This is a genomic window from Acinetobacter tianfuensis (genome assembly GCF_003611465.1).
Taxonomy (GTDB): Bacteria; Pseudomonadota; Gammaproteobacteria; order Pseudomonadales; family Moraxellaceae; genus Acinetobacter; species Acinetobacter tianfuensis.
Genome location: NZ_RAXV01000030.1, coordinates 1 through 48,554, shown reverse-complemented (window position 1 = coordinate 48,554; position 48,554 = coordinate 1). Strand labels below are relative to the sequence as shown.

34 protein-coding genes and 1 pseudogene are annotated in these 48,554 nt (G+C 42.8%); 21 read left to right on the top strand and 14 right to left on the bottom strand.

All coding sequences use genetic code 11. The features are described from left to right. The first annotated feature begins 215 nt into the window (after positions 1 to 215). From D7V32_RS12975 to D7V32_RS12955, 5 genes are all read left to right on the top strand, one after another. On the top strand, positions 216 to 1,391 hold the full coding sequence (locus D7V32_RS12975; RefSeq protein ID WP_171407661.1) for a sigma-54-dependent transcriptional regulator family protein: 1,176 nt from the start codon (positions 216 to 218) through the stop codon (positions 1,389 to 1,391). Positions 1,392 to 1,821: 430 nt separating this feature from the next. Then, complete coding sequence (gene mdh, locus D7V32_RS12970; RefSeq protein ID WP_120403271.1) at positions 1,822 to 3,006, top strand: iron-dependent methanol dehydrogenase; 1,185 nt, start codon at positions 1,822 to 1,824, stop codon at positions 3,004 to 3,006. 486 nt (positions 3,007 to 3,492) lie between these two features. Then, positions 3,493 to 3,828: an endonuclease domain-containing protein gene (locus D7V32_RS12965; protein WP_120403270.1), complete on the top strand. Its 336-nt coding sequence runs from the start codon at positions 3,493 to 3,495 to the stop codon at positions 3,826 to 3,828. A 76-nt stretch (positions 3,829 to 3,904) separates the two neighbouring features. After that, the gene (locus D7V32_RS12960; RefSeq protein ID WP_120403269.1) at positions 3,905 to 4,516 is read left to right on the top strand and encodes a hypothetical protein; all 612 of its coding nucleotides are present in this window, start codon (positions 3,905 to 3,907) and stop codon (positions 4,514 to 4,516) included. Beyond that, positions 4,513 to 5,151, top strand: a complete 639-nt coding sequence (locus D7V32_RS12955) for a transglycosylase domain-containing protein (protein WP_120403268.1) — start codon at positions 4,513 to 4,515, stop codon at positions 5,149 to 5,151. Before D7V32_RS12960 ends, D7V32_RS12955 begins: the two co-directional genes overlap by 4 nt. Before the next feature lie 61 nt (positions 5,152 to 5,212). Here the strand turns inward: D7V32_RS12955 and metH are convergent, their stop codons facing one another. Next, a complete protein-coding gene (gene metH / locus D7V32_RS12950; protein WP_120403267.1) occupies positions 5,213 to 8,902 on the bottom strand; it encodes a methionine synthase in 3,690 nt (1,229 codons plus the stop codon). Positions 8,903 to 9,359: 457 nt separating this feature from the next. On the opposite strand from metH, the gene D7V32_RS12945 reads away from it, so the two are divergent. Further along, complete coding sequence (locus D7V32_RS12945) at positions 9,360 to 10,976, top strand: inorganic phosphate transporter (RefSeq protein WP_120403266.1); 1,617 nt, start codon at positions 9,360 to 9,362, stop codon at positions 10,974 to 10,976. A gap of 160 nt (positions 10,977 to 11,136) precedes the next feature. On the opposite strand, the gene D7V32_RS12940 is transcribed toward D7V32_RS12945, so the two are convergent. Further along, complete coding sequence (locus tag D7V32_RS12940) at positions 11,137 to 12,684, bottom strand: hypothetical protein (protein ID WP_120403265.1); 1,548 nt, start codon at positions 12,682 to 12,684, stop codon at positions 11,137 to 11,139. Positions 12,685 to 13,048: 364 nt separating this feature from the next. Between D7V32_RS12940 and D7V32_RS12935 the strand changes: the two genes are divergently transcribed. Beyond that, complete coding sequence (locus tag D7V32_RS12935) at positions 13,049 to 13,342, top strand: DUF7710 domain-containing protein (RefSeq protein ID WP_120403264.1); 294 nt, start codon at positions 13,049 to 13,051, stop codon at positions 13,340 to 13,342. Between the two features lie 107 nt (positions 13,343 to 13,449). On the opposite strand, the gene D7V32_RS12930 is transcribed toward D7V32_RS12935, so the two are convergent. Next, positions 13,450 to 14,067 carry a rhomboid family intramembrane serine protease gene (locus tag D7V32_RS12930; protein ID WP_120403263.1) on the bottom strand — a complete coding sequence of 206 codons (618 nt, stop codon included), beginning with the start codon at positions 14,065 to 14,067 and terminating at the stop codon, positions 13,450 to 13,452. A gap of 157 nt (positions 14,068 to 14,224) precedes the next feature. Here D7V32_RS12930 and nfuA point away from each other — a divergent pair, with 157 nt between their 5' ends. After that, complete coding sequence (gene nfuA / locus D7V32_RS12925) at positions 14,225 to 14,863, top strand: Fe-S biogenesis protein NfuA (RefSeq protein WP_120403262.1); 639 nt, start codon at positions 14,225 to 14,227, stop codon at positions 14,861 to 14,863. A 233-nt stretch (positions 14,864 to 15,096) separates the two neighbouring features. After that, positions 15,097 to 17,151 (top strand): TonB-dependent receptor domain-containing protein, encoded by a 2,055-nt coding sequence (locus tag D7V32_RS12920; protein WP_120403261.1) that lies wholly within the window; start codon positions 15,097 to 15,099, stop codon positions 17,149 to 17,151. 49 nt (positions 17,152 to 17,200) lie between these two features. On the opposite strand, the gene D7V32_RS12915 is transcribed toward D7V32_RS12920, so the two are convergent. Continuing rightward, positions 17,201 to 18,208 carry a hypothetical protein gene (locus D7V32_RS12915; RefSeq protein ID WP_120403260.1) on the bottom strand — a complete coding sequence of 336 codons (1,008 nt, stop codon included), beginning with the start codon at positions 18,206 to 18,208 and terminating at the stop codon, positions 17,201 to 17,203. A 15-nt stretch (positions 18,209 to 18,223) separates the two neighbouring features. Then, positions 18,224 to 19,258, bottom strand: a complete 1,035-nt coding sequence (locus D7V32_RS12910) for an alpha/beta fold hydrolase (RefSeq protein ID WP_120403259.1) — start codon at positions 19,256 to 19,258, stop codon at positions 18,224 to 18,226. Between the two features lie 450 nt (positions 19,259 to 19,708). On the opposite strand from D7V32_RS12910, the gene D7V32_RS12905 reads away from it, so the two are divergent. Further along, entirely contained in the window at positions 19,709 to 20,323 is a 615-nt protein-coding gene (locus D7V32_RS12905; protein ID WP_120403258.1) for a carbonic anhydrase, read from the top strand. A 132-nt stretch (positions 20,324 to 20,455) separates the two neighbouring features. Here the strand turns inward: D7V32_RS12905 and D7V32_RS12900 are convergent, their stop codons facing one another. Then, complete coding sequence (locus tag D7V32_RS12900) at positions 20,456 to 21,085, bottom strand: arylesterase (protein ID WP_213072553.1); 630 nt, start codon at positions 21,083 to 21,085, stop codon at positions 20,456 to 20,458. 36 nt (positions 21,086 to 21,121) lie between these two features. Here D7V32_RS12900 and D7V32_RS12895 point away from each other — a divergent pair, with 36 nt between their 5' ends. Further along, positions 21,122 to 21,847 carry an ABC transporter ATP-binding protein gene (locus D7V32_RS12895; RefSeq protein WP_120403256.1) on the top strand — a complete coding sequence of 242 codons (726 nt, stop codon included), beginning with the start codon at positions 21,122 to 21,124 and terminating at the stop codon, positions 21,845 to 21,847. A gap of 1 nt (position 21,848) precedes the next feature. Then, entirely contained in the window at positions 21,849 to 24,314 is a 2,466-nt protein-coding gene (locus D7V32_RS12890; protein ID WP_120403255.1) for an ABC transporter permease, read from the top strand. A 74-nt stretch (positions 24,315 to 24,388) separates the two neighbouring features. On the opposite strand, the gene D7V32_RS12885 is transcribed toward D7V32_RS12890, so the two are convergent. Beyond that, positions 24,389 to 25,210: a rhomboid family intramembrane serine protease gene (locus D7V32_RS12885; RefSeq protein ID WP_120403254.1), complete on the bottom strand. Its 822-nt coding sequence runs from the start codon at positions 25,208 to 25,210 to the stop codon at positions 24,389 to 24,391. Between the two features lie 76 nt (positions 25,211 to 25,286). Between D7V32_RS12885 and mtgA the strand changes: the two genes are divergently transcribed. Both mtgA and ppk1 read left to right on the top strand, forming a co-directional pair. Beyond that, positions 25,287 to 25,961: a monofunctional biosynthetic peptidoglycan transglycosylase gene (gene mtgA, locus D7V32_RS12880; protein WP_120403253.1), complete on the top strand. Its 675-nt coding sequence runs from the start codon at positions 25,287 to 25,289 to the stop codon at positions 25,959 to 25,961. Between the two features lie 116 nt (positions 25,962 to 26,077). Beyond that, positions 26,078 to 28,159 carry a polyphosphate kinase 1 gene (gene ppk1, locus D7V32_RS12875; protein ID WP_120403252.1) on the top strand — a complete coding sequence of 694 codons (2,082 nt, stop codon included), beginning with the start codon at positions 26,078 to 26,080 and terminating at the stop codon, positions 28,157 to 28,159. Positions 28,160 to 28,237: 78 nt separating this feature from the next. Here ppk1 and D7V32_RS12870 read toward each other — a convergent pair whose 3' ends face one another. From D7V32_RS12870 to rubA, 5 genes are all read right to left on the bottom strand, one after another. Further along, positions 28,238 to 28,837 (bottom strand): helix-turn-helix domain-containing protein, encoded by a 600-nt coding sequence (locus tag D7V32_RS12870; RefSeq protein ID WP_120403251.1) that lies wholly within the window; start codon positions 28,835 to 28,837, stop codon positions 28,238 to 28,240. A 716-nt stretch (positions 28,838 to 29,553) separates the two neighbouring features. Further along, positions 29,554 to 30,459 (bottom strand): LysR family transcriptional regulator OxyR, encoded by a 906-nt coding sequence (oxyR, locus tag D7V32_RS12865; protein ID WP_120403250.1) that lies wholly within the window; start codon positions 30,457 to 30,459, stop codon positions 29,554 to 29,556. A 13-nt stretch (positions 30,460 to 30,472) separates the two neighbouring features. Beyond that, entirely contained in the window at positions 30,473 to 31,411 is a 939-nt protein-coding gene (estB, locus tag D7V32_RS12860) for an esterase EstB (RefSeq protein ID WP_120403249.1), read from the bottom strand. A gap of 62 nt (positions 31,412 to 31,473) precedes the next feature. Further along, entirely contained in the window at positions 31,474 to 32,655 is a 1,182-nt protein-coding gene (locus D7V32_RS12855) for an FAD-dependent oxidoreductase (RefSeq protein WP_120403248.1), read from the bottom strand. A 75-nt stretch (positions 32,656 to 32,730) separates the two neighbouring features. Continuing rightward, a complete protein-coding gene (rubA, locus tag D7V32_RS12850; protein ID WP_005179369.1) occupies positions 32,731 to 32,895 on the bottom strand; it encodes a rubredoxin RubA in 165 nt (54 codons plus the stop codon). A 524-nt stretch (positions 32,896 to 33,419) separates the two neighbouring features. On the opposite strand from rubA, the gene D7V32_RS12845 reads away from it, so the two are divergent. Further along, positions 33,420 to 33,962: an adenine phosphoribosyltransferase gene (locus D7V32_RS12845; protein ID WP_120403247.1), complete on the top strand. Its 543-nt coding sequence runs from the start codon at positions 33,420 to 33,422 to the stop codon at positions 33,960 to 33,962. A 41-nt stretch (positions 33,963 to 34,003) separates the two neighbouring features. Here D7V32_RS12845 and D7V32_RS12840 read toward each other — a convergent pair whose 3' ends face one another. Further along, a complete protein-coding gene (locus tag D7V32_RS12840; RefSeq protein ID WP_120403246.1) occupies positions 34,004 to 34,510 on the bottom strand; it encodes a YqiA/YcfP family alpha/beta fold hydrolase in 507 nt (168 codons plus the stop codon). Positions 34,511 to 34,949: 439 nt separating this feature from the next. On the opposite strand from D7V32_RS12840, the gene lysS reads away from it, so the two are divergent. Next, the gene (lysS, locus tag D7V32_RS12835; protein WP_120403245.1) at positions 34,950 to 36,479 is read left to right on the top strand and encodes a lysine--tRNA ligase; all 1,530 of its coding nucleotides are present in this window, start codon (positions 34,950 to 34,952) and stop codon (positions 36,477 to 36,479) included. A gap of 262 nt (positions 36,480 to 36,741) precedes the next feature. After that, positions 36,742 to 38,192, top strand: a pseudogene (locus D7V32_RS12830) (capsule assembly Wzi family protein). 350 nt (positions 38,193 to 38,542) lie between these two features. On the opposite strand, the gene trpS reads toward D7V32_RS12830, so the two are convergent. Then, entirely contained in the window at positions 38,543 to 39,556 is a 1,014-nt protein-coding gene (gene trpS / locus D7V32_RS12825; RefSeq protein ID WP_120403244.1) for a tryptophan--tRNA ligase, read from the bottom strand. Between the two features lie 189 nt (positions 39,557 to 39,745). On the opposite strand from trpS, the gene D7V32_RS12820 reads away from it, so the two are divergent. The 4 genes from D7V32_RS12820 to D7V32_RS12805 all read left to right on the top strand — a co-directional run. Continuing rightward, positions 39,746 to 40,672 (top strand): DUF808 domain-containing protein, encoded by a 927-nt coding sequence (locus tag D7V32_RS12820; protein WP_120403243.1) that lies wholly within the window; start codon positions 39,746 to 39,748, stop codon positions 40,670 to 40,672. A 46-nt stretch (positions 40,673 to 40,718) separates the two neighbouring features. Then, positions 40,719 to 41,624 carry a KPN_02809 family neutral zinc metallopeptidase gene (gene ypfJ / locus D7V32_RS12815; protein ID WP_120403242.1) on the top strand — a complete coding sequence of 302 codons (906 nt, stop codon included), beginning with the start codon at positions 40,719 to 40,721 and terminating at the stop codon, positions 41,622 to 41,624. A gap of 280 nt (positions 41,625 to 41,904) precedes the next feature. Then, complete coding sequence (locus D7V32_RS12810) at positions 41,905 to 43,404, top strand: cation:proton antiporter (protein ID WP_120403241.1); 1,500 nt, start codon at positions 41,905 to 41,907, stop codon at positions 43,402 to 43,404. 428 nt (positions 43,405 to 43,832) lie between these two features. Next, positions 43,833 to 48,554: Ig-like domain-containing protein (locus D7V32_RS12805; protein ID WP_120403240.1), on the top strand; the 4,722-nt coding region annotated here is incomplete at its 3' end.

Here is a 48,554-nt window from a genome sequence, read left to right as displayed (position 1 = left end):
ATATTCCTTTGCTTATTATGTTGTTCTCTATCCCAAAACTTACTGCTTTGGTATAAGGTACTTCTGTACATTATTTAACTAGCATACTGAATACAAGGTTGGAAAAAGGTTGGTTGAGTGACGGTTAACAACCTCTAGACAAATAATTAAAAGGCTAAGACTAGCAATGACGGAAAGCAGGCATAGTCATAGCCGAAATGCTTAAGGATGATCGGATGCAGAATTTAGCAGAAAAAAGAAAGAAAATAGAACAGTTTAGGCAGAACAGCAGTTTATCTCCTGTGCATGCTGAACTGCTCGGCCAAAGCATACTCAGTTCATGGCAGCGTTCTAACGTTGCTAAAATTCCAAAAGACCGTTCAGCTGCGCCTTTGCGGCCAGCTGCACAGCAGACACCAAATGCCTTGCAATATGCTTTAACCCGCTGCGCTGATGATTTAAAGCATATTGCGCAGCAGTCTTCGATGGTTGTTGCGGTTGGAGATATTGGAAGTACAATTATTTGGAGCGCTTCCAGCCGGCAGATGCAAAGCGCAGCAGAAAGTGTGCATTTTATGCAAGGCGGACAATGGAAAGAGGAATTGGTGGGCACAAACGCGCTGGCGCTGTCACTGAAAACCCAGCAGTCCAGCTGTGTATTTTCTAATGAACATTATATGGCATCTATCCATGACTGGGTGTGCTATGCAGCGCCGATTATTGATCCGCATTCTAAACAGATTGTAGGCGTCATTGACTTGTCTACGACATGGAAAAATCATAATAGTTTAGGACTGCTGGCTGCCGAGCGCTGTGCTTCGATTGTGCAGGCGGCTTTGCTGGAGCAGCATCAGCAGCAGCTGTATATTCGGGCGTTTTCTGCATCGCAGGTGCTGTTTAATGGCAAAGTGCTGGTGATGACCCCGCGTCAAATAGAAATTTTAATTATTTTAGCACTGTGCCCGCAAGGCATGACTTTAGATACTTTGCACCAAGCGCTGTATGGCGAGCGAAAAGTCAGTGTAGGCACATTAAAAGCGGAAATGTCTCAGCTGCGGGATGTGCTGGGCGGCATGCTGGGGTCGCGTCCATATCGTATTTTGGCCAATGTTGAAGCAGATTTTTTGCAAATAGAACAAGCTTTGGATGCAGGCTACATTGAGTCTGCTTTAAAACTTTGTTCGGGCATATTTTTAAGCAAAACAGAAAGTCCATTTTTATGCGCTTGGCGTGACTGCTTGGAATCACGTCTCAGTGATGCAATTTTCAAAGCTAATGATGCGGATGTTCTGCTGCGCCATGTAGCGCATTTTCCTGAAGCTATTGATGCTGTTGAACGTCTGATTGAGTTAATGCCGCAGGAGCATCCGACATATCAAATTTTGCTGAAGCAAAAAAAATACGGCAGCTGAGGCAACACTGTTTAAACGGTATTGGCTTGGTTTGGGCTTATTTTTATTTTGAAAATGGCATCATGAAAGAGATCTATCACATCTGCATTAGTCTTGAATAAATTCAAGATATTAGACTGGATTTATAACCCAGCAGCTCATTCAGTTGAAGTGATTGAAGAGCGCTAATTTTACCATTTTGTGCAAGAAAGCCGGGTCAAACGTTTACAGGAGTGACCGCAGGGGATGGTGAACTAAAGCGAAATGGTCAAACCGCAATTGACTCTCACTGGAATATGAAAAATTAATCATTATAAATGAAATTAAATCAAATGCTTATAGATGGTAGGTCTTTGGTAGGTGCATTTTTTTAAAGCGCTATTTAATACTCATTTTAGGGTAAGCATTACCCATAACAATGACGACAAATAATGGTAGAAGGAATCGCACCATGGCTTTTAAAAATATTGCAGATCAAACGAACGGTTTTTACATCCCTTGCGTATCGCTATTCGGTCCAGGCTGCGCTAAAGAAATTGGCGCAAAAGCGCAAAATCTAGGCGCGAAAAAAGCGCTGATTGTAACCGATGCAGGCTTATTCAAATTTGGTGTAGCGGACACCATCGCAGGCTATCTTAAAGATGCGGGTGTAGACAGCCATATTTTCCCAGGCGCAGAACCGAACCCAACCGACATTAATGTGCATAACGGAGTCAAAGAATATAATGACAACGGATGCGACTTTATTGTGTCGCTTGGCGGCGGCTCTTCCCATGACTGCGCTAAGGGTGTTGGCTTAGTTACAGCAGGCGGCGGCCATATCCGTGATTATGAAGGCATTGACAAAAGTACTGTGCCAATGACTCCGCTGATTGCGATTAATACTACAGCAGGTACGGCATCGGAAATGACCCGTTTCTGTATTATCACCAATACAGAAACCCACGTTAAAATGGCGATTGTTGACTGGCGCTGTACTCCGCTGATTGCGATTGATGATCCAAAACTGATGATTGCAAAACCGGCAGCGCTTACTGCTGCAACGGGTATGGATGCATTGACACATGCGGTTGAAGCGTATGTCTCTACAGCGGCGAATCCAATTACGGATGCTTGTGCAGAAAAAGCAATCAGCATGATTAGCGAGTGGCTTAGTCCAGCAGTCGCAAATGGTGAAAATCTTGAGGCGCGTGATGCCATGAGCTATGCGCAATATCTTGCAGGTATGGCATTTAACAATGCTTCATTAGGTTATGTGCATGCTATGGCGCACCAGCTGGGAGGTTTTTACAACTTGCCGCACGGTGTCTGCAATGCAGTATTGCTGCCGCATGTTTGCGAGTTCAACCTCATTGCTTGCCCTGACCGTTATGCACGTATTGCGCAATTAATGGGTGTAAATACAGACGGTCTGACTGTAAATGAAGCAGCCTTTGCCGCTATTGATGCTATTCGTGAACTTTCAGCATCGATTGGCATTCCGTCTAATTTGTCTGAATTGGGCGTGAAAGAGCAAGACTTGGGCGTTATGTCTGAGAATGCGCAGAAAGATGCCTGCATGTTGACCAATCCGCGTAAAGCAACACATGCTCAAGTCGTTGATATCTTTAAAGCTGCGTTAAAGTCTAATGCTTAAGCATCAGATTTGAATTAAGTTATTTAGGTGTTATTCAACTTAATTTCAATACCTTAAGTGGTCTTAGTGCTGAATAATCCTTAAAGCAGGGTTATTCAGGCTCAACTGAAGCGATGTCACATGTTATGCGGCAACTTAACATTTATTTCAGGAAAGATGGCTAAGGAAAGGCCACTTTCATACTAAGATCACTCTTTTTATTCCAGTCAAGATTTACCGTTCTATTGGTAAATATCAATGATGAGTTTTACTGTCTTTCTGCCAATTTAGTCATTGAGCCTGAGGTGTCTTAACAGACAGATTTCGGGTGATATTGACGCTATTTTTCTATATATTTATGAGATGGCAATTAAAAATTAAAATTATTCTAAATCCCTTATTTTCAAAGGGAACTTTCGCGAAGCACTTGACCGTTTCTTCCTTTTAAACGGTGAGCCATTTCTGGTGCATGAGGAAGGATTAATAAAATAAATTAGTAGAATAAAAGTGAAACCCTACAATAAAAAATTAAAACTAGCCTCACGTGACTTACGTAATAACATGACTGATTCTGAAAAGTTACTGTGGGCAAAACTCCGCAATAAGCAAATTTGCGGGCTTCAATTTTATCGGCAGAAACCAATTTTAAATTTCATTGTGGATTTTTACTGTCCATCTGCAAATTTGGTGATTGAGTGTGATGGTAGTCAGCACTATACGCCTGAAGGATTAGAAGCCGATCGAGTTCGAGATGAAGCTTTAGTTCAACTTGGGCTAAAGGTGCTGAGGTTTGATAATGGGCAGGTGATGGGGGCGATTTATGGGGGAAGTAAACTGCAGTAGTATATTAGAGTTCCAATTATTAGGAAAATGTGGTATTTATTGATAAAGATATTTTCTTATTAATATATTGATTTTTATGAATTTTGACTCAAAAAATATTTTATTATATTTAACTGAAGATTTTGCTTTTGGGGATATTTGGGAAGCTGTGTTAGCAGCAATAATAATAGCTTTCTTATTTTTTCTAATTAGAGAAAAGTTATTTGGTATTCCAGATTTTTCTGGCCAATGGTACTTGAGGTCAAAAACAGATGAAACGGCTTATAATCCCTATAAAAACATGGAGCTTCAACATAATCTTTTTTTAAGACTTGAAGGTAGTAATATTCGAGGGGCATCTGAAAAAGTATATGAAGATTCAAGTTATGGCAAAAGAGCAACACATTCTCGACATATTTTGAAATATACAGGTAAACATAGGGCTCGAGCTCAAATTGAAGGGTCAATTCAAAAAAATATTTTTGGGCCAGATATATTAACCATACATGCGACTGAATATGGTGAGAAGAGACAATCTACTATTTATTGTCGCTTTGAATTAAAGAAATTTTTTTTCTTTATTAGTAATAGGAAGGCAATTATGTTTGATGGAGACTTTTATTCTATGGTTGCTGACCAAAGAGGCAGTGTCTGTCTATCTAAAGTTCCTTTTAATCAATCTATTGCTGGAATTAAAGGTAAAGTATGAAAGTAATGTACTTCTTTTTAACGATACCTTTTTATTTATTGATGAAATTATTTTATAAATTAAATTTGGATAACTTCCAGATTGATTTTGTAAAATGTGAAAAAAATTTGAAGAGTGTCCAACAATTACTTGATGAGGAAATAATTAACATTTTATTCATTGCTGAAGATCATCGAGTTTTGAGGCATTTTGGTATTGATCATTATGCAATGTTACGTGCTATTTACTATACGAAGTTTAAAAATCAATTCCAAGGAGCTAGTACGATTGCGCAACAATATGTCAGGGTAATAACTCAAAGATATGAAAGAACATGGAAAAGAAAGTTAAGAGAGCAATTATTAGCAATTTTAATTTCTCACAAATTTAGCAATCAACAAATTGCCACAGCCTATCTTAAAATTGCTTTTTTAGGATCGGATATGGACGGATTAGACCATTATTTAAAATGGAAGAAAGTTAATCATAAATTAAGTACTTCTGAAAAAATAGAAATTGTAGCTAGATTGAAGTATCCAGAACCATTAAATAATAAAGAAATATGGCGATCTAAAATAAAAATCAGGGTTAGTAATATTTCCTGTAAGTTAGCCACACACAACGCATCCTCGTTGAAGGGAGGAGCTGTCACGTAATTCATTTGATACGTGAAAGTCCCCCTTTGAAAAAAAGGGGGAAACTATCGAAATTAAAAAATCAAGAAACCGAATCATCCAAGTTTGGTGCTAACCAACGCTTCGCTTCATCCAAAGTCCAGCCCTTTCGCTTTGCATAATCCTCAAGCTGATCTTGAGCAATTTTACCCACGTTAAAGTATTGGCTTTCAGGGTTTGCATAATAAAAACCGCTGACACTTGAAGGCGGCCACATTGCAAAACTAGAAGTTAACTCAGTACCAATTTTAGCTGTTGAACCTAACCAATCAAACAAAGACGCTTTTTCCGAATGTTCAGGACATGCAGGGTAACCTGGTGCAGGGCGAATCCCGACATACTTCTCTTTAATCAACTCTTCATTTGAAAGTTGCTCATTTGCCTGATTGCCCCAGAACTCTTTACGAATGCGCTCATGCAAATGCTCTGCAAAAGCTTCAGCAAAACGGTCACCTAAAGATTGTGCAAGAATGGCAGAATAATCATCACCCTTAGCTTTAAACTCATGCGCCATTTCTTCCGCACCGAAGATTGACACCGTAAAGCCACCTAACCAGTCTTCAGCTTGATCTTTCGTTGCAACAAAATCAGCCAAAGACAAGTTTGGTTTACCTGTGACTTTGTCCGACTGCTGACGAATATGATGGAAGGTATGTGTAACCGATTGACCATCTTCGTTATAAACTTCAACAGAATCTGCCGCAGAACGGTTGGCAGGGTAGATACTGAACACGGCACGGGCATCAAAGCGTTTATTTGCAATAATGTCTTTGAGCATGTCCTGCGCTTGATTATACAAATCAGTCGCTGCTTCACCGACCACTTCATCGGTTAGAATAGCAGGGAACTTACCCGCCAGACTCCATGAAATAAAGAATGGCGTCCAGTCAAAGTATTCCACCAAAGTTTCAAGTGGATAATTGGTCAGGGTTTGCGTACCAATAAAGTTTGGCTTCACAGGTTGATTCGCTGCAAAGTCAATTTTCAGACCATTTTCAATGGATGCTGCATAAGTCAGCTTGGCAGCTTTTGGCTGTTTATTGGCAATACGTTCACGCACTTTTTCATATTCGGCACGGGTTTCTGCTACAAACTTTGGCTTCATCTCTTTAGAAAGTAAAGTTGTTGCCACACCCACCGCACGAGAAGCATCGGCAACGTAAATCACCGCATCATTTGAATATTGCGGATCAATTTTTACCGCAGTATGCGCTTTAGAGGTTGTTGCTCCACCAATTAATAACGGAACATTGAAACCTTTACGCTGCATTTCTTTGGCAACAAACACCATTTCATCCAAAGATGGTGTGATTAAACCTGATAAACCAATAATGTCGACTTTTTCATCAATTGCCGTTTGTAAGATTTTTTCCGCAGGCACCATCACGCCAAGGTCAATGATGTCATAACCATTACAACCTAAAACCACGCCGACGATATTTTTACCAATGTCGTGTACGTCGCCTTTTACGGTTGCCATCAGGACTTTACCTTTAGACTGACCGCCTGATTTTTCCGCTTCAATGAACGGGTTTAACCAAGCTACGGCTTGTTTCATCACACGTGCAGACTTCACCACTTGCGGTAAGAACATTTTGCCTGAACCGAACAAGTCACCAACCACGTTCATGCCGTCCATGAGTGGACCTTCAATTACATCCAATGGGCGTGCCGATTTTAAACGCGCTTCTTCAGTATCTTCATCAATAAAGGTGGTGATGCCTTTGACCAAAGCATGTTCAAGACGTTTTTCAACAGGTTGATTACGCCACTCAAGGTCTTCAACTTGTTTTTGTGCAGCACCTTGACCACGGTATTTTTCCGCCACTTCAAGCAATTTTTCAGTCGCTTCCTGATGACTTTCACCTTGATTTTGGTTCAGGATGACATCTTCCACCGCAGCTTTTAGCTCTTTATCAATATCATCGTAAATTGCCATCTGACCTGCATTCACGATCCCCATGGTCATGCCTTGTTGAATGGCATGGTAGAGGAATACCGAGTGAATCGCCTCACGTACAGGCTCATTACCACGGAAAGAGAACGATACGTTCGATACACCGCCTGAAATCATGGCATGTGGCAGATTTTGTTTAATCCAGCCTGTTGCTTCAATGAAATCAACTGCATAGTTATTATGTTCTTCAATCCCTGTTGCAACCGCAAACACGTTCGGGTCAAAAATAATATCTTCAGCAGGGAAGCCAACATCATTGACCAACACATCATAAGAGCGTTTACAGATTTCTTTTTTACGCGCTGCAGTATCTGCCTGACCATTTTCATCAAATGCCATGACAATGACAGCAGCACCGTACTGACGGCATAAACGTGCTTTTTCGACAAACTCGTCATAGCCTTCTTTTAAGGAAATCGAGTTGACGACAGCTTTACCTTGCACGCATTTCAGACCTGCTTCAATGATTTCCCATTTAGATGAGTCAATCATGATTGGCACTTTAGAGATTTCAGGTTCAGAGGCAACCAGATTCAGGAAATGTACCATCGCCCCTTGCGAGTCGAGCATCCCTTCATCCATGTTAATGTCGATCACCTGCGCACCTGCAACCACTTGCTGTAAAGCCACATCCAGTGCTTCGGCAAAGTTTTCTTCACGGATTAAACGCAAGAATTTTTTAGAACCTGTGACGTTGGTACGTTCACCAACATTGACAAATAATGAGTCAGCGGTGATGTTGAACGGTTCTAAACCACTTAAACGGCAAGCAGGTTTGGTTTCAGGAATCTGACGTGGCTGAATGTCTTTAACCGCATTATAAATGGCACGGATATGATCAGGCGTCGTACCACAGCAACCGCCTGTGATATTGATCAGACCGCTTTCAGCAAATTCTTTTAAGAATGCCGCAGTTTGTTCAGGAGTTTCATCATACCCGCCGAAAGCATTTGGCAAGCCAGCATTTGGATGTGCAGAAACAAAAGTATCCGCTACATCGGCAATGGTTTTAACGTGTGGACGCATTGCATCTGCACCGAGGGCACAGTTAAAACCAATCGACAATAAATCGCCGTGACGTACAGAGTTCCAGAACGCTTCCGCAGTCTGACCTGTCAGTGTACGACCTGAAGCATCGGTAATCGTGCCTGAAATCATTAAAGGCAATTCATGGCCAATCTGACGGAATACTTCTTTGACTGCAAAAATCGCAGCTTTACAGTTTAAGGTATCAAATACGGTTTCAATCAGGAGAATGTCTGCACCGCCTTCAATCAGGGCATGTGCAGCTTCTATATAGTTTTCTTTCAGTTCATCAAACGTAATGTTACGGAATGCAGGGTCATTCACGTTTGGAGAAATGGAACAGGTACGTGATGTTGGCCCTAAAACACCTGCCACAAAACGTGGTTTATCAGGCGTTGAATATTTTTGGCAAGCTTCTTTGGCAAGACGTGCCGCTTCACGGTTGATCTCTGGAACTAAATCTTCCATATGATAGTCTGACATCGAAACACGTGTGCCGTTAAAGCTGTTGGTTTCAATGATGTCAGCGCCTGCATCCAAATAGGCTTCATGGATGCCTTGGATAATCTGCGGTTGGGTCAACACTAAAAGGTCATTGTTGCCTTTGAGGTCAGATGCCCAGTCAGCAAAACGCTCACCACGGTAGTCAGCTTCTTCAAGTTTGTGACGCTGGATCATGGTTCCCATGGCACCGTCAATAATCAGAATACGTTTGGCAAGAAGCTCTTTCAGGGTGGTAAGCGTGGACATAAATCAACCCAATCCGATGGAATATGAAATCGGCGAATATATTAGCAGAATTCAGTTCATTTTTACTGATATTCAGCTTATTAACTGCGGCTGCAGTATGAAATTCAAGCAAGCCGCTCTGCATAACGCTTTGAATATACAGTTATTCATGATTCATTGAATTGTCATATTGATACTGTAGTCTGCTCTGTCATGACAGCTGTACGGCTTTGGCTATGTCATATTTCACGGCTTGTAACATTATTCAAAATCATGCATTTATTCATCAAAGGAGATGCAGCTGGGGTTCTAAGTTTATGATTTGTATTAATTAAACAGAGTGTTTTTGTCAAGATTTACAGGGTTTTTTCTGCAAATAAAGTATGAAATATTGCTTTATCTGGCACCGCTTTGTCATATAATTGTCACAATTTAACTGAACAATATGGGGATTCTTAAATCCTCCATTCCTGCTTGCATGAATTCTAATCAAACTCCCGTAGAATCAGCACAACAGTCGGCTGCTCAGTCGACCAATGTTCATGTGCCAACACCGAAATTTTTTATGCCGGTATTTCTTACGGTTATTATTTCAACGCTTATTTATATTGGCTTTCAATTGACGGCCGATTTAGCGCATGTTCCAGCACTTAGCTTATACACATTAATCTTGCTGGGAACGGCTTTATTTATTGCGCTCGGTTTTGAATTCGTTAACGGTTTCCACGATACAGCAAATGCTGTAGCAACAGTGATTTATACCAATGCTCTTTCAGCGCCCGTGGCGGTGATGTGGGCGGGTTTCTGTAACTTTCTGGGCGTAATGGTTGCCAGCGGCGCTGTCGCCTACGGCATTATTGCTTTGCTTCCAGTCGAGCTGATTATGAATGTCGGCTCCGGAGCAGGCTTTGCCATGGTTTTTGCCATGCTGATCGCTGCCATTTTATGGAACTTAGGAACTTGGTTTCTAGGCATTCCGGCTTCAAGCTCACATACTTTAATCGGTTCGATTTTAGGCGTGGGTATCATGAACTACCTTTTGAATGCAGGCAGCGGCGCATCTGGTGTGGACATGGACCAAGTGTTAAAAGTGGGTAAGGCTTTGCTTTTCTCTCCTTTAATTGGTTTTGCATTTGCTGCGCTATTGTTCTTATTGGTTAAAAAAATCTTTAAGAAACAAATGGAGCTGTTCCAGCCGCCAGAAGGCAACAAGCCGCCGCCGCCGCTGATCCGCGCAATTTTGATCTTTACCTGTACAGGTGTAAGTTTTGCGCATGGCTCAAATGACGGTCAAAAGGGCATGGGCCTGATCATGCTGATCTTGATTGGCTGTGTACCGCTGGCGTATTCACTGAACAAAAACTTGGATCATCAGCATATTCAGTCTTTCCATCAGTTATCCGCGCAAACAGCGACGGCGATCTATGCACAGCATGATGATATTACTGATGAGAAAGCGCGTGAAGTGATTACGGCTTATATCCAAACCAAGGAAATTACACCTGAAGTTGTGCCTGCATTGGCGAGCTTGACGGATCATCTTGGTGAACGTGTAGGCCAATATGGCGACTTGAAAGATATTCCAGAAACTGAAGTATCTGCACTGCGTAATGATATGTACTTAAGCACTACCGCTTTCAAACGCTTAGACAAAGCTGAGCAGCTGCCAGCGATGACTGAAGCGCAAGAGAAGTCAGTCAAAGAGTACCGCAGCAATCTTGACTCATTCTTGCAGTATATTCCTACATGGGTCAAAGTGGCTGTTGCTCTAGCGCTTGGCTTAGGCACAATGGTCGGCTGGAAACGTATTGTGGTGACAGTCGGTGAGCGTATTGGTAAAAATCATATGACTTATGGCCAGGGAATGTCTGCTGAGCTTGTGGCAATGACAACGATTGCAGCGGCTGACGGTTTCGGTATGCCGGTATCGACTACACACGTACTGAACTCTGCTGTTGCAGGTACGATGGTTGCCAACAAATCAGGCCTGAACTTTGCTACTGTCCGCACGATTTTATCTGCTTGGATCTTTACATTGCCAGCAACCATCTGTTTGTCTGGCGGTTTGTACTGGTTATTTCTTAAAGTCTTTTAATTGATTTTAAGATTCAAAAAAACGCTGCTTCGGCAGCGTTTTTTAATGTGTGCAGATTAAGTCTTTGCGGGTTTGGCTTAGGCTGGCAGCATCAATATATGCCAATAAAAAAGCGATGCTTCAACTAAAGCATCGCCTAAAATAATGCGGGGAACTGGGTTTATTTTTGTAATTTGCTGAGTACTTTAGACAGCGGCAATTTGTCATTGGCAAAGCCGTAAAGGGCTGCAAAAGGCAGGGCTGTACGCGCTAAATAAGCTACACGCCATAAACCGCCATGATTTGCCCCGTGCATCATCAGTTCCAGCGGATGCTCCAGTTTAACTTCTGGATTTGCAGCAGACTCGGGGTTGCGTAAGTCATGCACCCATAGCGCGGCCATAATCGCATTGGTGGTTTCAGGGCTGAAAGCTTCCACATCAAACAGGCTGGCGCCATTAAATGCAGCTTTCAGCAGCGGATTTTTGGTGACAGAGTGTGTCGTAGTAGACGGCGCAATATTAATGCTGACACGCTGTCCATTTTGACGGGCCAAGGTTGCGCGCCATTGCTGAATACGTTTAGCCAAAGCATAGTTCGGACCTTGTTCGACCACTAAACAATCCGCTACACCATAAGATTTACCATTGCTGGATGCAATAAGGCGGTGCGAATTTTGTTTAAAGAAGTAGTTGCGGCTCAGCTTAGATAAACTGCCGCTGATCATCTGCTGCGCTTTAGAGCGGTGCTGGAATTTATATTGTGAGGCTTCAATGACCTCTTCTGGTACGGCATACACATCTGTTGGCGTGCACATGTACATCAGGCTGGTATCTGGCTTCTGCGCGCTGACGTATTGCATAATGGCATCCATTGCCATAGAAACGCGCACATGTTTTTCACCGTCTAAATAAGCAATGGCTGCCAAATCAAGCTGGTGTTCGCTTTGGATCAGCCATTTTGCAATTTCAGGAATTTGCGTCAGTAGGTTTGCGCCGAGTTTTTCTTTTAATTCAGCCTCGCTGGCATCTGCTGTCAGCGGTTCAGTGCATGGCGCATACAGGGTGGCATTGCCTTGCTTGACCGTATCCAAAATTTTGCCCCAAATACGGCTATTCGGCAGATCCACAGCAGCAATATTGGCTTTCCATTTGCATAGCCAAGTCAGCGGGCCAGCCTCAGAAGCCGCGCCAAACAGCACGACAGTACGGTCAGACAAGTCAAACCATTCAGGATGAGATGCAGCAGCCCGCAGCGCATCTGCATGGCTGGCTTCAACCGTGCCTTCATCCTGCCATTTTTGGATTTGTTTAAGCAGCGCTTCACCTTGCAGTTTCTGACCGCGGTATGGCACATACCATTCAGGTGCGGCATCACTTTCGCCTGTTAAATGTATGGTATGCAGCTGCTGAGCTTCTAAATCCATGACATCTTTCAGTAAATGTTTTTGACCTTCACGGTAGAACTCAAAACTGTGGTGCGCTTTATTTAAACCAGCTTCTGCAATTGCAATAGGCGTAACGGCATCGGCAATACCGTGTTCAACTAAAGCTTTAAAATATTTAGGGTATTGTTTACGCCAATTTTTTTCTTGTTTGACCTGTACTGCCAGCGCATGATCAGCGCTGGCTAAAGCTTCTGCAATAATTTCACGTCCAGCTTTAGAGGTGCTCGGTTTTTGCTGAGCGGCAGAGGATGGGAAATGTAGACCTTCGAGAGTGCTGGACATGCAAAATATCTCACTTCATTTTGATATTAATATACGGTTGTATACATTATCTATGCCAAATTAGATTCAGTCTTGGCAGAAAGTACCAATATTTTGCAAAAATATATTTCTAGATATTTCATGAAATAAAGAACATATGGCTGCAGTATTTTATTGAATAGATTCAATTATATTTAAAAAAATATATGAAAAAACGGACATCTATTTGATATAAATCTGAAGAATTGCCTATTTAGAACTGTAAGAACGGTTACTGAAGTTGGCTAAAATGACAGCAAAAAAACAATAAAGTGTGATTTAAGTCACATAAATATTGCGCTACAGTAAATACTCGCAAACATGAAATGAAATTCTGGGGTGGGGTGTGGCTAAGTCTAAAAATGCGTATTTATTCAGCGCGCACAAATCTAACTTCCCGTCAGCTGTATTTTCAAGCTATGCGCAAGCGCGCGCTTGGATTGAAGGAAATCATTTAAGCGGTATTTTGATGGAATATCCGCAAGACCAAAGCTGTTATGACTGGGCAATAGCTCAAGGCCATTTTAAAGATAAGTCTGCAATTGACCGTGCGCCGGTTTTTATTGCTAAGTTTGTGTCTGCATATCAGCAGAATTGGCACTTTGAACATGGTGAGCTGCTCGAACATATTGACGTTTAAAGCAGCGCGGCTTTATTTCATATGGCCATACGCGATGCGCTCAGAAAAAAGGGATTCGATTGAATCCCTTTTTATTGGCTGATGATGTGCCGCTGATTATAAATATCTTAGAAAGGCAGCTGCATCAGCTGATGAAAGAAGTGAGGCAATACACGCGGTTCGATAATGATGGTCATAATGACACCATAAGCGGCTCCCCAAAGGTGCGCGCTATGGTTAATGTTGCTGTTATTGCGTTTTCCAGACCAGATGCTGTAAGCCACGTATAGAATCGCAAAAATAATTGCAGGCACGGGGATAAAAAACACAAAAATCAGTTTCCAAGGCTGGAACAGAATGTAGGCGAACAGCACGGCAGAAACCGCGCCAGAAGCGCCTAAGCTTGCCCAGCGGTGGTCATTTTGATGCTTTAAATAACTAGGAATAATCGCAGCGATTAAACCGCCCATATAAAACAGCACAAAGCCTAATTCATATAAGTACTGACGGTAAAATTGCTCAATAATGCTGCCGAAGAAAAAGAGGGTAATCATATTGAACAGCAAGTGTGCGCCGTCGGCATGAATAAAGCCGTGTGTGATGAAGCGGTCATATTGGCCTTGTTTAATTGCAGGCGGCCAGAAAATAAGGCGGTTCATGACTTTTTCATTTTGAAAGGCAATAAACGAAATAATCACTGTAATCAAAATAATCGTCACAGTATGGTTAAACGGCAAGTCCAGCATCTGTTCAGTTCAGTATGTTCAATATTTGATTGAATAATGCCATTAAATGCAGTCAGAGAGTGAACTTTAAATATAAATCCGACAATTTTGGTTGATTTTTTTCTAATGAACCGCATCTTCAGTTAAAATAGCAGATTCAGCATGAGGAAATTTTGTTATGTCCACTGAGAATACCAGCACTGCAGCCGCAGAAGAGATTCCAAACTTATTGATTACACCCAATGCGCAAGAGTACTTGAGAGATTTATTGGCGAAGCAGAACACGCCAGGCATTGCTGTACGTATTTTTGTTGAAAATCCTGGTACGCCGCGTGCTGAATGCTGTATGGCTTATAGCGCACCTGAAGAAGTGGTACCTACAGATTTCAAACAAGACTATCCAGATTTTCCAGCTTACGTTGATACACCGTCTATTCCGTACTTGCTGGATGCCGTGATTGACTACAATAAAGACCGTTTTGGCGGTCAGCTGACTTTCCGTGCGCCAAATTCTAAAGTGCCGCGTGTAGGGCCGGATGCTTCTGTTGAAGAACGCATTACTTATGTGCTTCAGTCTGAAATTAACCCAGGCCTTGCAGGCCATGGCGGCAACTGTGCTTTAGTTGAAGTTGTAGAAGATGCTGAACATGGTTTAACCGCTGTGCTTAAGTTTGGCGGCGGCTGCCAAGGCTGTTCATCAATTGACTTAACGCTTAAGCAGGGCGTAGAAACAACATTGAAACAGCATGTGCCTGAATTGATGCGTGTTGTGGATCAAACAGATCACAGCAACACCGAAGGCGCTTATTTCAAATAATTGCCCCAAATAAAAAAGCCGCATCATGCGGCTTTTTTATTTGATCTGATTTAAAAATAAATGAATAAATATCAAATACTTTTTTTATAGCATTAAATATAAAGGATACTTGTTAACAAAGGTGCTAATGAGAATGATTATTGAAATTAATTGCAATATTATTTATTAAGGTTACAATGCGCAACATAATCTTCAAGATTCATCCATAACTTAGCCACTTTGGAAATTGCCAAATGACCAAGCACTTAATTCAGACAACTCTCACTTTATCTATTTTAGGGGCAATTGCAGGGGTAACTCATGCAAATGAGCTGCAGCCAGAAACTGCTGCAGAAGCGACAAAGCTGGAAACTATTGTAGTAACGACTGCTGGCGGTTTTGAGCAAAATATTGCAGATGCGCCTGCTTCTATTTCTGTGATTACAGGCGAAGAATTACAAAAAAAATCATATACCGATGTGATTGATGCCGTAAAAAATATGCCGGGCGTATCTGTACAAGGCGGCGGCAATAACAAAGAAATCACCATTCGCGGCATGGGAGCAAGCTATACGAAATACCTTATTAACGGCCGTCCTGTCAGTGCAGGAAGAACAGTTAACGGCAATGGTACGGATGGCGGTAAAATTGGCGCATATTTGCCGCCAATTGATATGATTGAGCGCATTGAAGTTGTACGCGGGCCAATGTCATCATTGTATGGCTCCGATGCAATGGGCGGTGTGATTAATATTATTACTAAAAAAGCATCATCTGCAGATTGGCACGGCAGTATTTCTCCTGAATACACAAAATCGGATAATGACTATGCCAATGACAGTTATAGTGTCGGTTTCTATGCTGCTGGACCATTAATTAAAGATAAATTGTCATTCAGCTTGGATGGTGTTCTGCAAGGCAATGACGAAAGTGATTATGTCGGCGGTGAAGGGCAAAAATCGGGTTCAAGCGAGTCTGAGAAAAAAATTAAAAAGCTGGGTACAGAATTAGTTTGGAATGTTGATGAGCACAATGATATTGGCCTGCGCTATGACTTTTCAGGGCAGCAATACACAACCACATTAGGTAAAAGTGTGGGAGTTGCGAGCCAAGCATCAACCAATGAAAATGAAAAAGAGATGTATACCTTAACGCATAAAGCGAATTACGATACATTTACTCTCGATTCATACTACCAAGATGAAACAACTAAAAAAATCTACAGCGGCGCTGTTGCAGATCAAAAACAGGAAGATTTAAAAGTATTTAATACGCAAGGCACAGTTTTCTTGGGGAATCATACTTTAACGGTTGGCGGTCAATATCAAACAGAAAAAATTAAAGATACGACGAACGGTTTAGCAAGCGTGACAGGCATTACTGAGCTTGACCGTTGGCTATTTGCCTTATATGCAGAAAATGAATGGAACATTACCGATGATTTCGCTTTAACACTTGGCGCCCGATATAATAATGATGAATATTTTGGCGGTGAAATTACGCCGCGTATTTATGGTGTTTACCATTTAAATGATGCCTTAACTTTAAAAGGCGGGATCAGTACGGGTTATAAACAGCCAACTATTAGCCAAATTTCTGAAGGTTTTGGCAGCCGTACAGGTAAGGGCAGTGGTGTTATTATTGGCAACCCTAATCTATCCCCTGAAAAAAGTACCAGTTATGAGCTAGGCTTTAACTTCTCAGATCCTGCTTTGGGTTTAACGACAAGTTTAATGGTCTTTAAATCGGATTTTGAAGATAAAATAGTTGAAGACCGCTTATGTGAAACTCCTGGAACAACAAATAGTTCTCCTGTTGAAGATTGGAAATGTTCGGCGAATGGCAAACCATACCGTTTTGTTAGCCAAATGAAGAACGTGGCTGAAGCTGAAATGAAGGGCGTTGAATTTACACTGGATTATGATTTGCTGGATAATTTAAGTGTGGGTACAAGTTATACCTACACGAAATCTGAGCAAAAAAGCGGTGAGTTTAAAGGGCAGCCTTTAAATAAAATGCCAAAACACATGCTGAATGTCGGTTTGGATTATGACGTTTCAGAGCGCTGGAATACATGGGTGGACTATAACTACCGCGGTAAAACCAGCGACTATCTAAGCCGTACTGCAATGGATAGCGGCACCCCAGCGTATGGCACATTTGATGTTGGTGCGGTTTATCAGGCCAGCGAAAAACTAAACTTGACGGCGGGTGTTTATAACCTTGTGAACAAAGAAATTACCAATAGCGAATATGATATTGTGCTGGATGGCCGCAGATATACGGTTGGCATGAATATTAAATTCTAATCTGAGGAAGTAAAAAAGCCGCTATTCGCGGCTTTTTTTACATTGGCTTTTAAGTTGGAAGCTTTAAAATTTCCAAAGTTGAATTTTGATAATAGAATGATTCTAAATAGGCGCGTGCACGATTGCGCAAGTATCCGCTTTGAATCAGCTGCTGAATAATAGGATTGAGCAAGTTTTGCAATTCATGCTGTATCAGTGTTTCATCGATATTCAAATCACGCAGCAGCAAGTCAAAGGGCCGTTCAGCATTACGTGCGTACCATGCATAGACGCCATCATGCACTTGCTGTTTCATATAGCCACTTTGACGGATAAAGTCCCAAATTTCAGCACCCATAGCGACTGTTTGCGGCAAGTCCTGAACTTCAATATAGTTTTTCAGCACCGAAACTGGCATCGCTTTAATTTTATGCCATAAATTGGCTTGAAAGTGGTACAGCTTTTGGTCATCAAAGTGCTGATTTAAAACGGTTTCACTCATTTGACTGAGCTTTAAAATATTCTTTTGCAGATATTTAGCAACCGCATCATCCAAATTGGTATCGGTGACATTTTCCAGGACAGACTTGCCCATTTTCATAAAACGCGAAACGCCGGGAACACTTTTGGCAATCACAGAGTTATCTAAATAGTCTTGAATTGAATGCTGAATCAGCTGAGTAATCATGGCTGAAAAGGCAGGGTTATTCACCATAGTTTTGATTAGACGCTGACGGTGGCCGCTTTTGCTTGCAACATATTGCGCAATTTTATCAATGGTCATGACAGGAATAATATCTGCAATTGAGGTGCTGTCATTCGCAGGGTGAATCAGGGCAAATTTAATATGTTCCGCAATTTGCTCAATCAGAAAGCCGCTGGCAGGCGTTTGCAGAATTTGCTTTTGAATTAGGGCATTGATTTGTTCAAAAGACCAAATTTGCTGCAGCTGCTGCTTACGGAACCACTGATAAAAATTTACAAATTCTGTTTCAACAGTATGGGCGTCTAAAAATGATTGATCTAAAAAATTAAGATGAGCGTCAATGAGCTGCTCAATCATGGGATGCTTTTGCATACTGTCCTGCAATGATTAATTTAACGGAATCAGTTTATCCGCTAAAGGGTTCTTAAATTTTTGGCTTTTTGCAAGGAATGGCAAATAATGATCTGCAACCTCCTGTTCGGCCTCTAATATCGGCATATGGCCGACATTATTTAGAATGACAGGAGCTGCAGCGCGTTTCAATAACGATTTTAATTCATTTGCTGCTTCAACGTTAATAATCTTGTCTTGCTTGCCCCAAAGAATTAGAGTTGGCGCTTCGACATTGCGCGTTAAACGCGCGAAACTGTCTGGCGTATAAATACGGTTTAGGGTAATGATTTGCTCAATCATTTTTTGTATTTGCGGCGACTGTGCAATCAGCAGCTTTTCCTGTGCGCGTTTTAATTTTAAAGGCACTTGCGGCGGCTGCTGCATCAGCTGATGGCTGACTTCATCTAAGTCGCCGGGTTTAGAAACGATCAGGTTTTTTAAGTAATACGGGTCTTTGGTGTAGGCGGTATTGGCTTGTTTATAGATCCCAGCACTGTTCAGTAAAAATAAGCTTTGTGTATCAAATGGGTATTGTGATGCATAGAGCGTTGCAATAGAACCGCCTAGTGAATGTCCTGCAATATTCAGTTTATCTTCTATATCAATAGCGATCGCAAATTGGCGCAGCTGTTCTGTGACATTGGGTACAGAAATATCAAAATCGGCGGGAATTTTGGTATCACCATTGGTCGGCAGGTCTGGAATAATCACATGATAATCAGGGGTAAGAAAATGCGCGACACGATTCCAGTCGTCACGGCTGCCAGCTAAGCCATGAATGAGCAAAATAGATGGTTTTGTGCGTGAACCGCCTTCGTTATAGCTCCATGTTACATTGCCGACTTGAACAGTTTTGGCTGTCAGTCCAGCCGCTTTACGCTGTTGGCCAAGATAATCTTGCAGAATAACAGGCGGTTTTAACGCAGATGGGGTTGGCGAGGCTGCATAACTGAATGCGCTGCATACAATTGCGCAGCTTAAACTGGCAAATTTAAGCAATTTTACAGCCGTCAATTGCAGTCCTTTCATTGACAGTTTCCCCTGAAATTTAAACAAAACTATTATCTTCTAATATTGGTATAGTCCGGCATCAGATCATTGTCCTGAGGGCATTCGATCTGATTTATATTTTAGAGAAATTGATTTATTTGTCACGATTTTGTTGCTGGAACAGCATATTTTATTTCAAATGAAATGTGATGGTGTTCTTATTTTTGCGGTGAAGATTGGCGCTTTAGCTGTTTTGTTTTTGGGCGCTATGTAATATGTTCCATTGTAAGACTTATCATTTGCATGGGGCAATCTGGCTGTGAACCCGCTGTACTGTGTCTTTTAGCAGCCAGCCTGAAGGAAGGAATGTGCATTTTTTGTAAGGAATACGAGAAAGAAACAGATAAATTTTCATGACTATTGTTTTTGCAAGTGACATTCATTTATTGCGGCATTAAAATATTGCAACTTCAAATAGGGTAGAAGAACATGCTAACAGCAGCAGAAGCTTTAGATCGACTAAAAAAAGGCAATGAGCGCTTTGTCAATGGACAAACCCAGCATCTTAAGCTTTTAACGCATCAAGAGCGTGCAGAAATGGCGGAAAGCCAAGAGCCGTTTGCCATTGTATTGGGCTGTTCAGATTCGCGTGTTCCAGCAGAAATGGTTTTTGATCAGGGCTTGGGCGACTTATTTGTGATCCGTGTTGCAGGAAATATTGTTGCGCCTTCACAAGTCGGCAGTGTTGAGTTTGCGGCTGAAAGTTTTGGCTGTCCAGTTGTGATTGTTTTAGGACATACACATTGCGGCGCGATTCATTCAACAATTGAAGCGCTTAAAAATCCAGATGCGCCATCCTCTGCAAATCTGATGTCTATTGTGAACCGTGTACGTCCATCAGTAGAAATTTTAATGCAAACTGAATTGAAAAATGATTTAGATAAACTTTCTATGCATGCAGTACGTTCGAATGTATTTGCTTCTGTAAACCAGCTTCGTCATGGTTCTGCTGTTTTGGAAAACTTAATTGCAAAAGGCCAGTTGAAAGTTGTCGGTGCTGAATATTCGCTGGAAACAGGTGAAGTAACGTTCTACGATTTTTAATCTTGTTTTTATCAAAAAGCCAGCTTAAATCAGCTGGCTTTTTTTATTGCGCTACAGCATTTTTTGCGTACATTATTTTTGCCAGCAGCAGAAGCTGTTCAATTGGATTGCATGGTTTTTTGAGGCAGGCATTTATAACGTGCTTTTGATAATAGGGTAAGCGTGATCCAGTATTTTGGGCTGGGCTTTGGCATTCGGATGAATTTGGTCGGCCTGCATTAAGCTTTTATTGCCAGCAACGCCTTCAAGAAAAAAGGGCAGCAGTTTGACTTTATACGTTTGGCTGACGGTTTTGTAATTATTCTCAAATGCTTTGCTGTAAGCAGTGCCATAGTTTGGCGGAATTTTCATGCCGAAAACAATGACTTCAGCTTTGGTCTTCTGACTTTGCTGAATCAGTTTTGCCAGATTGCTTTCAATCATTTTTGGCGGCTGTCCGCGCAGGCCATCATTGCCGCCCAGTTCAATGACGACGATATGCGGTTTATGCGTTTGCAGCAGTTTAGGCAGGCGCGCTAAAGCGCCGCTGGTGGTTTCACCGCTGACACTTGCATTGACGACTTTATGCTGTTTCGGATACTGTTGGTCTAAGCGTTTTTGCAGCAAATTTACCCATCCTTGCTGAGGCTGCAAGCCATAGCCGGCACTTAAGCTGTCACCCACAATCATAATTGTTTTGGCGCTCGCAAGCATGGGGGTAAGACTCAGGCTGAGCAGCGCAAAGCCCAGTACCAAACTAAATTTTTGAGTATGTTTTTGCATACGATTCTGAATATATGTCCGCATATTAGGAAAATTATGAGCCAACCGACGACTGATAAATCCATCATGCCACAAGCCATTATTTCTGCACAGCAATTGACACAAAAGATAAACTTTGCACAAAAAGAATTGAGCATTTTTGAAAATTTAAACATTGATATTTACGAAGGTGAACAGGTTGCAATTACTGGGCGCTCTGGTTCGGGAAAATCAACTTTACTGGGTATTTTAGCCACGCTGGATCGGGCCAGTTCAGGCCAGCTGCAAGTTTGCGGCGAAGCGATTGAACAGCTGAATGAAGAGCAGCGGGCAGTGGTGCGTTTAAAACATATTGGTTTTGTTTTTCAGTCTTTTCAGCTGCTGCCGCATCTCAGCGCTTTAGAAAATGTCATTTTGCCTTTACGCCTGCAGCCGAATTTTCAATTTGCAGATGCGGAACGCAAAGCCTTAGCCTTGCTGCAAACAGTCGGGCTGGAACGTCAAGCTGCGCAAACGCCGAAAGTATTATCTGGCGGTGAGCAGCAGCGGGTGGCTATTGCGCGGGCTTTAATCAGCCAGCCTAAAATTATTTTTGCTGATGAGCCGACAGGCAATTTGGACGGAGCGACAGCTAAAGAGATTGAACAGCTGCTGTTTCAGCTGAACCGTGAATTAGGCACGACACTGATTTTAGTCACGCATGATCCGAAATTGGCGGCGCAATGTCAGCGTCATTTTGAGCTGGCAGAGGGTCAGCTGATTGAGCTGAGCCGCGGAGGCTGAAATGAATGCTTTATTTCGTCCGCTCTGGACACAGAGTATGAACAGCACGGGTGTATATCTGCTGATTTTTGCGCTGACATTGGCCATCAGCGCGACAACTGCGCTGAAGTTCAGCAATGAACAGATTCAGCACGCTGTTGCGCTGCAGGCAGCTGAAATGCTGGCGGGTGATTTGGCCATGCAGGATACACAGCCCATCACACAGACATGGAAAGATCATGCGGCAGCACTGGATCTGAAGCAAAGTGAGGCGACTGTCTTCAGTTCGATGGCGTATACTGATGAGCAGTTTGTCATGGTAAACGTCAAAGCGATTCAGCCGAGTTTTCCGCTGCGCGGCGAATTGCGTGTTAGCCCTGCCGCGAAGCAAATTCAATCTGGCGAGGTCTGGCTTAGCCAGCGTGCTAAAGACTTGCTCCAAGTCGAATTGGGTGACACTTTGCAGATTGCCGACGGCAGTTTTAAGGTCAGCGCTTTTATTGAGCATGATTCAAATCAAGAACTGGGGTTTAGCGGTTTTTCGCCTACAGTGATTATTTCACAGCGGGATGTTGCTGGAACCAATGCTGTTCAGACTGGCAGCCGTATTGAATACCGTTTGCTGCTCGCGGGTGAACCGAAAAATGTACAGCAGTATGAGCAGCGGTTTGCTGATTTTAAAAAGCTGGATAAGCGCGGCGGCAGCGAAGATGCTCAAGAAAGTCTAAGGCTGCGTAATGCCAGTGAAGGCAATACCCGCTTAATCAAGCCGATTGCAAATTTGGATACTTTTTTACAGCTGGCAAATATTTTAACGATCTTGCTTTGCGGTATTGCTATAGCATTGACTAGTCAGCGCTATGTTCAGCAAAATCAGGATTATATCGCACTTATGCGCTGTATGGGCGCAACGAAGCTGCAAATTTTAAAAGCTTATGTGGGGTTGTTGGCTGTTGTCTTGCTCATTGCGATGCTCATAGGCAGTTTTGCTGGCATTGTACTGGGTTATGGCTTGCTGCAGCTGATGATGCAGCTCATACCGCAGCTCAGTGTCCCTTTTTCAATTACGGCTATTTTGCTTGGCCCGCTGCCTGTGGCCATGTTGACCAGTGCAGCCGTGCTGCTGGGTTTTGTGCTGCCGAGCGTATGGCAGCTGCTGAGCACACCGCCGATCCGTGTAATCCGCCAGCAGGAAAAAACAGTGCTGTCTATGCTGTGGAGGCTGTTGGCTGGTGTGCTTAGCCTGATTGTGTTCAGTATTGCGCTGACAGGCAATCTTGTACTGACTGCATGGGTGATGGGCGCGATTATTGTCCTGTGTATTGTGCTGTATGCATTGGTATGGTCCGTATTAAAATTGATTCGCGCTACAAAAGGCGCTTTATCTGCTTATGTGCGTACGCCGTATCAGACGGCATTTCAAATTACAGCTTTGGCATTGGGCCTGAGTTTAATTACCGTTTTAGCGGTGCTGCGTACAGACTTGCTGGAACGCTGGCAGCAGCAGCTGCCAGAAGGAACGCCTAATCAGTTTGTCTACGGTTTGCCGCCATTTGATATGCCTGAGTTTAAACAGCAGGTCGATGCTCAAGGCTGGCAGGGTACACCGCTGTATCCTAATGTGCGCGGGCGTTTAGTGGCTAAAAATGAACAGCCTTTTGCTGATCAGCTGGTTCAGCAGAATAATTCTTTGCGCCGTGAGCTGAATTTGACACAGGCTGCCGCATTTCCTGCAGATAATAAAATCTTAAGCGGCGTAAATGCTTTCACTCAGCCCAATGAAGTCTCAGTCGAAGCGAAAACAGCAGCTGAGCTGGGGATTCAAATTGGCGACCGCTTGACCTTTAGTTTGCCAGAAGGCCTGCTGCAGGCAAAGGTGATAAATCTGCGCAGCGTAGAGTGGGAAAGTTTCAGTCCAAATTTCTTCTTTATTTTTTCACCGCAAACAATGGATGAAAATGCCGGCAGTTATTTGGGCAGTTTCTTTGTTCCGCCCGAGCAAAAACCGCAGCTGATGGGCTTAATTCAGCAGTTTTCAAATACCGTATTTATTGATGTCAGCCTGATTTTGGATGAGATTAAACGTATTGTCAGTTTACTGGTGCAAATTATTACGATTTTGGCTGTGCTGGTTGCTGTATCGGGTGTCTTAGTGCTGATTGCCTGTTTAAATCTGCTGATGGATGAGCGTAAAAGAGAGGTGGCATTGCTGCGTTCCTTCGGCGCATCGAAACAAAAAATGAAACGCATGCTGAGTATGGAAATTGGCTTTATGGGCTTTATTTCTGGCGTAGTATCGTGTTTGTTTGCGGAAGTGATCAGCGCCATCGCCAGCTATAAAATGGAACTTGCACTGCAAATGCATTGGGAAATTTGGCTGATTTTACCGCTGCTGATGACAGCTGTATGCTGCTTTATTGGTTATAGCCGTCTTGGTTATTTAAGTGATATTCCGCCGCTGCAAAGTCTGCGGGAAATGAATTCTTAATAGGCTTAGCCTTGAACAAAAAAGGGAAAATGCAGATGCATTTTCCCTTTTTTGTGTATTGCATCAGAGTGGCTTTAAGCAGCTGAGATGGTTTTTAGCATCATCATCACTAATTCTTTCCAAAGCGGCAAAATACCTTGAACCAGAAGCAGGCAATATTGATACATGAACCAGAGTGCGGCCGCGCCTGCAATCAGCGCAATCATGTTGATGACTGATGCCCGCTGTAATTTCTGGCCCGTATACCATGCAGCGGCTAAAACCGCACCCATCATCATGCCGCCGATATGGGCTGCATTATTAATGCCGCTGATGGTAAAACCCAGTGCTAAGTTAATCCCCATGACCATCAGCAGGGTTTTCTTATCCAGCAAAAAGCGTGCAGTTTTCAGCTGCGGGAGCAATGAAATGACAGTCAGTGCGGCGCCAATACCCATGACTGCCCCTGATGCTCCAGCGCCGACACTTGGCAGCAGATCATGATTGAGCGCATTTTGCTGCAGCAGAGTATAAGAATCACGGATGGTCATATAGCCGCTGAGCAAGGAGCCGCTTAAACCAGCCAGCAGATAAAGGCCCGCATAATAGGCACGGCCCATCATCTGTTCTGCAATACTGCCGAAAATATATAATGCCCACATATTCAGCGCTAAATGAATCAGCCCAAAATGAAAAAACATGCTGCTGAATAAGCGGACGGGTTCCGCTAAATACGTTAAAGGTGCATAATCAGCACCCCAGCGGATTGCATCGGCAGTGCTGGGATTGCTGATATCCATGCCGCTCATCACTTGCCAGCCAAAGAGTCCGGTATTCACGGCAATCAGCAGTGCTGTAAACCGCCAAAGCAGTATTTGGGGGGTTTTATGATTGGCGGGCGGCTTAAAGTCAGGCATGCTATTCTTTTGCTGTGATTAATTATTTCAAAAAGCTTAACACGAAAACAAAGATTTTCAGGAGCCTTGATCTGGCATGAAAGCGTTTATTGTCCGTACTTTGTTAATCCTTGTCTGTTTGGTGCTGCTGGTGCAGCTATGGATTTTTGCCAGTCTTGCCTGGTGGCGGACTCATCCTGTTGAAACCACCATGATGATGCGTATTGATTACTGGTCACATTCATCTGCGCCGATTAAACATGAATGGCGTGATTATGATCAGATCAGTGACTATATGAAACATGCGGTCATTGCTGCAGAAGACGGAAAGTTTTTACAGCATAAAGGTTTTGACTGGGAAGGCATGCAGTTTGCGTTAGAGCGCAATAAAGACAAAGGTAAAGTTGTTGCTGGCGGATCAACGGTTTCTCAGCAGCTGGCGAAGAACCTATTTTTATTTAATAAACGTTCTTTTGCGCGTAAAGGTCAAGAAGCCGCAGCGACTTGGATGATGGAGCGCATGTGGTCGAAAGAGCGCATTTTAGAGGTTTATCTGAATTCAGTTGAGTTCGGTGATCATATTTACGGTGTTGAAGCGGCAACCCAGCATTATTTTGGTAAAAGCTCACGCAGTTTAACACGCGAGCAGGCGGCATTTCTGGCTGCAATTTTGCCAAATCCAAAATATTATCAAGACAACCGTGATGACCGTAAACTGAGATACCGCAAAGGGCTGATTCTTAAATACATGCGTTATAGCCATATTCCTTGATTTCATATGAATTGTTAAAAAAAAAGCCTGCTCAGCAGGCTTTTTTTATGAAATTGTCATAAATTTGAAGCATACTGAATACTAAGCAATACATTTAAAATTTTAATAGGCTAGATATGAATACGGCAGTAGATGCAGCGCTTGCACCACCTGAATACACATATAACGACCGTTATATCAACCGTGAACTTTCAATTTTAGATTTCCACTTGCGCGTTTTGGAGCAGGCGGTCGATCCTTTGCATCCTCTTTTAGAGCGTATGAACTTCTTGCTGATTTTTTCAAGAAACTTAGATGAGTTTTTTGAAATCCGTGTTGCGGGCATGATGGAGCAGCTGGATTTGGGCAATGAAAGTCATTCACCGGATGGTTTGACGCCAAAACAGGTGCTGGATCAAATTTCTAAGACTGCGCATGCTGCTATTGAGCGTCAATACCGTGTATTGAATGAAGAAATTTTACCGAAGCTGCGTGAAGAAGACATTTGTTTCTTGCGCCGCGGGGAGTTAACACCAGCTCAGTCGGCATGGGTGAAAAAATACTTCCAAGAACAAGTGGCTCCTGTGCTGACGCCGATCAGTCTAGACCCTGCACATCCGTTCCCGCGCTTGGTGAATAAGTCTTTAAACTTTATCGTGACGCTGGAAGGCAAAGATGCTTTTGGCCGTCAAATTGATTTAGCCGTGGTTCCTGCGCCGCGCTCACTGCCGCGTGTGGTGCGTTTACCGGATGAACTGACTGGCGGTAAAGAGCATCATGTGATGCTGTCTGCCATTATTCATGAGCATGTGTCAGATTTGTTTCCAGGCATGACGGCAACAGGCTGCTACCAGTTCCGTGTGACGCGTAATGCTGATCTTGCTTTAAATGAAGATGTTGAAGACTTAGCAAAAGCATTGAAAGGTGAGCTGAACTCGCGCCGTTTCGGCCGCGCGGTACGCTTGGAAGTCACAGAAAACTGTCCAAAACATATCTATGATTATTTACTGGATGAGTTTGATTTAGAGGAAGAGCAGTTATATAAAGTGGATGGTCCAGTGAATTTGGCCCGTCTGCTGTCTAACTTTAAGCGTCCGCATTTACGTTATGACTCACATACGCCTGTGATTCCTAAAGTGCTGAAAAAATCTGAAAATATTTTTAGCGCCATGCAAAAACAGGATATTTTGCTGCACCATCCGTTTGAATCTTTTGCGCCTGTCATTAATTTGCTGCGTGAAGCTGCCCGCGATCCGAAAGTGCTTGCGATTAAGCAGACGCTGTACCGCAGCGGCGCAGATTCTGAAATTGTTCAGGTCTTGGCAGAGGCTGCCCGTAACGGTAAGGAAGTGACGGCGGTAATTGAGCTGCGTGCCCGTTTTGATGAAGAGTCAAATATTGAAGTTGCTAATGTTTTGCAAGAAGCAGGGGCTGTCGTGGTCTATGGCATCGTGGGCTATAAAACCCATGCCAAAATGATTTTGGTCGTGCGCCGTGAAAATAATAAATTGGTGCGTTATGTGCATTTAGGTACAGGCAACTACCATGCAGGCAATGCGCGTATTTATACCGATTATGGTTTGCTGACCACGGATAAAGAGCTCTGTGAAGATGTACACCGCGTTTTTCAAGAGCTGACAGGCATGGGTAAAATGGCGAAGCTGAAAAAGCTGCTGCATGCGCCATTTACTTTACATGCACAGCTGCTCAACTATATTGATGAAGAAATTGCCAATGCGAAAGCAGGCAAACCGGCGCAGATTATTGTGAAAGTAAATGCGCTGACTGAAGTGCAGCTGATTAATAAGTTATATGAAGCATCTCAAGCGGGTGTCCAAATTGATTTACTGATCCGCTCAATTTGCTGTTTGCGTCCAGGTCTGCCTGGCTTGTCTGAAAATATCCGCGTACGCTCCATCGTTGGCCGTTTCTTAGAGCATACCCGTGTCTATTATTTCAGCAACAACGGTGATGCGCGTATTTACTGTTCAAGTGCAGACTGGATGGACCGCAACTTATTCAATCGTGTTGAAGCATGTTTCCCAATTGAAGACAGCGCTTTGAAAAAGCGTATTTATCAGCAGGGTTTGGTGAACTATTTAAAAGATAATCAGCAAGCTTGGCAGCTTTCAGGCGACGGCACATGGACACGTGTGCAGGCCGAAGCGGATGCCGTGCTGCATAATGCTCAGCGTGTATTGCTGGATGCAATTAAATAATCTGTACTTTCGTAAAACAGGAAGTGAAACAAAAAAAAAGAGCGTTAGCTCTTTTTTTTTTGTTTTTGCAGCGGCAGTTTAGATGAATTTGCGCAGTATATTTTTGATGAGCACATCAACCTGATAGTCTGATAGTTTTAAAGCAGAAGCTGTTTGCTGGATCCCGGCGGCCTGCGCCGTATGCTGCAGAATTTGGTATTCAGCTGGGCTAAGGACAGTCTGAGATTCTTGGGCTGCATTTTGAAAGCGGGTCTGCAGCAAATACTGCGCTAAGTGACTATGCAAAATAGCACCGCCGCGTAAGATGACTCTAATTTGTTCAAACAGTTCATTTGCAGCTGTATTTTGGAGCAAATAGGCATTTGCGCCTGCTTGCAGCGCGGCAATCACTTCTTGCCTATGTTCAGGCGGGTGAATTGTGATAATACAGGCAGATGGGTGCAGTTTATGTATGCTGCTGATGAAATGCAAATCTGCATTGCTGGTGATGCTGCAGAAAATAAGATTGGGTAAATGCTGCTCAATATACTGTTTTGCTTCTAACACATCAGAATTGGTGACAATAAGGTCTTGAGGATAACCAAGGTCAACCAAAATATTATTGATGAGAATATCCAGTAGCGATCTATGCTGATTAATAATCAGTGCCGGAACCGGTAAGCTTAAATGAGAAGGCATTAAGTTACTCTAAAAAACTGTTTATAAAATATATTTACTTCTATTTTCTTTATAGTCTTACTTTGCATGAAAAAAATAGATTTTGATATACCTAGAAATAGTGATTTGCAGGTGGTGTTATAAATAAGTCTTTGTACATAAATATATATTTTAAAAGTATTGGTTTTTTATAAATAAGCGTTAAATCATGTAAGTATCGCTATTTTTTTGATCGGTATGTGCATGGAATATGTAAAGGTCAAATCAGTAAAACAAAAAAATATATATTTATAATCGTGATATAAAGCGCTGTATAAATAAAATGATATTTATTTTGCTGTTTAGATTTTAAATATTGGTTTTAAAATTATTTTATGGATGTTAAGCAGCTTTGTAAGGTTGTGTAATCGCAGGGTGCTGCAAGTGTGATGCATGTCACAATTTTGCGATTATACTGTTGATTTGACTATAATTATTGTCATTTTTTTTAAAAAAATTGACAAAAATACCAAATAATAGGGATAGGCGCTTTTATACTTAAAACATAAGATAACGGCATCTTCTGACTGATCTGGCTAGTGAGAAGATTTCTCTAGGAAGTAGATGAAAAATCATTTATGAATACCTAATAAGGGCCCCCGTTTTGGAAGGCCCTTTTCTTTTTTTTTGCAAAAAATGTGTACAGTAAATTTTAAGCAATAAAAAAGGAGCTGAATGCTCCTTTTTTATATGAATGGTTAAGCTTGTTTATGTGTAATTTGCTGCAAAATTTGCAGTAATACATCAAACTCACTTTGCAGCGGTGTGCTTTTACGTGTTACCAAGGCAAGCGTACGGCTAGGGCCAGCTTCAATTGGTTTTATGACTAAGTCAGGGTTGGCTTTAATCATGTTGGTATGCAAAGCAATTTCTGGCAATAAGGTAAAGCCCAGATTTGCTGAAACCATTTCTACCAGCGTCGGCAATGAGCTGGCTTTTAAACGGTGATCATTTTTCCGCTCGCCGATCGGGCATGCGCTTAAAGCATGGTCACGTAAGCAGTGGCCTTCTTCCAGCAGCATTAAGCGGGATAGATCAAGATTATCTAGAGATATTGCGCTGGCCGCGTTCTGATCTGCTTTATGATAAACCAGATAGAGGCTTTCTTTGGCAATTTCCGCAACTTTTAAGCTGCGTGTATCGAATGGCAGCGCAAGAACAACCATGTCCAAATTGCCGTGTTCAAGGCGTTCTACAATTTTCTCGCTTTGCGCTTCATGCAGGTGCAATTGAATTTTAGGCAGCTGCTTGTGCACTTCATCCAGTAATTGAGCCAAAATAAAGGGAGCAATGGTTGGAATAACACCAAGATGCAAATCACCAGTCAATGGTTCACTCATTTCACGGCTTAAACGCATTAAGTCCTGCGCATCAGCCAGTAAAACACGGGCCCGGCCAACAACCTGTTCGCCTAGCGGGGTTAAGCGGACATTTTGACGGTCGCGCTCTACAAGAACACCGCCTAATAAACGTTCAAGCTCCATAATCCCGCCAGAGAGGGTGGATTGAGTAACGAACGAACGACGCGCGGCTTCAGTAAAGTGCAGCGTTTCAGACAGTGTTACGAGATATGACAGCTGTCTTAAAGATGGTAATGCAGCCATAGTGTCCTAATGATTATGATTTAAAGTGATCAGCAAATAAACCGCTAAGATATGGAATAAAATGCGGTGGGATATCATGCCCCATTCCATCAATTAATTCAAACTTAGCGCCTGAAATTGCTTTTGCAACAGCCTTGCCATGGCTGGGCGGCAGCAGTCGATCTTTAGACCCATGTACAACAAGTGTCTGCTTATCAATCTGTTTATCCAGTTTTAGCAAAGAGCCTGTACATAATATTGCTAAAAACTGTTGAAGTACACCCGCCGGGTAGTAACTTCGATGATATAACTTACGCGCAGTCTGAATTGCTTCAAGATGATTGACATATCCAGGGGAGCCAATAATCTTAAAAATCTTCAGGCTGTGGTTAACAATGCCATCTTCATCTGAAGATTCAGGTTTGCCAATTAGACTAAAGAGCTGCTTTGGAAAGGGCGGCGGCAGCAGCGGCTGATTGTTGCTGGTAAAAAGCAATCCGAGTTTTTTGACTTTATCTGGGTAGCGGGCAGATAAAATTTGCGCAATCATGCCGCCCATAGAAGCTCCGATCACATCAACTTGTTCAAGTCCCATGCGGTCAATCAGTAACGCGGCATCATCGGCCATATCGTAAAGGTTGTATGGCGCGCCTTGATTTTCGAGACCAATGGCAAAGCGGCTCATCAGTTTCAGTGTGTTTAGGCGAGGGCCTTTATAGCGTACTTTTGAAGACAAGCCGATATCACGGTTGTCATAGCGGATAATACGGTAACCTTGGTCGATTAAGGATTTACAGAAAAAGTCAGGCCAATACAGCATTTGCGCTCCAAGTCCCATAATCAGCAGCAGTGCTGGATGATCTGGATTGCCTCCAACTTCGACATGCAGTTCAATGCCGTTGCCAAGATCAACTTTGGTTTCATGCATAAACGATGAATATGGAGAAGGGGCATATTGCAGGGCGCTGTTCATTTTTATTTTCCTGAGATAATTCAGACGCTTCAATCTCTGAAGCGTCTTTTTGTATTTAAACCTTAATTGGCGGCAGGAATCAAGTCTGGAACCAATTTTGTCAGCGCTAAGCGCTGTTTAGCAGCAGTAGGCCCTAAGAGGACAAAGCCGCGTAAAGTTCCTTCGGTATCTATTGCTTTAGACAGCATGCCGTCATCAAATTCTTCGGTTTCCCAAGTTACATTGACATCAGCAGGCGCAGGCAGCACAGTCAGCGGCGCAGCAGGTGTTTTAACCGCAACAGGCATGGCAGGATAGTGCACCGCGGTTGCTTCGCCATTTAGGGTTTTAGCTAATGCGCGGGCCTGCTGCATAATTGGCATGACAAATGGCAGCAATAAACCGTTTACTTCAGCGCAATCACCTAATGCAAAGATATCGGACTGATTCGTGCTTAAATCTGCGCCAGTCAAAATGCCGCGGCTGGTTTGAATGCCTGCATCCTGTGCGATACTTAGGTTTGGCTGTAAACCAATGGCAGACAGAACCGCATCTGCAGTTAGGGCTTGTCCATTGGCTAGCGAAACGCTATACGTGCCGTCATCATTTTTCAGGACTTTTTCAACGGTGGTATTCAGTACAAACTGAATGCCTGATTCAGTTAGATTTTGCTGGAATGCGCTGGCAACATGGCTTGGCAGCAGACGGCCCAAAGGCTGCGGCGCCAGGTCGACAACTGTAACTTGATGACCGGTATTTTGTAAGTCGTTCGCAAATTCACAGCCAATTAAGCCAGCACCCAAAATCACGACACGCTTATCTTGGCATTGGTCTAAATTAGCGCGGAAAATTTTATATTCATTGAGACTGTTTACAGTGCGGATGTCATCGCTGCCATTGCCTGCGATGGCTAAACGGATTGCATTTGCGCCAACAGCCAGCACCAGTTTTGAATAGCTTTGTACAGATGAGGCGCCGTCTGCGTGTTCTAACTGCAATTCATGTGCATCAGCTTGAATACCTTTGACCCAAGTGTGATTTAGAATTTTCATATTGAGCTGCGCAGTCATTTTTTCTGCATCGCCAAGCGCAATTTGCTCAGGCGCTTTTTTTAGCGCATAGGCATTTGAAAGGGTCGGTTTGGCATAGTTGGCTGCATCATCTGCACAAATCATTAGCAGTTCCTGCTCTGGATTCAGCTTACGGAATTCACGCGCCGCTGCATAACCCGCCATACCTGAACCAATGATAACTATTGGCTGCATACTCTACTCCAAACATTTTCTATTTTATAAAGACATAAAAAAAGACCATAAAACTATGGCCTTTGAGAAATTAAATTAAATTTCTACCATTTCAAAATCAACTTTTGACACGCCGCAGTCTGGGCAAGTCCAATCATCGGGGATATCTTCCCATTTTGTACCAGCCACGATGCCATCTTGCGGCCAGCCTTCTGCCTCGTCATAAATCCATCCACAAACGATGCATTGATACTTTTTCATTCTCTTCTCCAAAAACTGGCTGTTTAACTTCAGCCAGAAAAAATTCCATCTGCTGCAAAACTTTTAATAATATGGCTTTAACAGCAATAACTCTGCTTAAATTTTTACGCAGTTCTGAGCAGAAAGTAAATAGAAGAAGAGTTTAAACAGTGAAATTAAAAGCAGAATGTCACTGGAGGACAAAATATTGTCAGAAAACCGTGCAGTCATTTTTTTATTGGCTGATCTGGATATTACGGCTGCCTGATTCGAACCAATAACATCATTTTTAAAATGTGAAATTTACAGCGGTTTTACTGTTTTAGACTAAAGCCGTGTATACATTTGAACATATTTAAAATATCTTATACTTGTATTTATCTATACTTATTATTTATTTAAAAAATGATTCAATAAAAACAATGATTTATGTTTTTGGTGATTCATCTATTTCAGTTTTTGAACAGAATTTCAACTATTATTTTTTTTGAATAAGCGTTAAAATTTCGGCATTCCTTTCCTTTTTATTTTTTTCTTAATCTCCTATGAACACTTCGTCTGCTGCTTTGTGGTCACATATTCGTTCGGTCCAAGATTTTCCAAAACCGGGCATTTGCTTCTTTGATTTAACACCATTGTTTTTAGGCCAGCTTGGCCCATTAACTGATGCGCTGATTGCAAGTATTCCTGCAGAGCAAATGGCTCAAGTCGATAGTTTTATTGCAGTAGAAGCGCGCGGTTTTGTACTGGCGAGTTTGCTGGCGCAGCGTACAGGCAAGGGGCTTGTGCTCGTGCGTAAGGCTGGCAAATTGCCGCCGCCGGTTGTAGGTGTGGGTTACAGCTTAGAATACGGCATGGACCGTTTAGAGATGTCTGCCGAAATTCAAGGGCAAAAAGTGATTATTGTGGATGATGTTTTGGCTACAGGCGGCACTTTAAAGGCGGTAAAAGAGTTGGCGCATAAATGCGGCCATGAAATTCTTGGTGCAAGTATTTTTCTTGATCTGCCTGATTTGCATGGTGATTTGGGTATGGATATCTGGACGGTTTTAGATGATAAAAGCAAACCGGAAAGTAACGCCGCTTAAATTGCGATGTTGAAAAAAGCCTTGCTCATTGCAAGGCTTTTTTATTTGTTTAAAAAACTGTATTCAATCTGCTGAATCAGCGCATTGAGATTTTCAGGATGCGCTAAGCGGTGATGGCCGCAGGCCAAAGACTGGATATGCATATAATCTTCAAGCTGTTCTTGTACTGCGTGCATATCGAGTATTTCATCGCCCAGTTCCAAATAAGCCATCTGCGGAATGTCATGGTTCAGGTCATGGTCAGATATTGCAGGATAGTCATCGCGAAAGTCTGGGTGCAGGCTTGGATTTGCGATGACGCAGGGAATGTGATGCGCCGCAGACATTTTTAGCGCCCAGTAGCCGCCTAAGCTATGTCCGACAATGATGTCTGGCTGAATTTTGTTGATAATTTCGTGATAAAAATCGGCAACAGTTTGAAAATTCAAATTGCGATAGTCGACATTAATGCAAAACTTTTGAATTGCATCGATCGCATGAAATTTAGTTGATTCTTTCGAAGAATCTAAACCATGCAAAAAAAGTATTTTTGATAGGCAAGAATTCATTGTGATTTGTTCTGACGTTGGCTATTTTCTGGCAATGGAATATTTTGTTTTTCAACAATTTTATAAAGTTCATTGTAGAGTGAATAGACTGTGCTGCCAGTTAGCTATTCGTCTAATCTACTAAGGGCTAATAGCCAGTGCATGTGTTTAAAAATACTTAAAATAACGCAGTCATCCGCATGAATATGCATGGCGGATTTAAAGTTCATATAGAGAATCAGCCGGTATTTTTTACTCATAAAATGATGGATTAGAGATGCAAAATTTATTTTTTTACGGTGCTGAAAATTGATGAATATGCGCTTAAGTGAGATAAAAATCAGCCTCGTTGATTTAAAATGGTGAAATGGCGGCGGATTTCAGTTTCAATTCTTCGAATTGGCAGGTAAATCTGCTATGCTATGCAACTTCCAATTTTACGATCATATACGAGGCAGAGATGACGCAACATAACGCTCAATCGACTTCTGAACAGCAAATTTCCGAAAACGATTTAATTGCACAGCGTCATGCCAAGTTAAAGCATATTGAAGAACAGGCGAAAACGGCGGGTGTTAGCCCTTGGCCGAATACTTTTAAGCGCGAACATTATGCGCAGGATTTGCAAGATCAGTTTGCGGAAAAAACGAAAGAAGAAATCGAAGCTGGCGAAAAAGTGTATGTGAAAGTCGCTGGCCGTGTCATGCTGAACCGCGGTTCATTCATGGTGATTCAAGATATGACTGGCCGTATTCAGCTGTATGTGGCGCGTAAAGAATTAGCGCCAGAAGTTTTAGAAACAATCAAAGGTTTAGACCTTGGCGATATTATTGCTGTCGGCGGTTATATTGGCCGTTCTGGCAAGGGTGACCTTTATGTTCATATCGAGCATTTTGAACTTTTGACGAAATCACTGCGTCCGCTTCCAGATAAATTCCACGGTTTAACAGATACGGAAGTTAAATACCGTAAGCGTTATTTAGATTTAATCGTGAACGAAGAAACACGTAAAACTTTTGAAATTCGTGCAAAAGTGGTGTCTGGTATTCGTGCGTACTTAACCAATGAACGTTTCATGGAAGTTGAAACGCCAATGATGCATGTGATTCCTGGCGGCGCATCTGCCCGTCCATTTGAAACACATCATAATGCATTGGATATGCCGCTGTTTTTACGTATTGCGCCAGAGCTGTATTTAAAACGTTTAGTGGTTGGCGGTTTTGAACGTGTATTCGAGATTAACCGCAACTTCCGTAACGAAGGTGTTTCGACACGCCATAACCCAGAGTTCACGATGATTGAATTCTATCAAGCTTATGCAGATTATAAAGATTTGATGGAACTCACTGAGAAGATGCTAGAAAAATTAGCCATCGACATTTTGGGTTCTACCGATGTGCCTTATGGTGAAGAAGTGTATAGCTTCAAAGGTCCATACAAGAAAATTTCGATGTTTGATGCGATTCTTGAACATAATCCAGAGTTCACGCCTGAAAATGTAGGTGACCGTGAATTCCTTGCCGACTTCGTAAAAAATGAATTGAAAGAGCAAGTGAAGCCAGGTTTTGGTTTAGGCAAGCTGCAAACCATCGTATTTGAAGAAACGGTTGAAACAAAGCTTCGTCAGCCGACATTTATTACTGAATATCCTGCCGAAACTTCTCCGCTGGCGCGCCGTAATGATGACAATCCGCATATTACGGACCGCTTTGAGTTCTTTATTGGCGGACGTGAATTGGCAAATGGCTTCTCAGAGCTGAATGATCCAATTGACCAAGCTGAGCGTTTCCAAGCGCAAGTTGCAGAAAAAGATGCGGGTGATGATGAAGCAATGCATTACGATGCAGACTTTGTTGAAGCTTTAGAATATGGTTTGCCTCCTACAGCGGGTCAAGGTATTGGTATTGACCGTCTAGTGATGCTGTTTGCAAATGCGCCAAGTATTCGTGATGTTATTTTATTCCCGCATATGCGTCATAAAAATGCGTAAGCTGTGAAGAATAAAGAACCCGCATTAAGCGGGTTTTTTATTGTCTTAAAATTCTGTTTTTCAATGGAAAAATAAATGTAATGATGCTTTAAGTTTGTTTTGAAAAAGTTATTTTTATTGGTGGAAAAGTTGAGCATAAAATATGTTGTTTTGGTGTGTTTTAATGGTATTTGTTTTGTTTTAAAGTGTAAAAATAATGTTATATATCATTAAATAATAGCAAAATATTTGGTCAAAATGCGTACACGATTTAAATTATATTATGCTGAAACGATTGAATAAAGCATTGATGATGCTTTCTTTTGCTGTAACTTCGCCTGTTTGGGCGCAAGGTATTGTGCTGAATGATGAAAATTTGCGCACAGATTTAAATTGGCTGAACCAGCAGGGTGTCATTCAAGTCAGCACCTCAACATGGCCTTTGAGCGGTGATGAAATTCAGCGTGCTTTGATATCCGCAAAAGTCAGTACGGCTGCACAGCAAAAAGTCATTCAATCACTCAAAACTCAATTAAGCGCAGAAAATGCTTTATTAAAAGCAGAATTGTTTGCAGAAACAGATCCTAAAAATCTGCCGCAAAATTTTGGTGATCATCAAAAAGCGCAATATCAGGCAGCTTTAGAGCTGAATGGCGGCAGCCAGAACTGGGATGGCCGTTTACGCGTAAATGTAGAAGACAAACAGCAAATTGATAATGATCAAGAGGTTAATGCTGAAGGCTCATATATTGCGGGCAAGTTATGGAATCAATGGTTAATTGCTGGTCAAATTCCAGTTTATTGGGGTCCAGGTCATGATGGCAGTTTAATCCGCGGTGATGCTAGCCGACCTGTATATGGTTTTACAGCACAGCGTGCTGAACAAAAAGCATTTGAGAGCAAATGGCTGTCATGGATTGGTCCTTGGCAGTACCAAGTATTTGCAGGCCAGCTGGATGATTATAAAGCTGTTCCGAATGCCAAATTGATAGGTCTGCGACTTACTGCACAGCCTGCACCGTATATAGAAATTGGCGCATCACGTGCATTTCAATGGGGAGGGGAAGGGCGTTCAGAAAGTTTTGGCTCATTTTGGGATGCATTGGTTGGAAAGGATAATGTGTATGGAGATACTGTAGACCCATCCAATCAAATAGCAGGCTTTGATGCGCGGTTAATTTGAGTTCATTGCTGAACGTTCCTGTCAGCTTGTACGGGCAATTTGCCGGTGAGGATGAAGCGGGCGGTTTGCCTTCGAAAAAGTTCTATTTAGCAGGCGTGGATTTCTCTTCAGCATATAACAATATGCCGTATCAGCTTTATGCAGAATTGGCCGATACCCGTACGAATGGTGAATCTCGGGGTATTACCTATAATCATCATATTTATACAGATGGCTATTATCAGCATGGTTTTTCATTAGGCCATGCTATGGGCGGAGATGGTCAAATGATTTCTGCTGGCGGCAGTATCCGTATTGATCCTTTAAACCGTTTAAATGGGCGTGCATTGTTTGCTAAAGTGTCTGAAAGTAATCGTGCAGCGTTGAATAATGCGGCATTTCCTGTACAGGATGAAATAAAAGCATTGGATTTGACGTGGACACATCAGCTGCGTTCAGATATTCCGCTTAAGATTAATGCTTGGGTGAGCGATTCAGATCGTCAAGGTAATGATGCTGGCGCCTCAATTGGTGTGGAATTGCCGCTGGATAAGCGTTTATTCAGCTATTAATGACAGCAATAAAATCCCCGTCTTGATTACGGGGTTTTTATTGCGCATTATTTATAAAGTCATGGATGGATCGTTAATTTTGGCAAAAAAAATACGCAATGATTGGGGTTGTCATTGCGTATAACAACAAAACTGCTTACGCAGTCTCGGTAAAGGAGAAATGTTATGACTTAGGGAGGGAATCCCTAATGCATGATTCATCATAAGATGAATGGTCAGTCAGTTCATGAGTATTCAGGTTACACGATGTTACTAAACGTTAAGAAATCGAGATTTGTGTGACGAGTGTCAAATAAAAAGCCTTTCATGATAGAAAGGCTTTTTATTTGAGAAATTAAGCTTGAATAGGATTAGAAGTGAAATACACCTAAACCTTGTTTAACTTCATCAAGCGTCTGCTGCGTGATATCGCGGCATTTATCTGTACCGTGTTTTAAGATGTCCATGATGTAATCAGGGTCTTTTGCAAGCTCCATGCGGCGCTCACGGATTGGGGTGATCAGTTCTTTCAGTACGCCTTCAAGACGTTTTTTCACAGCGCCGTCACCTAAGCCGCCGCGGCGGTAGTGCGCCTTTAACTCTTCAACTTCTTCTTTATTTGGATCGAATGCATCTAGGTAAGTAAATACAATATTGCCTTCAACTTGACCTGGATCTTCAATACGAAGGTGGTTCGGGTCAGTGTACATTGCATTCACGGCTTTCTTAATGTCTTTATCAGAAGCATCAAGCACAATGGTATTGCCCAAAGACTTCGACATTTTTGCTTTGCCGTCAAAGCCTGGCAAGCGGCTCATATTTGAAAGCAAGGCTTTACATTCAGGCAGTAAGTCATGGCCAATTTGGCGGTTTAGGCGGCGCACGATTTCATTGGTTTGTTCAATCATTGGGATTTGATCTTCACCAACAGGTACGACAGTTGCTTTAAATGCTGTGATATCCGCAGCTTGGGCAATCGGATAGCATAGGAAACCTGCTGGAATATCACGTTCGAAACCGCGCATTTGAATTTCAGACTTGATGGTCGGGTTGCGCTCTAAGCGAGAAACCGTTACAAAGTTGAGATACAGCATAGTCAGTTCATTCAGTGCCGGCAGTGCAGATTGCACACAAATGGTTGTCTTTGCCGGATCAATGCCAACAGCTAAGTAATCTGTTGCGACTTCGATAATATTGCGGCGTACTTTTTCAAAATTATCAGCATTGTCTGTAAATGCCTGTGCATCCGCCAATAAGAGATGCTGGTGATGAGAGTCTTGTAAACCTACACGTGAACGCAAAGAACCGACAAAATGGCCAAGGTGTAATTGTCCAGTCGGACGGTCACCAGTTAAAATTACTGGACGATTATCTAAAGTACTCATTATCTATTCCAAAGTCTGTCTAAATGACGTCTAAATTTCACAATGGCTACATTGTACGGCATAATTTTTTTTAATGTCAGCAGTATAAAAAGCGGAAGAAATTTTTTTGTTTGAATTTATAAAATAAAATACAGAATTTCTAATCAATCAACATTAAGATACAAGGCTAAAGTACAAGGAATAAAAATAATGGCCAGCAGTTTATTAATTTTGCTCGATGATATTGCAGCGGTTTTAGATGATGTTGCGGTGATGAGTAAAATGGCAGCAAAAAAGACCGCCGGTGTTCTGGGCGATGATTTAGCATTAAATGCGCAGCAGGTGAGCGGCGTGCGTTCTGACCGGGAGCTGCCGGTGGTTTGGTCTGTGGCCAAAGGGTCCTTTATCAATAAACTCATATTGGTTCCAGCGGCATTGCTGATCAGTGTTGTTGCGCCTTGGCTGATCACGCCGCTTTTGATGATTGGCGGTCTATTTCTATGTTATGAGGGTGTAGAAAAAGTATTGCATAGTTTGCATCATAAAAAAGCCAAAACTGAAGATGATGCACGGGAAGAATTAATCCAGATTGAAACTGATTTGGCTGCATTTGAAAAGGATAAAGTGAAAGGCGCTATACGGACAGATTTTATTTTATCTGCAGAAATTGTGGTTATTTCATTGGGCACTGTTGCTGCGGCTGCATTTACCACCAAGGTTATGGTGCTGTCGGTGATTGCAATTCTGATGACGGTTGGCGTTTACGGTTTCGTTGCAATGATTGTGAAAATTGATGATCTGGGACTGCATTTAACGCAGCAGGCTTCACAATTTAAAAAAACGATTGGTCAAGGTTTGCTTGCATTTGCACCTAAATTAATGAAAACACTGACGGTCGTCGGCACGATTGCGATGTTTCTGGTCGGCGGCGGCATTATTACGCATGGCGTACCGCTGCTGCATCATTTTATTGAGGGTTCAGTTGATTATGCTGAACATATTCCAACAGTTGGAAGCATTTTTGGAGCGCTGACGCCGACTTTAATTAATTTGGCAGTGGGTTTTATTGCAGGTTTAATTGTCTTGGTTGTTGTGTCAGCAATTCAAAAAGTATGGTCAAAACCGCAAAAGAATTAATCTGTAAAAATACGGGTTTCAAATATTTGATATAAGGAATATTGCTATGCGCTGGAAAGGCCGAAGAGTAAGCAGTAATGTAGAAGACCGCCGAGGCGGTGGCGGCGCTAAAGCTGGCGGCATCAGTATTGTGGGGCTGGTTGTGGCGTTTGTGGCATGGAAATTTTTTGGTGTTGATCCGCAGCAAGCTTATCAAGCGACGAAACAGGTGACGCAGCAAGCTTCTCCTGCAGAGAGTAAAGGCTTAGATAATCCGACACCTGAACAGCAGGAGTCGATAGATTTTGTCGGTATTGTTCTTGCGGATACTGAGGATTCGTGGTCTCAGATTTTCCAGCAGCAGCTGAATGGGCAATATGTCCCGCCCAAATTGGTGATGTTTAATGGCACGGTAAATTCTGGCTGCGGTGCAGCTCAGTCTGCAATGGGGCCGTTTTATTGTCCTGCAGACCGTAAAGTTTACATTGATACGGCGTTCTTTAAAGATATGCGCACTCAAATGGGGATCTCTGGCGAGCAGAATCAAACTGAGCTGAGCCGGGCAGATCAGGCAGGCGATTTTGCTCAGGCTTATGTTGTTGCGCATGAAGTGGGGCATCATATACAAACACTGCTGGGAGTGTCTCAGCAAGTGCAGCAAGCGCGTGCGCAGAGTTCTAAGGTGCAGGGCAATCAGCTTTCTGTACGTCAGGAACTGCAGGCGGACTGTCTGGCAGGTGTATGGGCGCATCATAATAATGCGCGCACACAATTCCTGGAGCAAGGGGATATTGAGGAAGCAATGGATGCTGCGCATAAAATTGGTGATGATTACTTGCAGAAAAGTGCAACAGGTCAAGTCGTGCCTGACAGCTTTACGCATGGCAGCAGTCAGCAGCGTATGACATGGTTTCAAAATGGGTTGAAATCTGGTTTGGTCAGCAGCTGTGATACGTTTAATCAGCCTGTTTAAAATCTAAAACCATATTTTAAGTATTGAGCAGAGGGTGCCTGCTGGTGTTTCCTCTTCATGCAGCAGCCTAAATCAATTCAATTGCGGGGCTGCCCTCCTTATACGGAGGTATTGCTGTTCGTCTTGGTTTTAATCATTTGATGGTGTTAAAACGGAACTAATACATGTGATGAAATAAATCTTATGTAAAATATTTATTATAAAAATACATTTTATTTTGCTATTTATTATCTAAATATATGTATTTCTTCCCCTCTGCGCAAATCAAACTGGACACGAAATGGGAAATTATTTTTTCTTACAGGTTTTTACCGTCATTTTTGCACTTTCGATTGCAACCACGATTTTCAATAAGCGTATTTTGGGTTTTCCTCAAGCGATAGGCGTACCGCTGGTTTCAGCAATTTTTGTGTTTATTCTGCAGTGGGGCGCAAGCCTGTTAAACGGCAATCAGTTTATTACCATCAATATTCATAATATTGAAGAAGCGGTGCGTCATATCGACTTTTATGACTTTTTAATCAATGGGGTCATTTGCTTTATTTTGACTTCCTCTGCGCTGAAATTTAAGGTGTCGGATTTACGAAGTCATTGGAAGCCGATCAGTATTTTAGCCAGTATTGCTTTGGTGCTGTGTGCAACATTTTTCGGTCTTGCGCTGTATGGTTATCAGTTTCTTATTGGGCAGCATGTAGATTTACTGGTGCTGCTGCTATTAGGGGCGGCTTTAGGCGCTACGGACCCGATAGGCATTAAAGGGGTACTCAGTTCTGTTCGTGCGCCGCATCATTTAATGGTGAAGCTGGAAGGCGAATCTCTCTTTAATGATGCAATGTGTATTGCCTTGTTTATGACTTTAATGAATGTACTGCAAGGTGAGCACATCACGCTATTCGGTGTGCTCAAAACTTTGCTGTATGAAATTGTTGTCGCGGTGATTATTGGCTGGGGATTTGGTCAGGCCATATTAAGGCTGCTGCGCGGCAAACATGAAATGGAGTCGCTGATTTTAACAACAGCATTATTGGCTTGCGGATCGTATTTAGTGGCTTTATTTGCACATGCTTCTGCGCCTATTGCTTGTGTAATTGGCGGTTTAATTGTGGGCAACCGCTGGAAGGAAATCTTAGAAGCGCGGGAGATTCGAGAGGTGAATCATTTCTGGCATACGGTTGAAGGGATTATTAACTCTTTCTTGTTTACACTGATTGGCCTTGAACTGTTTATTTTAGATTTAAGCGTCAGTTTGATTCTTGGCGGCATTATCGCATTCTTCATTTTGCATGTGTCGCGTTTTGCAGCCAACTTTTTGGCATTTGCCTTTTTTCCAAGCTTTCGCAATAAAAGCTATAACGGCAGTTTAGCGATTTTGTCATGGGGCGGTGTGCGCGGCGGCATTTCATTGGCTTTAATACTGGCTGTCGCAAATGTGCCGCAGCTTAGTGAATACAGCAGTATATTAATTGGCTATACATTTATTGCCGTGCTGCTTTCTGGGATTGTGTGCGGTTTGGGGCTGCCGGCAGTAATGAATGCGTTTTATTATAATCCGAATGCTGAAACAAAAGGGTTTAAAGGCTGGTATCAGCGTATATGCTATAAAATGAACCGCAAGGGGTTTCAGTATGTTGTTGGTGAAGACGCATATGGCAATGAAACTATTACGGTTTATAAACCAGAAAGCTTAATCGATGAAAAAGCAGAAGATGGAGTCGCTGCTGTGCATAATCCTGAGCGCGTACAGGAGGTTAAGCGTTTAGAGAATCCTGAAAATTTCTAAACAGCAGCATCCCGATGAGGTCAGCCGCTTTGGCGCTTTATGTTTGAGATAACTCAGCTAAAGCGCTCAAGCTTTTTTTGAGAGCAGCATTTACAGTATTCATAATGCAGTGTATGTGCATTGCTTGAGTTATGGGCTTTACATCATTTTACATTTGGTAATAAGTAAATATTAAAAAACGTGATGAATGTCACATAAAATAAGTTGTTGTATTGCAATTATAAATTTTTTAATCTAAAAAATATTCGCGATAAAATCATTATACCTTTCATGCAATTGTGCAAAATAAAAACAAAGTGTGATATAAAACACACTATTAAGAATAGGGTTTATAATGAATTGTATTTTAATAAAAAATTAGAGAAAACAATTCATTACAAAAACCAATCATACATAAACAACGTAATTATAAATTCGAGGGTCATGCCATGACGCAAATTTCAGTAATTTCGAAGGAAAGCCACCAGGTTCTAGAGCAAGTAGATGCGAACCGAGTTGGCCTAACGCAAAATTCAGTCGTTGTAATCAAGGTTCCGAAAGAGGACGTTGCATCTATTACTAAGGACGGCAACAATGCGGTGATCACGCTAAAAAGCGGTGAGACGATTGTTATCGAAAATTATTTTGCTAACGAAAATTCCGACAATAGCTTGGTTTTCGAAGGTGAAGACGGCGGCTTATTCTGGGCTAAATTTACCGACGCGAATGGCGCAATTGCTGATGTGATTCAGTACCAGCCGCTCGAAAATGTTGAGCCTTTACTTTATAAAGACTCTTTAGTTGGCGTAATTTTGCCTTGGGCGCTTGGCGCTGCAGGCGCAGGCGCTGTCGGCGCTGCGTTAAATAATGATGATAAAGATACACAAAATCCTCCAGCAGCCGTGAATAAATTAGGCACGCCTGTATTGATGGATAATCAAGAACCGCAAATTGGCAAAGTTGAAAATGGCGGCTCTACAAACGATAAGACACCTGCACTGTCAGGCACTGGGGCTGAACCAGGCGCTGTGATCAAAGTATATGATGGCGACAAAGTTATCGCGCAGACGACAGCTAAGCCTGATGGCACTTGGACTGTGGAAGTTCCTGAACTTGCAGAGGGCGCTCATTCAATTAGTGCGACACAGACTGTAAATGGCCAAGAAGGGCCGAAGTCTGATGCAATCAACTTCACTGTAGATACAACAGATCCGACACTGAGCATTGATGATCTCAAAGATACCAATGACACTACGCCTACAATTACGGGTAAGACCAATGAGCCTAACTCTGACATTAGCGTTGTGATTAGAGATAAAAATGGCGATATTGTAGATTCTGGCAAAGGTGCTGTTGACGGCAGCGGCAACTGGACTTATACGCCAAGCAAGCCGCTTCCAGAAGGCGAATATACTGTAGAAGCAACAGCTAAAGACCCTGCCGGCAATGATACATCAGTAAGTAAAGGCGGTCTGACTGTTGATACAACGCCTCCTGATGTGACTATTGATCCATTAGCGCCAACAGGCAATGACAAACCAGTTATTGGCGGCACGACTGACCCAGATGCAGTCATTGATGTTGTGATCAAAGATAAAGATGGCGCTGTTGTTGATAGCGGCAAAGGCACTGTAGACGGCAATGGCGATTGGACTTATACGCCAAGCAAACCGCTTCCTGAAGGCGAATATACAGTTGATGTAACAGCTAAAGATCCTGCTGGAAATGATACCGCTAAAACTGAAACAGGCTTAGAAGTTGATAAGACATTGCCTGCAATTTCAATTGATCCATTAAAGCCGACGAATGATGACACGCCTGCGCTCACTGGTAAGACTGATCCTGATTCTTCTGTAAAAGTTGAAATTAAAGATGGTTTAGGCAATGTTGTGGATTCTGGCAATGCAGCTGTAGACGGCAACGGCAATTGGACGTATACACCAAGCAAGCCGCTTCCTGAAGGCTCTTATAAAGTCGAAGCAACAGCAACAGATCCAGCCGGAAACACAGGCAAAGCAACGGATTTTGGTCTAAGTGTAGATACTTCTGCACCAGTAATTTCAATTGATCCTTTAGCGCCAACCAACGATTCTACGCCTGATGTGGCGGGTAAAACTGAAGCGGGCGCTTCTGTAAAAGTTGAAATTAAAGATGCTTCAGGCAAAGTGGTTGAAACTGGCAATGCGGCAGTCAGCCCGTCAGGCGACTGGTCATATACGCCTAAAAATCCGCTGACAGACGGCAGTTACAGCGTGACTGCAACAGCAACAGATCCTGCAGGCAATCAAGGAACAGCAAATGGCAGCGGCTTAATCGTTGATGTTTCCGGCTTAAGTATTGCCATCAATCCGCTGCAGCCGACGAAAGATACCACACCGGATGTTTCTGGTAAAACCAGCGCTGGCGTTTCAGTGGCTGTGGTTATTAAAGATCAAACTGGCAAAGTTGTTGATACTGGTACGGTTACTGCAGATAGTTCTGGCAATTGGAGCTATACCGCTTCTAAGGTGCTTCCAGAAGGTGCTTATACTGTGGATGCAACAGCAACCAATGCAGCAGGAACAAAAGCAAATGCGACAGCATCAGGCCTGATTATTGATACAACATTGCCTGCAGTGACTGTAGATGCATTGGCATTGACCAATGATGCCACGCCTGCGGTTAAGGGTACGACTGAAAAAGGCGCAGCTGTCGAAGTTGAAATTAAAGACGCAGCTGGCAAGGTTGTTGATACAGGCGCAGCAACAGTGGATGCAAATGGCAGCTGGACGTATACGCCGTCAGCTAATTTGCCGGATGGCAGCTACACTGTAGAAGCGACTGCAAAAGATGCTGCGGGCAATGAAGCGACAGCAGCTGGCAATGGCCTAACAGTAGATACTACGCCGCCGACAGTAACGATTGAACCGCTGGCATTAACCAATGTGGTTGAACCTGTGATTAAAGGTTCTGCAGAAGTGGGCGCAACAGTTACTGTTGAAGTAACAGACAGTCAAGGCAATGTTGTCGCTTCAGGTACTGCGCAAGTAGACGGCAATGGTGAATGGTCATTTAAGCCGACATCTCCGCTGACCAATGGAAGTTATACTGTTAATGCGACAGCGAAAGATGCGGCTGGCAACCCGGCAACAGTGACGGATTCTGGTTTAGAAATTGACACTGTTCCTCCAACTGTAGACATTGATGATTTATTTGGCGCAGGATCAGCGCGTATGCTGATGAGTACGGCAAGTACAACATCATCAACACTTCCGCAAACAAACCAAGTTAAACCGACATTCTCTGGCACGTCAACGAAGAGTTCGGAGGTTATGATTTACCTGCAGGATGAATCTGGTAAAACAGTTGACTCAGGCTTGGCTAAACTTGATCCTGCTACAGGCCGCTGGACATTTACACCTTCAAGTGATTTGGCTGAAGGCTACTACATGCTTCAAGCAATCTCTAAAGATGCGGCAGGCAACCAAAGCGCGCCAGCTGCTAAAGCATTTATTGTTGATATTCAAGCTCCAGTTGTAGAGGTTGAAGATGTTGGTTTAACCAATGATGCAACGCCTGAAGTGAAAGGCAAAGTGAATGAACCGACAGCGACAGTCACTGTAAAAGTGAAAAATGCTGCAGGTAAAGTCATTGAAACAGGTACAGCGACAGTTGCTTCTGACGGTAAATGGAGTTACACGGTGAAAGCTGCGCTTCCAGACGGCAGTTATCAAGTAACGGCTTCTGCCCGTGACAAAGCGGGTAACGTTGGTGCGGAAGATACAGGCACAGCACAAGTCGATACATCTGCGCCTACATCAACATTGACTGTCAGCCCGACAGGTGAAATCGTTATTACATTCAGCGAAGCAGTAAAAGACTTTGATAAATCGGATGTAAAAGTTCAAGGCGGTACTTTGATCGGTTTAACGCAGCAGTCAGATGGCAGCTGGAAAGGTCAAGTTGTTGCTGACGGTACAACTGGCGCGACAGGCAAAGTAGATATTACTATTGCGGACGGTTCGTATAAGGATACGGCAGGCAATGCCGGTAAAGGCTCAAGCGTGACAGGCGCAGATGTGCCAAGTGTAGATACAACTGCGCCTGCTGCAGCGATTACGGTAGATGCTGCTGGCAATGTAACAATTACATTCAGTGAGCCAGTAAAAGGCTTTGATGCATTGGACGTGAAAGTTTCAGGCGGCAAGCTTGAAAACCTGACACAGCAGTCAGATGGCAGCTGGACAGGCACAGTAACTGCAAATGGCGCTACTGGCGTTCCAGGTAAAGTAGATCTAACGATTCCTGCAGGCTCATATACTGACCTTGCGGACAACCCAGGTACAGCAGCGACAGCAACTCAAACTGTTCCAAGTGTTGATTCAACTGGACCAACGCCAACGCTTACACTAGATGCGAACGGCAATTTAGTGATCAAGTTTAATGAGCCAGTAAAAGGTTTTGATGCTTCTGATGTCAAAGTGACTGGCGGAATTGTAAGCGGTTTAGCTGAGCAGCCAGATGGCAGCTGGACTGGAAAAGTCGTTGCAGAGAATACAACAGGCGCTGCAGGCCTAGTCGTGGTTTATATCGATAAAGATACGTATACAGACTTGGCTGGCAACAATGGTTCAGGAGGTTTTGTATCTCAAACAGTTCAAGGAACTGATTTAACTGCACCTACAGCGCAAATCACGCTAGATGCAAACGGTAATGTTGTAATTAAGTTCAGCGAAAAAGTTACAGGTTTTGAGCAGGCTGATTTGACTGTTGCAAATGCTGCATTAAGCAATTTTGTTAAGCAGTCAGATGATACATGGACTGCAAAAGTAACTCCAATTGGGAACACTGGCGCTCCTGTAGATGTAACCGTTTCTTTGGCTCAAGACAGCTATACAGACCTTGCTGGTAACAAAGGTGCTGCAGCTGCAGTTACAGAAAAATTGACAACTGTAGATACACAGCCTCCAGCTATTGATAATTTTGATGTCAAACCAAACACTGACGGCACAGCAACAGTGACGGGTAAAACAGAGCCAGGCGCGACAGTAACGGTGAAAGATCCATCAGGCAACACTGTTCCAGTAACAGTAAATCCAGACGGTTCATTTACTGCAACAGTTCCAGCGCCAGCTCCAGAAGGCACGTATACCGCAACTGCAACGGATAAAGCGGGCAACCCTGCGACAGCA

What these genes read in the sequence shown, in the direction of transcription:
- D7V32_RS12975 (WP_171407661.1), top strand. Translation starts at nt 216, where the DNA reads ATGCAGAATTTAGCAGAAAAAAGAAAGAAAATAGAACAGTTTAGGCAG.
- mdh (WP_120403271.1), top strand. Translation starts at nt 1,822, where the DNA reads ATGGCTTTTAAAAATATTGCAGATCAAACGAACGGTTTTTACATCCCT.
- D7V32_RS12960 (WP_120403269.1), top strand. Translation starts at nt 3,905, where the DNA reads ATGAATTTTGACTCAAAAAATATTTTATTATATTTAACTGAAGATTTT.
- D7V32_RS12955 (WP_120403268.1), top strand. Translation starts at nt 4,513, where the DNA reads ATGAAAGTAATGTACTTCTTTTTAACGATACCTTTTTATTTATTGATG.
- metH (WP_120403267.1), bottom strand. Translation starts at nt 8,902, where the DNA reads ATGTCCACGCTTACCACCCTGAAAGAGCTTCTTGCCAAACGTATTCTG.
- D7V32_RS12945 (WP_120403266.1), top strand. Translation starts at nt 9,360, where the DNA reads ATGAATTCTAATCAAACTCCCGTAGAATCAGCACAACAGTCGGCTGCT.
- D7V32_RS12940 (WP_120403265.1), bottom strand. Translation starts at nt 12,684, where the DNA reads ATGTCCAGCACTCTCGAAGGTCTACATTTCCCATCCTCTGCCGCTCAG.
- D7V32_RS12930 (WP_120403263.1), bottom strand. Translation starts at nt 14,067, where the DNA reads ATGCTGGACTTGCCGTTTAACCATACTGTGACGATTATTTTGATTACA.
- nfuA (WP_120403262.1), top strand. Translation starts at nt 14,225, where the DNA reads ATGTCCACTGAGAATACCAGCACTGCAGCCGCAGAAGAGATTCCAAAC.
- D7V32_RS12920 (WP_120403261.1), top strand. Translation starts at nt 15,097, where the DNA reads ATGACCAAGCACTTAATTCAGACAACTCTCACTTTATCTATTTTAGGG.
- D7V32_RS12915 (WP_120403260.1), bottom strand. Translation starts at nt 18,208, where the DNA reads ATGCAAAAGCATCCCATGATTGAGCAGCTCATTGACGCTCATCTTAAT.
- D7V32_RS12910 (WP_120403259.1), bottom strand. Translation starts at nt 19,258, where the DNA reads ATGAAAGGACTGCAATTGACGGCTGTAAAATTGCTTAAATTTGCCAGT.
- D7V32_RS12905 (WP_120403258.1), top strand. Translation starts at nt 19,709, where the DNA reads ATGCTAACAGCAGCAGAAGCTTTAGATCGACTAAAAAAAGGCAATGAG.
- D7V32_RS12900 (WP_213072553.1), bottom strand. Translation starts at nt 21,085, where the DNA reads ATGCAAAAACATACTCAAAAATTTAGTTTGGTACTGGGCTTTGCGCTG.
- D7V32_RS12895 (WP_120403256.1), top strand. Translation starts at nt 21,122, where the DNA reads ATGAGCCAACCGACGACTGATAAATCCATCATGCCACAAGCCATTATT.
- D7V32_RS12890 (WP_120403255.1), top strand. Translation starts at nt 21,849, where the DNA reads ATGAATGCTTTATTTCGTCCGCTCTGGACACAGAGTATGAACAGCACG.
- D7V32_RS12885 (WP_120403254.1), bottom strand. Translation starts at nt 25,210, where the DNA reads ATGCCTGACTTTAAGCCGCCCGCCAATCATAAAACCCCCCAAATACTG.
- mtgA (WP_120403253.1), top strand. Translation starts at nt 25,287, where the DNA reads ATGAAAGCGTTTATTGTCCGTACTTTGTTAATCCTTGTCTGTTTGGTG.
- ppk1 (WP_120403252.1), top strand. Translation starts at nt 26,078, where the DNA reads ATGAATACGGCAGTAGATGCAGCGCTTGCACCACCTGAATACACATAT.
- D7V32_RS12870 (WP_120403251.1), bottom strand. Translation starts at nt 28,837, where the DNA reads ATGCCTTCTCATTTAAGCTTACCGGTTCCGGCACTGATTATTAATCAG.
- oxyR (WP_120403250.1), bottom strand. Translation starts at nt 30,459, where the DNA reads ATGGCTGCATTACCATCTTTAAGACAGCTGTCATATCTCGTAACACTG.
- estB (WP_120403249.1), bottom strand. Translation starts at nt 31,411, where the DNA reads ATGAACAGCGCCCTGCAATATGCCCCTTCTCCATATTCATCGTTTATG.
- D7V32_RS12855 (WP_120403248.1), bottom strand. Translation starts at nt 32,655, where the DNA reads ATGCAGCCAATAGTTATCATTGGTTCAGGTATGGCGGGTTATGCAGCG.
- rubA (WP_005179369.1), bottom strand. Translation starts at nt 32,895, where the DNA reads ATGAAAAAGTATCAATGCATCGTTTGTGGATGGATTTATGACGAGGCA.
- D7V32_RS12845 (WP_120403247.1), top strand. Translation starts at nt 33,420, where the DNA reads ATGAACACTTCGTCTGCTGCTTTGTGGTCACATATTCGTTCGGTCCAA.
- D7V32_RS12840 (WP_120403246.1), bottom strand. Translation starts at nt 34,510, where the DNA reads ATGAATTCTTGCCTATCAAAAATACTTTTTTTGCATGGTTTAGATTCT.
- lysS (WP_120403245.1), top strand. Translation starts at nt 34,950, where the DNA reads ATGACGCAACATAACGCTCAATCGACTTCTGAACAGCAAATTTCCGAA.
- trpS (WP_120403244.1), bottom strand. Translation starts at nt 39,556, where the DNA reads ATGAGTACTTTAGATAATCGTCCAGTAATTTTAACTGGTGACCGTCCG.
- D7V32_RS12820 (WP_120403243.1), top strand. Translation starts at nt 39,746, where the DNA reads ATGGCCAGCAGTTTATTAATTTTGCTCGATGATATTGCAGCGGTTTTA.
- ypfJ (WP_120403242.1), top strand. Translation starts at nt 40,719, where the DNA reads ATGCGCTGGAAAGGCCGAAGAGTAAGCAGTAATGTAGAAGACCGCCGA.
- D7V32_RS12810 (WP_120403241.1), top strand. Translation starts at nt 41,905, where the DNA reads ATGGGAAATTATTTTTTCTTACAGGTTTTTACCGTCATTTTTGCACTT.